This is a genomic window from Oceaniglobus sp. K40-3 (assembly GCF_055808395.1).
In genome coordinates this window covers 1-57671 of record NZ_JBVVRW010000004.1, presented here as the reverse complement: position 1 = coordinate 57671, position 57671 = coordinate 1, and the positions used below count along the sequence as shown (strand labels likewise).

Below are 57671 nucleotides of genomic sequence, written 5' to 3'. Positions count from 1 at the left end.
TATGTGGCCGAGGTGTATCGCGCGGGCATTGAATCGATTCATGAATCCCAAAGATCGGCGGCCAAATCCCTTGGCCTGTCCCATTGGGATATCATGCGCTTTGTGGTGCTGCCCCAGGCGATCCGGCGGGTTATTCCGGCAAATATGAACAACCTGATATCGCTTCAGAAAGACGTGGCGTTGCTGTCGTTCATCGGGCCGGTTGAATTGCTGCGCCAGGCGGGGGTGTTCAAATCGCTTTATGCCAATTTCACGCCCTACCTTGGCGCTTCGCTTATCTTTCTGGCCGTGACCATTCCGGCAACCCGGCTTGCCGATCGGATGATTGCGCGGCAAAACCGGCAGCGAAGCTGAGGGCGCGTCATGGCAAAGAAACTCGAACTGATCGGTGTTGAAAAAAGCTTTGGCGATCTGGCGGTCTGCAAGGGCATTTCCATGGCCGTTGAACCGGGGCAGATGGTGTGCCTGATCGGCGCGTCCGGGTCGGGAAAATCAACGCTGCTGCGCTGTATCAACCTGCTGGAACCGATCGACGCCGGGCTGATCCTGTTGGACGGTGCCGATATTTCCCACCCCGAAATGGACCCACAACCCATAAGGCGGCGCATCGGGCTGGTGTTTCAAAGCTTTAACCTGTTTCCGCATATGAACGTGCTGGAAAACGTCATGCTGGCCCCGCGCCGGATTTACAAAACCCCCAAGGCGCAACTGGTGGCCGAGGCAACCGCCCTGTTCGAACGGTTCGGGCTGGCCGACCGGATGACCCATTATCCCGACCAATTGTCGGGCGGGCAACAACAGCGGGTGGCGATCATCCGCGCGCTGGCGATGAAGCCCGAAATCATGCTGTTCGATGAGGTCACATCGGCCCTCGACCCCGAACTGGTGGGAGAGGTGCTGGACGTGGTGCGCCAGTTGAAACAGGAAAACATGACGATGATCCTTGCCACCCACGAAATGGGTTTTGCCCGCGAGGCGGCGGATCAGGTGTGTTTTCTCGATCAGGGGGTGATCGTCGAACACGGCCCTCCCGACCAGATTTTCAGCGCCCCGCAACAGGACCGCACCAGGGCGTTTCTCAGCCGCGTTCTTTGACGGATTTCACCACGGGGCCGTCACGTGTTGACGTTTGGCAATTGTTTCCCAATGGTTCAGGCCATCAAAGCCGCACAGAACCCAAGGGGCCAGAACATGAGCTTTCGCGCTATTGAATGGATCGACGAACGGAACGTGCTGCGGTTGATTGACCAAAAGGCGCTGCCCACGACAACCGCCTATGTGGAATGTCACGATGTGCACAAAATCACCGATGCCATCGTCGATATGACGGTGCGCGGCGCCCCGGCCATAGGTGTTGCCGCCGCCTTTGGCATTTTGCAACATGCGCGCCAGACGGCGGATTCCGACATGGCAGCCCGCATCGCCAGGTTGCACGAGGCGGATGCCCTTTTGCGCAAATCCCGGCCCACGGCAGTTAACCTGTTCTGGGCGCTGGACCGGATGCAGCGGGTCTGGGCGGACGAACCCGATGATCTGCTTGCCGCCCTGCTGCACGAGGCGCAGGCGATCGAACAGGAAGACATCGCCGTCAATCAGGCGATTTCAAAACACGCGATGGACGTGGTGCCGCAAAAGGCGACGTTCTTTCATCACTGCAACACCGGATCGCTTGCCACTGTCGATCTGGGCACCGCATTGGGCATCATCCGCACCGCCTATGAATCGGGGCGCGAGGTGATGGCATATCTTGACGAAACCCGCCCCCGGTTGCAGGGGGCGAAACTGTCATCCTTTGAATTGCTGCAATGCGGCGTGCCCCATGCCATCGTGGTGGATGGCGCCTCGGGGCATATCATGCGCACGCAACAGGTTGATCTGGCGGTTGTCGGCTGTGACCGGGTGACGGCCAACGGCGATGTGGCCAACAAGATCGGCACCTATAACCTTGCGCTGGCCGCGATGGACAATAACGTGCCGTTCTATGTGGCCGCGCCCACATCGACCATCGACCTTGCAACCCCGACGGGGGATGACATCGAAATCGAAGAACGCGACGGGGCGGAAATCGGCTCTATCAACGGCGTGGCAATCGCGCCCGATGGCGCGCCCACCTTCAACCCGGCGTTTGATATCACGCCAAACCGGCTGATCACCGGGATCATCACGGAACATGGAATAGCGCGCCCGCCCTATTCTGAATCGCTTCGGGCCATGTGCGCCAAAAACCGGCCGCTGTGATATTTCCGCCCCCGCGCCGGTGAATTATCCGGCGGCAGTGGGCGGCGTCAGATTTGGCGGAACGTTCATTGCCGCCAGATCGATCGTGCGCTCAAACGCCTGGCCTTCGCCGTCGAAGATATGACAATCATCGGCCGAAAATGACACATCCACGGGTCGGTCAGCCTCGATCATCCGGGTGCCGTTCAGCACGAAACAAAAGTTGTCTTCGCGCCCGTCCAAGGCGGCATAGCCCAGGGTCTGTTGCCCCAGATGTTCGACCACCACGGGCGTGACCTGCATCGTCGCGCCCTGGGTGCCAAGGCCGATGTGTTCGGGCCTGATCCCGAGCGAAAGCTCGGACCCCACCACATTGCCACGCCGCGCTGGGGAACCTTGACAGAAACGCTCAGGGTTTGGCCGTTGAAATCGACATCGACCGAGGTGTCGGTCGCGGCAAGGCATTTCACCGGCATCAGGTTCATCCGGGGATTGCCGATAAACCCGGCAACAAAGGTGTTCTGCGGCTTGTGATACAATTCCAGCGGCGCGCCGACCTGCGCGATATAGCCGCCGTTCAGCACCACGATGCGATCCGCCATTGTCATCGCCTCGATCTGATCATGGGTTACATAGATCATCGTCGCGCCCAGTTGTTTGTGCAGGCGCGTCAGTTCGATCCGCATGTCCGAACGCAGGGCCGCATCAAGGTTGGACAAGGGTTCATCGAACAGGAAAATTTCGGGGGCGCGCACGATGGCCCGCCCGATGGCAACCCTCTGGCGCTGACCACCCGAAAGATTGCCCGGCTTTTGCTGAAGCTGGGTTTCAAGATGCAGGATCGCGGCGGTGGATTCCACCTTTTGGCGAATATCCGCCTCTGAGGCGCCCTCAACACGCAGGGGAAAGGCGATGTTTTCATAAACCGACATATGCGGATACAGGGCATAGGATTGAAACACCATGGCAATGCCGCGTTTGACCGGCGCCAGATCGTTCACCCGCTTGCCGTCAATCACGATGTCGCCGCCGGTGGTATGCTCCAGCCCCGCGATCATCCGCAAAAGCGTGGATTTGCCACAGCCCGACGGGCCGACAAAGACGACAAATTCGCCTTCGTGAACATCAAGCGACACGCCCTTTACAACCTGGAATTCACCAAAGGATTTGGTCACGGTCTTCAGGGAAAGTTGGCCCAAGGCGGTTCTCCTCGTCGGTTTTCTGGTGGTGGGCCGCTTGTGGCCTTGGTCAGGGTGGTCCGGCCACCAACGGGCGGCCGGACCGGTTGGATTTACTTGTATTCTTCCAGCTCTTCAGAGGCTTCGCTCAGCGCTTCGGCTGGCTCGGTCTTGCCGGTGACGACGGCCTGGATCATGTCGATCATCACATTCTGGAACCCTTTGTAATCGGTGAACAGCGGCTCGGGACCACCGTAAGCGATACCGTCGATGAACGGTTTCCAGTACGGGGATTTCGCCACCATCGCGTCAACTTCGGCAGATGGGCGCAGGGGCGTCAGGCCAGCGGTGGGCGAGGATTCATATTCGCTCTGAACCTTGGGCGAGGTGATAAATTTGGCAAACTCGATCGCCTTGTCCTCAACGCCCGAGCCTTTGAAGATGGCCAGTGAATCGGTGATCAGCAACGTGCCGGGGCCTTCGGCCGATGGGCCAAGGGGCAGTGTCGTCACGCCCCAGTTGATGTCAGTATCCATCAGACGGAACGCCGCCCCAACCGACGCCTGAAGCATCCCGACCTTGCCATCCAGAAAGATCGCGCGCATCTCGTTCTGCTCGTATGCGGTGGCGCCCTCGACGGAATAAGGCGTGATGTCCTTATAGGCTTGCAGCGCGGCCAACACTTCGGGGCTGTCCATCACGATGTTGTCGTCGTCGTCGATAACCTTGCCGTTGTTGGTATACACCCAATGCATGAACTGGTGCATGGTATTGTCAAAGGTTTTCGCCGACAGGCCATAGCCCGCAACGTCGGTGTTTTCCGTGATCTGCTTGGCGGCTGCGATTTCCTCGGCCCAGGTTTTGGGCGGGGTTTCAGGGTCAAGGCCGGCTGCCTTGAAGATGTCCTTGTTCCAATAGAACGCCTTGGTGGAAAAGGCGATCGGCACGCCCCATTGGGTGCCCTGGAACGACACCGTGCCAACGATATGGGGGTAATATTCGGATTTTTCCTCATCGCTCATGGGCACTGGCACGATCAGATCGTTCAGCGCAAATTCCTTGAGCGTGCGTGACCCGACATAGGCCATGGCAACCGGGCTGCCTGCTGCGGCAAGGGTGGTGGCCTTGTCCTGGCATTGCGCCCAGCCGACAACCTCGACGTCGATTTTCCAGCCGTCATTGGCCTTTTCCCACTCCGAGATATATTTCTCGTGGACCGGATCGATCGAGTCGCCGCAATAGATCCAGCTGATGTTTTCGGCCATCGCGGGCAATGCCGTTGTTCCGGCAAGCATGAGGCCCAGAAGGCCCTTTTTAACTGTGGTCGTCACGTTGTTTTCTCCCTGTTGGATATTGGATTGTTATTGTTTGATCGCCCCGGCGGTCAGCCCACCGACGAGATAGCGTTGCAGGTAAAAGATGATGATCAGCGCCGGGGCGATGCCCACGAAACTGGCCGCCATCAACTCGTTCCAGATCACCTCTTGCTTGCCGAAATAGGCGAACAGGCCCACCGGCAGCGGCATATATTCGGTCTTGGAATTAAAGGTCAGCGCAAAGATGAACTGCTGGGCATAGGCGCCGATGAACGTCATGATCGCCACAACAATGATGCCCGGTCGCGCAATCGGCAGGATCACGCGGCGGAAGGTATAGAACTGCGATGCCCCATCCATATAGGCCGCTTCATTCAATTCGGTCGGGATGCGCATCATATAGGTGCGCAACAGCCAGATCGCCGAAGGAATAAGAAAGGCAGCGCCGGGAATGATCATGGCGAAATAGGTGTTCAACAGACCCAGCGTGCGCATCAGCCGGAACAGCGGGATCAACAGAACCGCACCCGAAAACATCGACACCGCCAGAAACGCCCCCAGAACCAAGGCCATGCCGCGAAACCGGAACCGCGCAAAGGCATAGGCGGCAGGCACCACAAGCACCAGCACGATCATGGTCGACACGATCGAGATCAGCAGCGAATTGAAGATATAGCGCGCAAACCCCGGCACGCTTTCCCACATCGTCCAATAGGCATCAAGCGAGCCATTCTCGGGCAGAAACGTGTAGGGCGATGAAAACAGCTGTGACAGGGGTTTCAGACTGACAAGGAACCCTTCAAGAAAGGGCGCCAGCATGAACGCCAGGAACGCCGCGATGCCCAGATAAATCCCCACCAGCTCGGCCCAGCTATAGCGGTCGATCATCGCACGGTCGTTGTCGCGTTTGAACAATGCCATGGGGGCGCTCCTATGCTTTTACCGTGCCGGCCAGTTTGCGGGTCATGCGGAAATAGGCGATGCAGAACAGCGACAGGAAGATACAGATCACCACCGCCCGTGCGGCGCCTTCGCCGTATTTCTTTGATCCGATTGCCGTCTTGTAGGTGTCGATGATCATCGTCGTGGTTTCGCCCGACGGCCCGCCCTGGGTCAGGATCCAGATGATGTCAAAACTGTTGAACGTGGCAATCAGCGACAGCATCGACATGGTGATCACCGCTGGTGACATCAGCGGCAGGGTGATCCGGCGGAACCGGGTCCAGCGGCTCGCACCGTCTGTCCAGGCCGCCTCGTACAGATCGCTTGGGATCGACTGGATCGCGGCCAGAAAATAGATCGTGACCATGGGAACGCCGATCCACACATCGGTGACGATGGTCGACCAATAGGCCGAATTCCCATAGGCCAGAAAGGCAACCGGCCCATCCACAAGCCCAAAGCGTTGCAGCAACCCCGAGATCATCCCGAATTGCCCGTTATACATCCACCCCCACATGAAAATGCCAATGGCCATGGGCACGATCCAGGGCGGCATGGTCAGGATACGGAATATGTGGCGGCCCGGCACGGCACAGTTCAGCAAAACCGCGCCACCAGTACCGATCACCATTTTCAGCAGCACGGAAAAGAACGTCCAGGTAAAGGTGCGGATGATGATCTCAAGGAAATCCGCGTCGAAAATCTTGGAGTAATTCCGCCAGCCGACATAATTGGTGATCTTGCGCAGCGACGCATCGGTGAAGGAAAGCCGGAAGGTTTCAACCAGTGGCCAGGCCACAATCACCAGAACGTAAAGGATCGCGGGGGCAAGAAGCGCCCAGGCAAAGATCCATGCTGCGCGGTTTCGCACCATATGTCAGGTTTCCTTTCGAACAAAGGCGTTGTCATACCGGTCCCAGATGGGGCGCAGGTCAACCACCTGCCGGCTGCGCCGCGCATCATCCATGGCCAGCGCCAGAATACCGGCCTCAAGCGCATCAAGGGGCGAAACCGGCAGGGGCGCGCCCTTCATCACATGGGCGACCAGTTCTTCGCACATTTGTTCATCGGCGCCGTAATGCTGTGACAGGCTGGTGGCCTTGTATTCCTTTTCGATCCGGGTCTGTTCTGACAACACATCGGTCACCTTGAATTGCCCACGGATGAAATCGCCTTCGGCCTGCCCTCGGGTGCCAAATACCGCAAAGCGCCGGAATTGATCGGGCGCATTCAGATTGGTGTGAAAATTCATGCCCACGCCATTGGCATATTCCACGATCGCCACCTGATAATCGATGATGTCACCATCACTGTCGAAAACCTTGTCCGTGCCGTTCCAGCCTGACGGTTTGCGATGAAAGATGTCAAGATCGTTGATTCCCTCATTGCGCGGGTCGTTTTCGGGGATGAACGTCTTGCGCCCGCCAAAACTGGCCACGCGTTCGGGGCGCGCGCCGATCAGACCGTTATACAGGTCGAGATCATGACAGCATTTTTCCAGCATGAAACTGCCCGACCATTTTTCATAGCGGCGCCAGTCACGCATGAAGAACGCACCGTGGTAGGGAAAGATATGTTCCGCCGCCTCAACCGACACGAGATTGCCCAGCATCCCCCCATCGCGTGCCGCGATCAGATCACGGTAAAGCGGCGCATACCGCAGAACCAGCCCGACCATCAGGTTTTCCGGCCCATAGCGCCCCATCATCGCGACCAGTTCATAGGTTTGTTCGATGGTTGAAACGATGGGTTTTTCCGAAAACACCTTTACCCCGGCCTCAAGCCCAAGGCGGATATGATCCAGGTGCAGATGGTTGGGCGACCCGATCATCAACAGATCGAAACCGCCCGCCTTTATCAGGGCCTCGGGGGTGTCAAAGGATGTTCCGGCAGACACGCCATGTTCCTCCAGAACCGCCATGCCCGCAGGGGCGGGATCATGGTAACCGACGATCTCGAACGCGGGATCGATCTCGTTGAACACATGACCCAGATACCCAAGCCGATACCCAAGCCCGATGATGGCGACCTTCATGTCGCACCTCCCCATGCGAAATTCATTTTCGTAATTTGGCTGGACACACCGCGCCAGTCAACGATTTTTCTCATTTTTAGCAGAATACCCTGCCAAACATGTAATTCGTTTTCATATTACGCATGCATTGCCGCGGCCAAGGCGGAATTTCGGCGCTTTACGCGGCCATCGTCGCCCGGTGATGCAACCCCAGAATCGCCGCCCCGACCAGCCCCGGTTCGACCTTGCATTGGGCCGGAACGACAAGAGGGCGGTCGAATCGGCGCAGACACAGGCGGCGCACCTCGATATCCAGCGCGCCGATCAGGGCGTGGGAATTGGCCAGCCCGCCGCCCGCCGCGATCACCCCGGCCCCCAGCATGTTTTCCATCACCGCCAAGGGGGGCGCCAAGAGGCCGCGCCAGATGGCCACGGTGCGCGCGGCCTGTGCCCCGCCCGCCTCCCATGCCGCGACGATGGCGCGGCTGTCGGCCATGTCGGCGCCGGGGTGCAGATGCAGGTGCAGCTTTTCCAGCCCCCGCGCCGAACAGATGGCATCCAGACACCCGTTCAACCCGCACCCGCAGGGAAAGGCGGGCAGCACGGTTTCCGGCTCTCCCAGAATTCGCTGGGCAATCGGGCCGTGGCCCAACTCGCCCGCAAACCCGCCGCGCCCATTGATCAGCGCCCCATGCACCACAACACCGCCCCCAACCCCGGTGCCAAGGATCAGGCCAAACACCACGTCATGCCCCCGCCCCGCGCCCACCGTCGCCTCGGCCAGGGCAAAACAATCTGCGTCATTGGCCAGCACCACAGGCAGGCCAAGGGCCGCTTCAAGATCAGATTGCAGATACCGCCCGGTCAGGCAGGGGATATTCGCCATGGTCGCCCGCCCGGTATCCGGGTCCAGCACACCGGCAAGGGAAAATGCCAGAACATCAGGCGGGGTTTTCGCCGCCGTGATCGCGCCGCGCAAGGCGCCCAGAAATGCAGTGAAATCATCGGTTGGCGTGGGGTGGCGGCCCGTGGGCTGCACATCTTCTGGCCCATACGCCTCGGCCACCTTGATGGCGGTGCCGCCAATATCAAAGCACAGGATCATCGCGAAAATCCACTTGGCGGCCAGAAATCCACGTTCCGGCGGCGGTGATGTCAGGGGTCAGGGCAAAGAAATCGGCATGGGCGCCGGGGGCCAGATGGCCACGATCCGCAATCCCAAGGGCAGCGGCGGGGCGCGCGGTTGCCATGATCAACGCCTGCTCCAGCGGCAGGCCCAGAACCCGGTGCATATGACGAACCCCATCAATCAACGCGATATCGGCCCCGGCCAGGGTGCCATCCGCCAGGGTCAGCCGCCCGCCCGCGCGATATATCTGCCGACCGTTCAGGGTGAACCCGGCCAGATCGGTGCCGATGGTGGACATGGCATCGGACACCAGAAAAATCCCCCCGGCCCGGCCTTGGCGCGCAGGGCGATGCGTATGGCCGCATCATCCACATGAAACCCATCGGCAATCAGCCCGGCCCAGAACCGCCCATCATCCAGCGCCGCCCCCACAAGGTTGGGCGCGCGGTGGCCAAGCTGGCTCATCGCGTTGAACAGATGTGTCACCATGCTTGCCCCGGCATCGCCATGGGCGCGGGCCGCTTCAAAGGTGCAATCCGTGTGGCCAAGGCTGACCACCGCCCCCGCCGCGCACAGCGCCGCAACCTGCGCCACCGTCACCGATTCCGGCGCCACAGTGCAAATCAGATGGTCCAGATCCCCCGCAGCGTCGGCAAGGCGCGACAGATCACCCCCGTCCATAGGCCGGATCAGCGCCGGATCGTGGGTGCCTTTGCGCGACAGGGCCAGATGCGGCCCTTCCATATGCAGCCCCAAAAACCCGTCCTGCCCCCGCGCGGCGCGGCCTGCGGCGATGGCACGCGCCCCCACATCGGGCGCATCGGTGATCAGCGTGACCATCACGGATGTGGTGCCAAACCGCGCGTGGCTGTTGCAGATCGTGGCGATTCCCCCAGGCGTCGGGTCGTTGTTGAACAACACGCCGCCGCCACCGTTGACCTGTAAATCAATCAGCCCCGGCACCAATGCGCCGGTCACCCGCGTGCCCTCGGGCGCCTGTGCGACAGGGACAATCCCGGCAACACGCCCCTGTTCCACCAACAGCGCCGCGTTGTCGTGCCAGCGGGTGCCGTCGAATATCCGCTCGGCGTAAAACGCACTTGACCCTGTCATTGCCTGCCCTTTGTCCGGTTCTCTCAATCCTGCCCCTCGCCATGGGGGTTTGCAACCCGGGGCCATATATCCCGGCGCACATGGCGATAGGGATTGGTCGTTGCGTCATTCGGATAGGGTTTGCCCGCCGAGCAATACAGAATGTCGGCGGCAATGGGCCGGAAGGACGCATAGAAATGATTGGTCGATTTGATGACCAGAATCTTTCGCGCCGTCGGGTCGATTCCCATCGCCGAAAACAGGGTGGGGTCATAGTTCTGCGCGCGGATGGAATTCAGGATCACCTCGATCCCGGTGTCCCGGCCCGCCCCGTCCAATAGCGCGATGCGCGCGGCAGGGCCAAAGGGAACGATGCTTTCGCCGAACACCATTTGCGCATCGGGTGACAGGGTTATCACCCTGATCAGTGCATCCACCGGTTCACCAGTCAGAGGCGCGGATTTGCCACCAAACCGCAGGTGCATTTCGGCCCCTTCGCCCGCCGCCGTGCAAAGCCTGACGGCGACCGGATCCCAGATGGTGCCAATGGCCACGCCCGTCGCGCCCCGCGCCAGCAGCTCTTTCAAGATCACCGTCGCATCGCCCGCCGTGCCGCCACCGGGGTTGTCCCACATATCGGCAATCACCACCGGCCCGGTTGGCGATTGCATCGCGCGGGCAGCCGCCTCTGTTTCATCAAGGGACGGCATCAGGTGTTTGCCCCGATTGGCGAACAATTCCTGCCCCAATCGCCGGGCCAGGGCGGCGCCATGGGCAGGGTCGCCATCGGTCACTGCAATCATCTTGGTGCCCATTTCCGGCACATCCCCCGCCATGAACCCGTGAATCGCCGACAGCGACAGCACCTTTTCATCGGCTTGCTCAATCGCCATCATCCGATCCACAAAACCGCGCATGGGCTGGCGCGAGGTTGGGAAAATATCAATCATCCGGCAATCGTAAACCGACATCACCGGGCGCACCCGCCCCTCCAGCGTGTCGACGACAATCGCCCAGAGATCTTCGGCCCGCTCGACAAAATCGGTGTGGGGAAATTCCTTGAACGCCACCAGAAAATCGACCGCCCCGCAGCGTTTTTCGGTCAAATGGCTGTGCGGGTCGGTTTCGGCGCAGATCAGAACATTTGGCCCAACAATATCACGGATACGGGCCAACAGATCGCCCTCGGGGTCAAGGCACCCCTGGGCCACCATCGCCCCGTGCAGGCCCAGAACAACCGCATCCACCGGCAGCGCCGCGCGCAACTGATCAAGAATTTCATCGCGCAGCCCCCGGTGCGCCGCCCCCGAGACCAACCCGGCCGGATCGGCCCACGCGGCGGTGCCTTCGATCAGATCCCAACCCTTTTCGGCGCACACCCGGCGCCCCACGGGAATGGGCGCGGTACACAGGGTGGCCGTGTCGGGGTGCATGCCGGGGGCGGCATAAAAGGATTCCTCGAACGCCCCCCGATCAACGACGATGGGCGAAAACGTGTTCGTTTCGGTTGCCATGGCTGCCACGAAAATGCGCTTGGGGGGGCGGGTGCCATGGTCATTCCTGAATATGGGGCAGATAGCCGACAAACCCGGCGATTTTCCACCGCCCACCATCGCGGCGGCACCAATACAGCGTTTGCCAGTTCATCCGTTCATCCGGCCCATCGGTTCGCGCAAGATGGCCATCGAATTTCTTGCGCACAAGGGCGGTGTCGCCGGTGATTTCGATTTCTTCCAGCCGGGTCGCGTGAAAAATTCCATCGCGCGGATTGCCCGCATAGGCGCCCGCATCGCGCAGCACACCAAACGCCTGTGCCTGTGCCAACCAATCATCGCGGTAGGCGTCAAGCGTCGGATAGGCCAGATCATATTTGTCGGGATCGGGCTGGAAATGCCCGCTGAGGCCGGTAAAGTTTGCGGTGATGAAATCATCCGCGACCGCCGACCAATCCGCCGCTATAAAGGCGTCGATGTCACGGGGCACCAGCATGTCCCAGATTGCGGTCCGGTCGGCATCTTTGGTGGGAAACGGGTTGCGAAAGGGGTCGCGCGCGGCCATGGTTTCTCTCGTCATATGAAATTCATTTCTATGATGGCACATATTTTCTGGAAAAATCCAGACGAATATGTCTGAATGCACCTGAAACACGAAAATGAATTTCTTTGGCGCCTAATTTTTCGTCAGAAACCCCGCCGATCAACAGCGCCGCAGTGCGGCAAGGAGCATCATGACACAATCCTCTGATTCTTCGCTTGCGGCCGGTGTGACCTCGGCCAGCAATCTGATCGACGCCCTGAGCGATGTGGACGGAAATCTGTCGGCGCAGGAACAGAAACTGGCGCAATCCATCCTGTCGGATGTGGAGTTCGCGACCAATGCCACGATTTCCGATATTGCCGCCCGGGCCGGCGTTTCACCACCCACGGTCACGCGGTTTTGCCGGCGGCTGGGGTGCGGTTCGTTTTCCGATTTCAAGGTGCAACTGGCCAAAAGCGCCTATGTCGGCCTACGGTATCTGAAACCCGAGGCCATCACCAACACCCCCGCCGAAGTGGCCGAAGACATCGTGACCAAGGCCCAGAACGCCCTGTTCGAGATGCACCGCACCCTTGATCTTGATGCCGTGACACAGGCGGCAAACCTGCTGGCCGGGGCCGGGATGATCTATGGGTTCGGGTCGGGGGGCAATTCCTCGATGATCGTGAATGAGTTGCAGAACCGGCTGTTCCGGCTCGGCGCGCGCATGTCCGCCTCGAATGATCACGCGATGAACCTCATGCTTTCGGCCTCGGCTGAACCCGGCTCAATCGTGTTCGGGTCGTCCCTGACCGGGCGCAATCACGAATTGATCCGCTGTTTCACCTTGCTGCGCCAGCGCCGGATTCCGACAATCGCGCTGACGCAGGCCGGCTCACCGCTCGCTGACGTGGCGGACATTGTCATTTCGGTAAACCTGCCCGAGGGGCAGAACATCTTTCGCGCATCATCGACGCGGTTCGCCTCGCTTGCGGTGGTCGATATCATCGCCAATCTGGTGGCCTATGCCGACAAGCCCCGCTCGGTCCGCATCCTGCGGGGCATCAAGGAACAACTGATCAAACACCGCGACGGTAACGACGACACCCAGCTTTTGGGCGATTAACCCTATGGCCCGGTGTGCAGGCGGCCACACCGGACCCATCCCAAGCCGCAAAAGAGGATCAGCATGGCGCCCAAACTTGCCATCGTAACAGGAAGCGCCGGTGACATCGGGCGGGCCATCGCGGCGCGGCTGAAACAGGATCACGATTTCGTCATTCTGGCCGACCGCGATTTCGACGCAGCCCAAAGGGCGGCGACAGCGTTGGGCGCCGGTTTCACCCCGCTCAGGGTGGATGTTACCGACGCGCAAAGCTGTGCCGAGATGGCCGCCACCACCGCCGGGCTGGGCGATCTGGCCACCCTTGTGAACAACGCCGGCGCGTCGCGTTCGGTCAGTTTGCAGGCCACATCGGTGCAGGATTGGCAGGCGGATCGCGCGCTGAATCTTGACGGGGCGTTTTTGGTGTTTCAGGCGGTTGCCGATCACCTGATCGCGGCACGGGGGGCGGTGGTGAATATCGCCTCGGTCAATGGCATCGGCGTGTTTGGCCATCCGGCCTATTCCGCCGCCAAGGCCGGGATGATCCACCTGACCCGGCTGATTGCGGTGGAATACGGGCAATACGGCGTGCGCGCCAACACCGTGGCACCGGGCACCGTGCGCACCCAAGCCTGGGAGGATCGCGCCACCGCCAACCCCCGGGTGTTTGACGAAGCCGCCGAACATTACGCCCTTGGCCGGATCGTGAACCCGGTCGATGTGGCCGAGGCTGTGGGATTTCTGGCATCGCCCCTTGCCCGCGCGATCACCGGCATTTGCCTGCCGGTCGATTGCGGGCTGACCGCCGGAATACCCGCCCTTGCCCGCACCTTCAGCCAGTCTGACGATTACTGACACCCCACAGGATGAACCGATGACCTATTTTCTGGAAAACGCTTGGCTGCCCACCGACGCCCCCGAGGGCAAATGGCAGCTCACCCTCAGCAATCTGGCCGATACCCCGCTGGAAAACTTTACCCTGTCCCTGACCAGCATCACCCGGATCATGCCCGACCATGAATTGACCGGTGCCACGTTCCTGCGCCGGGATGCGAATTTTCACGAATTCGCCCCGCTTGACGGTAAACCGCTGGCCCCTGGTGCGTCCTGGTCCTTTGCGGTCGAGGGGATCAACCGCTCGCCCTTTCATCGCAACGATGCGGCGAAAACCGCATGGGTGACGCTGGCCGATGGCACCCATCACCCGGTGCAGGTGGGCGATCTGATGCACGGCGGCGAAACGCCCGTGCTGCCGCCCCAGCGGATGCCCGAAGGGCGGCTGACCCTGCCCTTTGCCCTGTTGCCATGGCCAAACGCGATTTCAGGCGAGGCGGGAACCCTGCCCACGATCCTGCACGCCGCCAAAGGCACCGCCTTGGGCGATCTGCGCCTGATGCTGTCGGTCGATGCGCTGCATTCGCGGCTGTTTCCCACCGCGCGCCGGGTGTTTCAACTGTCGCAAACGCCGGGCAGCCGCGCCTTGGGTTTTGCCAAAGACGCCAGCCTTGCCAAAGAGGGGTATCGACTTGAGTTTGGTGACACGATCACCCTCAGCGCCAGCACCGAACAGGGGCGCCGTTACGGGCTTATCGCGCTGGCGCAGATGTTTCACGGGGCCGCCAGTGACCCGGAATTCCGCTTTCCCGCCATGGGAACCATCACCGATGCCCCCCGTTACGATTGGCGGGGCAGTCATCTGGATGTGTCGCGCCATTTCTGGAGCTTTGACGAGGTGCTGCGCGTCATCGACATTCTGGCCTGGCACAAGATGAACATCTTTCACTGGCACCTGACCGATGACGAAGGCTGGCGCGCCGAAATCCTTGCCTATCCCGAACTGACGCAGGCGGGCGCGCGGCGCGGTGCCGATCTGCCCGCCATGTTGCCGCAACTGGGCGATGGCCACGGCGAACGGTACGGTTTTTATACGCAGGATCAGATGCGCGCGGTGGTCGCCCGCGCCACTGTTCTGGGAATCGACGTGATGCCCGAAATCGAAACCCCCGGCCATGCCACCGCCATTCTGGCCGCCCTGCCCTTTCTGGTGGACCCGGACGAGCCGGAAAACAGCTATTACCCCGTTCAGGGGTATTTCAACAATGCCCTGAACCCGGCGGTGCCGGAAACCTATACCGTGCTGGAAACGGTGTTTGACGAACTTGGCACCATTTTCCCCTCGCAATACATCCACATTGGCGGCGATGAGGTGGCCGGAAATGCATGGCTGACCTCGCCCATGGCACAAAAGGTGATGGAACAGGAAGGGTTGAGCGGTACGTTTGAATTGCAAAGCTGGTTCATGCGCCGGATCAAGGACATGCTGAGCGCGCGTGGCAAGATCATGGTCGGCTGGAATGAAATCGCCCATGGGGGCGGCGTGCCCCCCGAAGGCACCCTGCTGATGGCATGGGAAAACCCCGAAGTGGGGATCGAACTGGCGCAGCGCGGCTATGATGTGGTGATGACCCCCGGTCAGGCCTATTATCTGGATATGGTGCAGGGGGCTGATTGGCTGGAAAATGGCGCAGGCTGGGCCGGACCGGTGCCGCCCGAACAAACCTATACCTATGAGGCCGAGGGCGATTTCCCCGCTCAAACCCGCCACCGGATGCGCGGCGTACAATCCTGTATCTGGTGTGAACATTTCACCACCCGGCAGTGGTTCAACGACATGGTGTTTCCGCGCCTTGGCGCCGTGGCCGAGGCCGGTTGGACCCAAAAGGAAAACAAGGACTGGCTGCGCTTTGCACGACAGGTGCGCCTGCACCCCGAACTTTGATTTTGAAAGGACACCCCATGCGCATTGCCGTTGGCGGGATTCACACCGAATGTTCCACCTATTCGCCCGTTCTGATGCGGACCGAGGATTTCACGGTCATGCGCGGGGATGATCTGACTGAAAACCCCTATTTCGCCTTTCTGCACGACCACCCGGCACAGGTGGTGCCCCTGCTGCATGCCCGCGCCGTGCCCGGTGGCCCTGTTGAACGCGCCACCTATGACGCCTTCAAGGCCGAATTCCTGACCCGGCTTGAGGCGGCCAAACCCTTTGATGCCGTCTATCTGGCCATGCACGGGGCAATGACCGTGGATGGCATGTTTGACGCCGAGGGCGATTGGATCGCCGCCGTGCGCGCCGCCGTTGGCCCCGACATGCTGATCGCGGTCAGTTATGATCTGCATGGCAATGTGTCGGAAAAAATTACCGATCAGATCGACATTTTCGCAGGTTATCGCACGGCCCCCCATATCGACGTGCCCGAAACCATGCAGGCGGCTTATGCCATGCTGTTGCGCGCGGTTGAAACCGGGGCAAGGCCCGGGGTCGTGCGGGTGCCGGTGCCGCTGTTGCTGCCCGGTGAACGGTCTTCGACCGAGGATGAACCGGCAAAATCCCTTTATGCCGCCCTGCCCGGGTATGAGGGGTCGGGCGTCTGGCGCAGCGATCTGATGATCGGCTATGTCTGGGCCGATGAACCCCGCGCCACCGCCTGTGCCATCGTCACCGGCACCGACCGCGCCGCGTCGGAAACGGCGGGCGTTGCCATTGCCGGTGCGTTCTGGGAGGCCCGCGATGAATTTCAGTTCGGCCCCACCACCGGCCCGCTGGACGAGATGCTGAAAATCGCCCGCACCGTCCCCACCCGGCCCGTCATTCTGGCCGATAGCGGCGATAACCCCACAGCGGGCGCCGTGGGCGACCGGGCCGATGTTCTGGCGGCACTAATTGCCCATGATTGGCAGGATGCGCTGATCGCCGGGATCACCGACCGCCCGGCGGTTGAGGCCTGCTTTGCGGCGGGCGTCGGTGCCACGCTGAATCTGAGCATCGGCGCGTCCCTTGATCCGGCGGGGGTTTCGGTGCGCGTCAGCGCCGAGGTTGTCACGCTGCGCGCCGGGGAAACCCCCGCCCATCATCAGGCCGTTGTGCGGATCGGCGGCATCACACTGGTTCTGGCCGCCCGCCGCCGCCCCTATCACAACATCGCCGATTTCACCGCCCTGGGGCTGAACCCGACAAAAGTGGGGCTGCTGGTGGTCAAGTCCGGCTATCTTTCGCCCGAACTGGCCCCCATCGCCGCGCCCAACCTCATGGCGCTAAGCAACGGCGTGGTGAATCAGGATATCGCCAAACTGGCCAATAAACACCGCCCAGCCGGCACCGTTCCGTTTGAGGAAAACAGCACCTTCACCCCCGCGCCAATGCCATCGGCGCGGTTCAAGGGCTGATCATGCACGCCTGGCTTTCCATCCTGCGCGATCATCGGATCGTGCGCGCCTCGGCGATGGCGATTTTCTTTTACGGTTTTGCCGGGGCGGCCACGTCACCCTATCAATCGGTCATCGGCATCCGCGAATTGGGCCTGTCGAACCATGCCTATGCCGCGCTTGCCCTTGCCGCCTCGGTCGCGCAGGTGTTGATCGCCATCCTGAGCGGGTATCTGTCCGACCGTTTCCAAAGCTATCGCAGGCCGCTGATCTTTGTGTCGGGGTTTGGTTTGATCGGGTATGGCATGATCTGGCTTTACCCGACGCCACTGACCTTTGCCTTTGCCACCATCGCGCCACTGGCGCTGTTTCATGCAACGAATTCGATGTTGTTTGGCAATGTTCGCGCCCACACAGCCGGGTTCACCCCGCACGAGGCGAATATCGCCAATTCTCTGATGCGGATGATGATTTCGCTGGCCTGGGTTCTGGTGCCGGGGATTGTCGGGCTGATCCTTGCGCGGCAGGACAGCATGATCACCGCCTATCTGATCGCCGCGATATTTTCGACCGGCTGCCTTTTGACCGTGCTGTTCGGGATGGACGCCGACCGCCCCGCGCGCCCAAGGCCCGCCCCCGATTCCATTCCCATCGGCGGTGCGGGAACATCCCCCGTGGCCCCGACCAGTGGGCGGCCCGACCGCCCGGCGCAGGTGCGGTTGCGCCGCCCTGCCGTGTTTGACCTGCTCAACGTCCTTGGGCGCGGCACCCTGCTGCGCATTCTGGGGGTTGCGTTGATCACGCAGGTTTTAACCGTGAATGCCACGGTTCTGCCGCTGATCGTGACGGGCCGCGCCAATGGGGTGGCCGAAGATATCGGGTTTCTGGTGGGGATGGTCGCGATCCTTGAAGTCGGGTTCATGTTGTTCTGGGCCATGGTGGTGAACCGGATACACCTGACAACGGCCCTTGCGATTTCAGCCGCGCTTTACTTTGTCTATCTTGCCATCATAGCCGGGGCATCGGCGCCATGGCATGTGTACGCCGCCAGCGTGATTGCGGGGATTGCCGCCGCCGGAATCATCTCGCTTCCGATCAGTTATCTGCTTGATCTGATCCGGGATCGCCCCGGCCTGTCGGCCTCGCTGATCGCGGTGAACATGTTTCTTGGCGCAGCCTTCGGGGCCGGATTGTTTGCCCTTGGCACCAGCATCGGTGGCTATGGCACGGCATCGGTGCTGGGGGGCATCGGCGGTGTTATCGGTGCCGCGCTGTTGGTTTTTCTGGAAAGGGGCGCACATGACACGCATCACGCTTGAGGTTTGCGTGGACGACGCGGCAGGCATCACCGCCGCCGCCCAAGGCGGGGCAGACCGGATCGAACTCTGCGCGGCGCTGGCCGTTGGGGGGCTGACCCCCTCGGCCGGCCTGATGCAGATCGCGGCGCAAGGGCCATTGCCCGCCGTCGCCATGATCCGCCCCCGCGCCGGTGATTTCGTCTGGTCCCCGACCGAGGTGCGCGCGCAGATCACTGAAATCCACGCCGCGCGCAACGCCGGGTTGGCCGGGGTGGTGATTGGCGCGTCCCTGCCCGATGGCCGCCTTGATCGCGACACCCTGCGCGCCCTGGTGCAAGAGGCCGAAGGGTTGGACATTGCCCTGCACCGCGCCGTTGACCTGACCCCAGACCCCGAAGCGGCAATGGAGCTGTGCGCCGCATTGGGGATCGGGCGCGTTCTGTCGTCAGGGGGGCGCAAACGGCGGAGAAGGGCATGGCGCGGCTGGTGCAAATGGCCGCCGCCCGCCCTGATATTACCGTGATGCCCGGCGGTGGCGTCACCGTCGAAAACGCGGCCCGGTTTGCCGCCGCTTTGCCATTGACGCAAATCCACGCCTCTTGCGCGGCCCCCCTGCCCCCTTGTGCCAACCCGAATGTCACCGCATTCGGGTTTCAACCCCCGGGGCAAAGGGCACCGATGCGCGCAGGGTTGCCGCCCTGCGCGCCGCGCTGGATCAGATCGCGCTGTCGCGCGGTTCGGGGTGCACCGCCTCGTAGTAATCGCGCAGGGCAAGGGCGCTGGCGGCGTCTTCATCCAGCACGATCGTTGCCTTGCGGTGCATTTGCAGCACCGACGCCGGACAGGCCGCAGAAACCGGGCCTTCGATCATCCGCGCCGCAACCTCGGCCTTGGCCGCACCAAAGGCCAAAAGCACCACTTCGTCAGCGCGCATGATGGTGCCGATGCCCATGGTGATTGCCAGACGCGGCACATCATCGAACCGCGCGAAATATCGCGCGTTTGCTTCGCGGGTGGAATGGGTCAGGGTTTTGATCCGGGTCAGCGAGGCAAGGCTTGAGGTGGGTTCGTTGAACCCGATATGCCCGTTGGCGCCCAGCCCCAACAGTTGCAGCCCGATATCACCGGCCTGAACGATGGCCGCCTCGTATCGCACCGCCTCTTGTTCCGCATCTAGGGTGTCGCCCTGGGGCAGAAACGCCCGTTCAGGGGCGATATCCACATGGTTGAACAGCTTTTCGCGCATGTAACGCCAATAGGAACAGGGATGATCCGGCGACAGGCCGACATATTCGTCAAGGTTAAAGGATTGCGCCTTGGCAAAGCTCATCTCGCCCGCTTTGTGGCGCGCGATCAGACGGTCATAGACCGCCTCCATGGTGCCGCCAGTGGCCAGCCCAAGCACCGTGTCAGGGCAGGTGGCCAGACGTGCGGCAAGCAGCGAGGCCACGCAATCGGCGGCTTTTGCCTTGTTGTGATAAATCAGAACCTTCATGGCGTTGCTTTACCCCGCATCGTCACAACGGTTTCCAGGCAAGGGCGTCAATTTCGACCTTCGCATCGACCATCAGGCGCGATTCCACCGTGGAACGCGCAGGTGGGTTGGCGGCAAAGTGTTTTTCAAACACCGCATTGAACGAGGAAAAATCGCGCGGATCATCCAGCCAGCAATTCAGTTTCACCACATCCTCAAGCCCGCAACCAGCCATGGCCAGCACCTCTTTGATATTGGCGATCACCTGTTCGGTCTGGGCCACGATGCCGCCGCTGATGACCTCGCCATCGCGCGTGGGCACCTGCCCCGAGACATGCACATAATCGCCAGCGCGCACGGCCTTGGCGAAGGGGCGCTTTTGCCCGCCTGCCTGCGCATCGGCAGAATCATAGCGGATAAGACGTTGCTCTGACATGGAATTCTCCGGCTTTTTTAAGTTGACCTAAATAGCAATGATTGCCCCGGAGTTTCAAGCGATCAACAGCAATTTACCCTTGTCCGAAAAGGATCTGTCCGGATTTCGGATCACTGGGATTCAGGAAAGAAACAGGCCGCCGTGTGCGGCGCGGTTCCCAGTTCCGGCCTGTTGGCGCGGCATTTGTCCTGCGCCTTCCAGCATCGGGGCGCAAAGGGGCACCCATCGGGAATGGACAGCGGCGATGGCAGTTCGCCTTCCAGTTTGATCCGCTTTTTTGCTGATCGCGGATCGGCCTGCGGCGTCGCGGACAACAGCGCCTTGGAATAGGGGTGAAACGGCGCGCTGAACACATCGGTGCGGCTGCCCTTTTCAACGGCGCGGCCCAGATACATCACGATCACCTCATCCGCGACATGGCGCACCACGCTCAGATCGTGACTGATGAACAGATAGGCCAGTTGCATCCGTTCCTGCAAATCCAGCAGCAGGTTCAGCACCGCGCTTTGAATCGACAGATCAAGGGCCGACACCGGCTCATCCAGAACCAAGACCCGAGGGTCAAGCATGAGCGCGCGGGCAATCGCGATGCGTTGCCGCTGACCGCCCGAAAACATATGCGGATAGCGGTCAAAATGTTCGGGGCGCAACCCCACCAGCCGCAGCATTTCGCGCGCCTTGTCCGAGCGTTCGGCGCTGCTCATGCCGGGGCGGTTGATCTTGAGAGGTTCTTCCAGAATGGCGCCGATGCGCTGGCGCGGGTTCAGCGAACTATAGGGATCCTGAAACACGATCTGCACCGATTTGCGCAACGACGCCCAATCTTCCGGCACGACGGGTTTGCCATCAAGGGTCAGGGAACCCGCGGTCGGTTCTTCGATCATCGTGACCAGACGCGCCAATGTGGATTTTCCACAGCCGCTTTCTCCGACCACGGCAAGGGTTTTGCCGGGGAAAAGATCGAACGACACGCCTGCCACCGCCTTGAGCGTTTTTGCGGCGCGGAAAATCCCGCCGCCCACGTCATAATGCCGCTCAAGCAGGTCTGCCGTCATTACCGGGTCAGTCATGATGCTGCCCTTTCATCTGTGTTCAGCGGATAAAAACACCGCGCAAAGCCCAGTGCGGCCCCCTGTTGCACCGGCGCTTCGGCCTTGCACCGGGCATCGGCAAATTTGCAGCGCGGCGAAAACAGGCACCCTGCCGGGCGGTCAAACTGCCCCGGGACAACACCGGGAATGGTGGGCAGGCGCCGTTCCGTGGCCCGTTCGGGCAGGGCATCCAGCAGCGCCGAGGTATAGGGGTGATGGGGGCTGTCGAAAATATCAATGACGGGCTGTTCCTCGATCTTCTGGCCCGCGTATTGCACGCTGACCCGCTCGGCGGTTTCGGCCACAACGCCCATGTCGTGGGTGATCAGCACCAGACCCATGCCCGTTTCATGGCGCAGCGACGCCAGCAGATCAAGGATCTGCGCCTGAATCGTCACATCCAGCGCCGTTGTCGGTTCATCCGCGATCAACAGTTTCGGTTTACAGGCAATCGCCATGGCGATCATTACCCGTTGGTTCATCCCCCCGACATCTGGTGAGGAAAGGCCGAAAGCCGCTTTTCCGGGTCCGGGATGCCCACCTGTTCGAACAATTCAACCGCCCGCGCGTGCCGGGCGCGCCGGTTCAGGCCAAGGTGAATGCGCAGGGATTCCTTGATCTGCCAGCCCACGGTGAAACAGGGGTTCAGCGACGACATCGGTTCCTGAAAGATCATGGCAAGGTCATTGCCAACGATCGTGCGCCGTTCGCGACTGCCCATATTCAATAGATCGTGGCCGTCAAAGGTGATCTCATCCGCGGTGATGGTGGCGGTCCAGGGCAACAGCCCCATCATCGCCAGCATCGACACCGATTTGCCAGAGCCGCTTTCCCCGACGATGGCCAGAATTTCGCCGGTGTTCACGTCTTGATCCACCCCGTCGACCGCCCGGAACGGCCCCGAAGCCGTGGCAAAATCAACGCTGAGGTTGCGAATGCGTAACAATGACATTGGCTCAGCTCCGTTTCAGCTTGGGGTCCAGCGCATCGCGCAGCCCGTCGCCCATCAGGTTGATCGCCAACACCGTGACAAGGATCGCAAGACCGGGGAATGTCACCACCCACCACGCCCGCAGGATGAATTCGCGCGCCTCGGCCAGCATGGTGCCCCATTCCGGCGTTGGCGGTTGTGCCCCCATGCCCAAAAACCCAAGGGCCGCCGCATCAAGGATTGCCGTTGAAAACGACAGCGCCGCCTGAACAATGATCGGCGCAAGGCAGTTGGGCAGCACCGTGATGAACATAAGCCGCAGATACCCGGCCCCGGCCACGCGGGCCGAGGTGACATAATCCTTTGGCCGTTCCGACAAAACACTGGCCCGGGTCAGGCGCACATAGTGGGGCTGTAAAACAATGGCGATGGCAATCATCGCATTGGTGAGCGACGGCCCCAGAATGGCCACCAGCACCAGCGCCAGCAACAGCGACGGAAACGCCAGAATAACATCCATGATCCGCATGATCACACTGTCCAGCCACTTTGGCGCAAACCCGGCAATAAGCCCGATCAGAATACCACCCGTGGCCGCGATGCTGACCACCACGATGCCGACGAAAAAGGAAAACCGCGCACCGACAATCAGCCGTGACAACATATCCCGGCCCAAAGGATCGGTGCCAAGGATATATTTCCAACTGCCGCCCTCCTCCCAGACCGGTGGCAGCAGGGTGTCACTGCGAAACTGCGCCGTGGCGTCATGGGGCGCCACCCATGGACCAAAAAGCGCCAGAAAGGCAAAGACCGCGAAAATCCACAGGCCGATGACCGCCCCACGGTTTTCGCGGAAATAGAACCAGAATTCGGACAGACGGCCCGGTCGTTCGGGGGTGATTTCACCCTCGGTTTGAACTGCATCGGACATCAGCGTTTCCTGATCTTGGGGTTGATGACGCCATAGAGCATGTCGACGGTCAGATTAACGACCATCACCATCACGGCAATCAGCAACAGCCCCCCTGCACCACCGGATAATCACGGCGGAAAATACTGTCGACCATCCATTTTCCAATGCCTGGCCAACTGAAAATCGTTTCGGTCAGAATGGCACCGGCCAGCAAGGTGCCAACCGAAAGGCCGATCACGGTAATCACCGGGATAAGCGCATTGCGCAGGGCATGAACCCCGTTGATCCGGCGCGGCGCAAGGCCCTTGGCGCGGGCGGTGCGGATATAATCCTCGCCCAGAACCTCAAGCATGGCTGAACGGGTCTGGCGCGCAATCACCGCAAGCGGGATCGTTCCAAGGACAATCGTAGGCAGGATCAGATGGCGCACCGCCGACAAAAACGCGCCCTTCTGCCCCGAGGCGATACTGTCATACAGCATGAAACCGGTCGCGTTGGGGAAATAGTAAATCAGATCAATGCGCCCCGAAACCGGGGTCCATTGCAGGTTGCCGGAAAAGACGATGATCAGCAGCAACGCCCACCAGAAGATCGGCATCGAATACCCCACAAGGGCGGTGGACATCAGCGCGCGGTCAAAGAATTTGCCACGGTTCACCGCCGCAATCACCCCCGCCGGCAGGCCCAGCAGCAAGGCAAAGATCATCGCACAGATCGACAGTTCCAGCGTGGCGGGGAACAGCGCAAAGAATTCATCCCAAACCGGGCGTTTCGTCACAAAGGAATTGCCCAGATCGCCGTGCATCACCCCGGTCAGGTAATCCCAGAACTGCACCCAGATCGGACGGTTGAACCCGAATTGTTCGGCAAGTTGCTGATAGCGTTCATCCGAAATGCCCCGTTCACCCGCCATCACCTGAATCGGATCACCGGGAAGCGCGCGGATGAAACTGAACGAAATCAGCGTGACCCCGATAAATGTGGGAATGAACGTCAGCAACCGGCTGAGAACATATTTCAGCATGAGATCACCGTCAGATCCTTGGGGAAACTGGTCAGGCAACGATAACCGTCTTGCGTCACCAGAACATCGTCTTCGATGCGAACGCCAAAATTGCCGATTTCATACAACCCGGGTTCGTTCGTATAGACGGTTCCGGCGGGCAGAACCATGTGATTGCCGCGCATGATATAGGGCGCCTCATGCACCTCGCGGCCAAGACCGTGACCGGTTTTCGTGCGTATGCGGTTGGCATAGGGCGATGCCTCAAGCACCGAAATGACCGCATCGTCGATGTCATGGGCGGTTACGCCGGCGCGGGTCACGGCCAGCCCGGCCAGATTGGCCCGCAGCACCGTTTCATACACATCGCGCCCCTCATCCGTCACATGATCCAGAAACACGGTGCGGGTGATGTCGGCGGCAAACCCATGCTTGCGCGCGCCAAAGTCGATCAACAGCGCATCGCCCGCCTTGACCTTGTAATCGGCACGGGCATGGGCATGGGGGCGCGCCGATCCGTCGCCCGCCGCAACGATGGGGCTGAATGACTGATCGTCCGCCCCTTCGGCGAACAACATCTGAACAAGGGTCTGTTCAATCTGCTTTTCGGTCTGGCCAAGACGGACCGAGTCCAGCGTGCGCCGCAAGGCCCGCTCGGATATGTCGATGGCATCCTGCATTGCCGCAATATCGGCGTCGGTTTTGATCATCCGCAGGGCCGATATTTCACGCTCGGCATCGGTGATGGCCAGGTCCGGCTGGGCGTTTTTCAATGCGTGGTGAACGAACACGCGCATCACCTGCCCCTCAACCGCAAGGGACGAGATATTCAGATGCCGGGTCAGACCGGCAAAGGCCTCATCGTAACCGGATTGATCGCGCCAATCAAAAACCGCGCCTTCGAATCCGACCAGTTCCCAGCTTCCCAGTTCAAGGTTGGGCACCAGTGCGGCCGCCAGACCAGAGGCGGGAATAACCACCAGAAACGGCCGTTCGTGGCTCATGAAACTGTGGCCCAGGGCGCGGGTAAAATTCGGCCCCGGAACAAGTGCCACCGCATCGACCCCCAGATCGGCGGCGACAGCGCCATAACTTGCGAGGCGGGTCTTCAGGTTGTCTGGCACTTGGGAAATATCCTGTACTTGAGGGAAAAGGGCGGCGCAGTATCCGCCGCCCTTTGGTGTTGGTCCGCCTTATTGCGCCAGACCGACCTGATTGAAGATATGGCCACCCAGCGGATCGACGATATAGCCCTCAACCTCGGGGCGCATGGTCATGAAGACGACCGAATGGGCGATGGTTGCCCAGGGCGCCTGATCCTTGAAGACAACCTGTGCCTGTTCGTACAGTTTGGCACGCTCTGCCTGGGTCGGAAGAACCTTGGCTTTCTGGATCAGGGAATCGAATTCCTCATTGCACCATTGGGCACGGTTCGATTTGCCAACGCCGTCACAGCCCAGCAGCACGGCAAGAAAGTTGTCGGGATCGCCGTTGTCACCCGTCCAACCCAGCAGAACCGCACCGTCGCGGTCTTCGGCCTTTGACCGCTCCAGGTATTCACCCCATTCATAGGAAACGATTTCCACGTTCACGCCAACCTTGGCGAAGTCTTCCTGCATGAGTTCGGCCATGCGGCGCGCGTTGGGGTTATAGGGGCGCTGAACCGGCATCGCCCAGATTTTCATGGACAGGTCGGTGACGCCTTCGGCTTCCAGGGCTGCCTTGGCGGCCTCGGGGTCATATTTATCGTCTTCGATGGCATTGTTATAGGACCACATGGTTGGCGGAATCGGGTTCTTGGCAATCTGGCCAGACCCCTGGAACACCACATCAATGATTGCCTGCTTGTCGATCGCCATGTTCAGCGCCTTGCGCACCTTGGGATTGTCAAACGGCGCAACCATGGTGTTATAGGCAAGATAGCCGACGTTCAGGCCCTCTTGCTCCATGACGACCACATCATCGGAATCCTTCATCGCCTGCACATCGGCGGGGTTCGGATAGGCCATCACGTGGCATTCACCCGCCTGCACCTTTTGATACCGCACCGAGGCATCGGGCGTGATCGCAAAGATCAGGCTTTCGACCTTGGCCTTGTCACCCCAGTAATCATCATTGCGAAGATACCGGATAACCGCATCTTTCTGATAGGCCTGGAATGTGAACGGACCGGTGCCGATGGGGGCCTGATTCAGCATTTCAGGGGTGCCGGCGTCCATCATCGCGTCGGCATATTCCTTTGACACGATCGAGGCGAAATCCATGGCCATGTTGGCAATGAACGGCGCTTCGGGCCGGGTCAGGTTGAACACGACGGTATAGTCGTCAACCTTTTCGATGCTGTCCACCAGTTCGGGCATCGACATGCTGCCGTAATATTCCCAGGTGCCGCCAGACACCAGATGATAGGGGTTATCATCGTTGCCCTGACGATCAAAAGTGAAAATCACATCGTCAGCGTTGAAATCCCGTGTTGGGGTAAACATGCTGTTGCTGTGAAACTTGACGCCATGGCGCAGGTGGAAGGTTACCTTCTTGCCGTCCTCCGACACCTCCCAGCTTTCTGCGAGGCCGGGAATGGTTTCGGTGGTGCCGACCTTGAATTCAACCAGACCATCATAGAGCGGATGGCTGGACGCATCAAACGTTGTCCCCGCCGTGTAAAGCGCCGGATCGAACCCTTCTGGCGACCCTTCGGAACAATAGACAAGAGACTGCGCAGACGCCGCCCCCCCATTGCCGCCAAAAGCAGGCCAGTTGCGATTGCGTGTTTAAAGATCATTCTCATTATCTCCCTTGGTTCTGGTTGTTATCCACCGGCATGCCGGTTGGGTTTACTGCTGTAGCCGCGCACGCCGATCCGGCGTGTTGGGGCAACAATGGGGGTTTTCGCCACGATAGTGAAGCGACATCACCGAATGCTGCCGCTGCCCTCGCATACGCGCCCCGAGACTGTCGCTCTGCGGATTTGATTTCAAAATCGGATGCCCCCCGGGCAACACACGAGATTATCTCAGGCGTCATGGTCTGAGTAAAAAATCCGGACGTCAAGAATTTTACGGCAATATAATGGTCAGCTCCGGGACATGTTTGCGTTTCCGTCGCGTCAATACCGTGCAACCATCTGATATCCGCTGGCGAAATACAGGCGCGTGTTGGTGACCGGCACGCCTGACATCCATGTGGTCCGGTCCGCAGTGAACACCGGGCTGCCCGGGGCCATCAACAGAAAATTGCTTAGCTTTTCATCCGACAGGGTGGCGGAAAGTTGAATTTGCGCGCTGGTAAACGGCACCGTGCGCACCAGCCATTCATTGGGGTTGTCGGTTGAAAAATCCGCCTCTTCCGCGGCGGGAACCGCCGACAGGTTGATCCAGCGGTCTTCGAACTGAAACGGCGCGCCGTCGGCGTAATGCATACATTCCAGATGGATCACCCGCGACCCTGGCAAAAGCGCAATCCGCGCCCGCAACCAATCGGGCGCGATTATGATCTCGCGCGATACCAGGGCATAGCGATACACCGCGCCGGTGCCTTCGATTTCGGTGCGCACAAGGGGAATTTCGAATTTCACCTGGCGCACCGGCGACATCTTGACCCGCGTTCCCGCCTTGCGCCGCCGATCTATGATACCCTCTTCCGACAGTTCCCGCAGGGCACGGTTTACCGTTGCCCGGGCGCAGCCGAATTCGGCCGCAAGATCCACCTCACCGGGCAGCAACCCCCCGGCGGCCAGGTGTTGTCACGAATCCGCGCGAGAACCTCGGATTTGACCTGTCGAAAGGTTACTTTTTGCGGCATGCCAAATACTCTATGCTTATTATATTTATGCTTATACATATAATTGCGAATACCCACCGTGTCGATCAGGGAATAAGGAACCTCTCATGCGCATGATCCGGCTGGCCGATCTGGTGGAAATGCCGTGGAAGAACGGCGGCGGCGTGACCCGTGACATCGCTCAAAGGCGCGAGGACGGCGATCTGTTGTGGCGCCTCAGCATGGCCGATGTGGCCAGCGACGGGCCGTTTTCCGATTTCACCGGGCTGATGCGCGTTCTGACGGTGATCGACGGGGGCGGTATGGAACTGACAACGCCGAACGGCATTCTTCAGGCCGATCCGGGGGTGCCTATCATGTTCGACGGCGGAACGCCTGTGGTTTCGAAACTGAAAAGCGGGGGTTGCGTGATCTCAACCTGATGTTCAATCCCCTGCGCATGACGGGCAGTGTCACGGCAATCACCGGCCCGGCGAACCGGGTTCTGCGTGCCGATGCTGTGCATACCCATGCGGTGCATTGCCTGTCCGGCACCGCCGGTCTGGGGGATGCGGGTGAATTGCAGCGTGGCGATACCGCGTTGTTTGAGGCGGGTCAGGCGCATCTGACCCTGCCCACAGGCGCCTCGGCCTTGCTGATCGCCCTGACCAACCATCCCTAGACCGAGGCCATAAGCGCCGCAATCGCGCGGCGATACTCGCCCACGATACGGTCGCGGTCGATATGGCGACCATCGCGCACCGCATGGCGCCCCGCGCTCCACAGATCGGTGACGACATCATCTTTGGCGGCAAAGACCAGCCCATCCAACAATTGTTCACGGGGCAGCGCGCACAACGCCGGGGCGCTGCTGTCGATCGCAACCAGATCGGCAAGCGCGCCAACGCGGATTTCCCCCGCATCCCGGCCAAGCGCCCGCGCGCCCCCCTGCGCCGCGCCGCGATACAGCGTTTTGCCAACTGACCCTTCGCCAACCACCATAACATTGCGCGCCAGATCGCGCAGGCGTTGGGAATATTCCAGCGTGCGCAATTCTTCGGTCAGCGAAATCAACACGTTGGAATCCGACCCGACCCCAAACCGCCCCCCGGCCTTCAGAAAGGCAGGCCCATTGAACGGCCCATCGCCCAGGTTCGCCTCGGTGATCGGGCAAAGCCCGGCAACAGCGCCGGATGCGGCCATGCGCCGGGTTTCATCCTCGTTCATGTGGGTGGCGTGAATCAGGCACCAATCCCCGTTGACCGGGGCATTGTCCAACAGCCAGTCCACCGGACGCGCCCCCAGCCGGGCCTGAATATCCTGCACCTCTTTCGGCTGTTCGGCGATGTGGATATGCACCGGGCCACCGGGCGCCGCCGCCAGAACATCGGCAAGATCGCGGGGCGAAGTTGCCCGCAGGGAATGGGGCGCGATACCGACCCGGGTATCGCCTGCCATCCCCGCCAAACCTGTGCGGGTGGCTGCAACAAGGCGCAAGAACCGGTCAACATCATTGCCAAACCGCGCCTGCCCCTCGGACAGCGCGGCCTGCCCCGCGCCGCCATAGGTATAAAGCACGGGAAGATGTGTCAGACCGATCCCGGTTGCCGACGCCGCCGCGAAAATCCGGTTCGACAGTTCGGCCAGATCACCGTAAGGCGCGCCGCCGGGTTGGTGATGCACATAGTGAAACTCGGCCACCGCACCAAAGCCCGCTTCCTGCATTTCCATGAACACCAGCGCGGCGATGGCCTCCATCTGTTCGGGGGTCAGGCGGTTGACGAAGCGGTACATCAGATCGCGCCACGTCCAGAAACTATCACGCCCTGCGGCACGGTATTCGGTCATTCCGGCCATGGCGCGCTGAAAGGTATGACTGTGCAAATTGCTCAGGGCGGGCAACAAGGTGTCAACCAGAACATCGCCCGGCTGCGCCACCGCTGCGCTTTGAATGTCGCGCAGCACCCCGTCGGAAATTTCCAGACGCACATTTTCTGCCCAACCATCCACGAGCAAGGCGTTCTTTGCGAATATCACGGCGTTTTCCTATTTTAATGGCTATTATGTGTAGACATAAGATCTATACGCTCATACAAGCAAAGTCGAACAGATTCTCAACGAGGGTGCCATGACCGACCACCTCCTCACTGACCTGCGCGTCGCGACAATGGCCAAAGACGGCCCCGCCTATGGGTTGATCGACGACGGCGTCATCGCCATGGTGGCTGGCAAAATCGCATGGGCCGGGCCAAAGGCGGATCTGCCACAGGCATTTTCGGGCCTTTCTCAGCACCCGCTGGATGGTCGTTTGGTGACGCCCGGGTTGATTGATTGTCACACCCATGTGGTGTTTGGCGGCAACCGGGCGCGGGAATTCGAAATGCGCCTGAACGGTGCCAGCTATGAGGAGGTGGCGCGCGCCGGGGGCGGAATCGTCTCGACTGTCACGGCAACCAGAACCGCGTCAGAGGCGGAATTGCTGGCCGATGCCCTGCCACGGGTTGATGCGATGATCGCCGAAGGCGTCACGCTGATTGAAATCAAATCCGGCTATGGCCTGAACCGCGACACCGAACTGGCCATGCTGCGCGTGGCCCGGGCCATTGGGCAAAACCGCGCGGTGCGTGTCGTGACGTCCTTTCTTGGTGCCCACGCAACACCGGCAGAATACAGCGGCAACGCCGACGCCTATATTGACGACATCTGCATCCCGACCCTGCGCGCCGCCCATGGCCAGGGGTTGGTGGATGCCGTCGACGGGTTTTGCGAAGGCATCGCCTTTTCACCGTCACAGATCGCGCGGGTGTTCGATGTCGCGCGGGAACTGGGCCTGCCGGTCAAACTCCATGCCGAGCAGCTTTCCAATCTGGGCGGCGCGAAACTGGCCGCCCGCTATGGCGCGCTGTCGGCGGATCATATCGAATATCTTGACGATGACGGGGTGGCGGCCATGGCGGCGGCGGGCACTGTTGGTGTGGTGTTGCCGGGTGCCTTTTACACCCTGCGCGAAACCCGGATGCCGCCGATCGACGCCCTGCGCCAGCACGGCGTGCCCATGGCGCTGGCCACCGATTGCAACCCCGGCTCGTCGCCACTGACGTCACTTTTGCTGACGATGAACATGGGCTGCACCCTGTTCCGCATGACCCCGGAAGAGGCCCTTGCCGGTGTGACGCGCAACGCGGCCCGCGCCCTTGGGCTGCGCGATTGTGGCACCATCGCCGCCGGACACCGCGCCGATCTGGCCGTCTGGTCGGTCGATCACCCGGCCGAGCTTGCCTATCGCATCGGATATAACCCGCTTTACGCCCGCATTTTTGGAGGCCAGCTTTGACCACCCTCACCCTCATCCCCGGTTCTGCAACCCTGGCCGATCTGGCCCGTATTTATTGGGACGAGGCGGGCGTGCGCCTTGATCCGTCCTGCCGCCCCGCGATGCAGAACGCGGCAGACCGGATCGCGGCAGCAGCAGCAGGCAACGCCGCGATCTATGGGGTGAACACCGGGTTTGGCAAACTCGCCAGCGTCAAGATTGAAACGAAAGACACCGCCACCCTTCAGCGCAACCTGATCCTCAGCCATTGCTGCGGTGTCGGCGCGCCGATTTCGCGCCGTCATGCGCGGTTCGTGATGGCTCTGAAACTCCTCAGCCTCGGGCGCGGGGCGTCGGGGGTGCGGCTGGAACTGATCGATCTGATCGAAGATATGCTGGAACGTGGCGTGACACCGGTGATCCCGGCGCAGGGGTCTGTCGGGGCGTCGGGCGATCTGGCGCCGCTGGCCCATATGGCCGCCGTGCTGATGGGCGCAGGCGAGGCCGAATTTGAAGGCAAAACCATGCCCGGCGCCGAAGCATTGGCCAAGGCCGGACTGACCCCGATCCCCTTGGGCGCGAAAGAGGGGCTGGCGCTGATCAACGGCACGCAATTCAGCACTGCGTTTGCCCTGGGCGGTCTTTTCGGGGCATGGCGCGCGGCGCAATCGGCGCTGGTGACATCGGCCATGTCCACCGATGCGATCATGGGGTCAACGGCACCGTTACAGCCGGAAATCCACGCATTGCGCGGCCACCGGGGCCAGATCGAGGCCGCCGCCGCCATGCGCGATCTGCTGGCCGGGTCGGTGATCCGCGAAAGCCACCGCGACGATGATGCCCGGGTGCAAGACCCCTATTGCATCCGCTGTCAGCCGCAGGTGACAGGTGCCGCGATGGACCTGCTGCGCATGGCCGCCACGACGCTGGAAACCGAGGCGAATGCCGCCACCGACAACCCTCTGGTTCTGGTCGGGGCCGATCTGATCGTGTCGGGGGGCAATTTTCATGCTGAACCCGTGGGGTTTGCCGCCGATATGATCGCGCTGGCCGTTGCCGAAATCGGGGCCATCGCCCAACGGCGTGTTGCCCTGATCGTCGATCCGGTGCTGAGCTTTAACCTCCCGCCGTTCCTGACCCCCGATCCGGGGCTGAGTTCGGGGTTCATGATCGCCGAAGTGACAACCGCCGCCCTGATGAGCGAGAACAAACACCTTGCCAATCCCTGCGTGACCGACAGCACCCCCACCAGCGCCAATCAGGAAGATCACGTCAGCATGGCCGCGCATGGTGCGCGGCGCCTTGGTCAGATGGTGGGAAATCTGGAACGCATTCTTGGGGTCGAACTTCTCTGTGCGGCGCAGGGGCTTGAGTATCGCGCGCCCCTGACCACCAGCGCGCCCTTGTCCCGGGTGCTTGCGCGGGTGCGCGCCGATGTGGCGACCCTGGGCGAAGACCGCTATCTTGCGCCCGATCTGGAATGCGCGGCCACGCTTGTCGCGGATGGTGCTATTGCCGATGCGGCGGGCATTGCATTGCCGGGGTTGGCCCCATGATGCCGGTTGAGATCACCCGGGGCGACAGCCCGGTGGTTCTGGGCCTGCCCCATACCGGCACCTTTGTTCCGCCCGAAATTGCCGCACATCTGAACGCGCGCGGGCGTGGGCTGGATGACACCGACTGGCATATCCACAGGCTCTATGATGGCATTTTGCCCGGGGCAACGACAGTGCGCGCCACTTTTCACCGCTATGTGATCGACGCCAACCGCGCCCCGGAGGGCGGCAGCCTCTATCCTGGGCAAAACACCACGGGTCTGGTGCCACTGACCGATTTTGACGGCAAAGATATATGGTCGCACCCCCGCATGAAACCGACATCGCCACCCGCCTGCGAGATTTTCACGCGCCCTATCACGCCGCATTGCAGGCCGAGTTGGAGCGTGTTCGCGCCCGTCACGGCGTGGCGATCCTGTATGATTGCCACTCGATCCGCTCGCACATTCCGTTTCTGTTTGACGGAACGCTGCCGGATTTCAACATCGGCACCAATTTAGGCGCCACCTGTGACCCACGGGTCGAGGCGGCAGTCGTGCGACGTTGTTCCGAGGCGGCGGATTATTCCAGCACCCTGAACGGACGGTTCAAAGGCGGCTGGACAACCCGCCATTACGGCCGCCCGGCCGAGGGATTTCACGCGATTCAGATGGAATTGGCACAATCCACCTATCTGAAAACCGAAACGCCGCCGTGGGACTATGACCCGGACCGGGCAACGCGCCTGCGTCGGCACCTCACCGCAATTCTGACCGACCTGGCCGATCTGGCCCCGAGCCTAGGAGGCATTTCATGACCGATCCGCGCAAGAACACCCGCGATATTTACCCCCCACCGGCCCCGAGATCACCGCGAAAAGCTGGCTGACCGAGGCGCCGATGCGGATGCTGATGAACAACCTGCACCCGGACGTGGCCGAAAACCCGCACGAATTGGTTGTTTATGGTGGCATTGGCCGGGCGGCGCGCACCTGGAAGGATTTTGACCTGATCGTCGACAGCCTGAAAAGCCTTGAGGCCGACGAAACGTTGGTGGTGCAGTCGGGCAAACCGGTTGCCATCGTCAAGACCCACACCGACGCGCCCCGGGTTTTGATCGCCAATTCCAATCTGGTGCCCCACTGGGCCACATGGGACCATTTCAACGAGTTGGATAAAAAGGGGCTGGCCATGTATGGCCAGATGACCGCCGGATCCTGGATCTATATCGGCTCGCAGGGAATCGTGCAGGGGACGTATGAAACCTTTGCCGAAGCCGGGCGTCAGCATTACGATGGCAGCCTTGCGGGCAAATGGATTCTGACCGGCGGCCTTGGGGGCATGGGCGGCGCGCAACCTCTGGCGGCGGTGATGGCGGGGGCGTCCTGCCTTGCCGTCGAATGCAACCCCGACAGCATCGATTTCCGCCTGCGCACCCGTTACGTTGATGAAAAAACCGACAGCCTTGATGACGCGCTGGCGATGATCGATCGCTGGACCAAGGCGGGCGAGGCGAAATCCGTCGCCCTTTTGGGCAATGCCGCCGATGTGTACCCCGAATTGTTCCGCCGTGGCATCCGGCCCGATATCGTGACTGATCAGACCTCGGCCCATGACCCGATCAACGGCTATCTGCCCCAGGGGTGGAGCATGGGGGAATGGCGCGCCAAGCGCGAAAGTGACCCGAAAGCGGTGGAAAAGGCCGCCCGCGCGTCGATGCGGGTACAGGTGGCGGCGATGGTCGATTTCCACAAGGCCGGGGTGCCCACAGTCGATTATGGCAACAACATCCGTCAAATGGCGCTGGAAGAGGGGCTGGAAGACGCTTTTGCCTTCCCCGGTTTCGTTCCCGCCTATATCCGCCCGCTGTTCTGCCAAGGTATCGGGCCGTTTCGCTGGGTCGCCCTTTCGGGAGACCCGGAAGATATCTATAAGACCGACCAGAAGATGAAAGAGCTGTTCCCCGAGAACACCCATCTGCACAACTGGCTGGACATGGCGCGGGATCGGATCGCCTTTCAGGGCTTGCCGGCGCGGATCTGCTGGATCGGGCTGGGCGACCGGCACCGCGCGGGCCTGGCGTTTAACGAAATGGTTGCCTCGGGCGAACTGAAGGCGCCCATCGTCATTGGCCGCGATCACCTTGACAGCGGCTTCTGTCGCCTCGCCCAACCGTGAAACGGAGGCGATGAAAGACGGCTCTGACGCCGTGTCGGATTGGCCGCTGCTGAATGCGCTGGTCAACACGGCCTCGGGGGCGACATGGGTGTCGCTGCACCACGGGGGCGGTGTCGGGATGGGATTTTCACAGCATGCCGGCGTGGTGATCTGCGCCGATGGCACCCCCGAAGCGGCCAGGCGGCTTGAGCGGGTTCTGTGGAACGATCCAGCCTCGGGCGTCTGGCGCCATGCGGATGCGGGCTATGACATCGCGCTTGACAGCGCCCGCGAACACGGGCTGCGCTTGCCCGGCATTCTTGGTAATTGACCACAAACAACATCGTTCACCAGAGGGAGAAGAAACCATGAACACACCGATACTGAAAGGCGCCGCTGCGGCGATCGCCTTTGGCCTTGCCTTGGCGGCACCCGCCAACGCCGATCTGTTGGCCGATATTCAGGCCAAAGGCACCATTGTTGCCGCAACCGAGATGCACTTTGCGCCGTTCGACATATTGGTTGATGGCGAATATCAGGGCATCGGGCGCGATTTGTTCGATGAGGTCGCCAAGGAACTGGGCGTAAAGGCCGAATATCTTGACCTGCCCTGGTCAAGCATCCTGCCCGGTCTGGAAGCGAACAAATTCGACATCGTCAACGCGCCGGTCACCATCACCGCCGAGCGGGTAAAACGGTACAGTTTCACCCTGCCCGTCGGCAATGCAACTGTCGCGTTGGTCAAAAAGGCCGGTGACGACAGCGTATCCGCCCCCGCCGATATTGCGGGCAAGGCGGTTGGGTCGCAAAAAGGCTCGGCGCAGTTGGAACAGCTCAAGGCGTTTTCGGCCACCTTGCCGGAACCCGCCGATATCCGCGAATATGTGAACATCGACGAAGCCCTGGCCGATCTGGCAGCGGGCCGGATTCAGGGCGTGGCAAACTCCATGCCCCTGATGGGTTATGCGGCGGTTGAGCGCCCCGAACTGTTCAAACTGGTGATGCCGCCCTTTGGCGATCCGAAATTCTTTGGCTGGGTTGCCCGCCCCGGTGACGAAAGCGCCAGCCTGATCGAAGCGATCAACGCCGCTCTGGTGAAGATGCACAAAGATGGCCGCCTTGACGCCATCAACGAAAAATGGCTGGGCGCGGCGCCTGAATTGCCAATGACCATGCCCGAGGTTCAGTAACCTCTGTCGTTCACCGGTCCGGCGTTTTGCCGGGCCGGACCCATCTGTCTTGCTTTGCGAGGGGCACGCGCCGTGAACTTTTCTTTCGACGTCATCATTCACAATTTGCCCTATCTGATCGGTGCTGCAAAATGGACGGTGCTGATTTCGCTGGCCGGAATGGCAATCAGTATCCTGCTGGGCATTGTCATCTGTGCCGCCCGCATTTCCGGCACCGCAGGACTGCGCCGTGTGGCTGCTGTTTACATCAGTTTCTTTCGCGGCGTGCCTTTGCTGGTGCAACTGTTGTTGTTTTTCTATGTATTGCCCCATATCGGGCTGGATTTACCGGCGGTCGTGGCGGCAATTCTGGCGGTGGGCATGTGTTCGGCGGCCTATACCGCCGAAATCCTGCGCGGTGCGCTGCAAACCATTCCCGCCGGGCAAACCGAGGCGGCCAACGCCCTTGGCATTCCGCCCCTGTCCCTGTGGCGGCGCATTCTGATACCACAGGCGCTTCGCCTTGGCATGCCATCGCTGATCAATGAACTGATCCTGCTGGTCAAGGTATCGTCCCTTGCCTCGGTGGTCGGGATTGGCGAACTGACCCGGGTTGCCCAGAACATCACCGGCCAAACCTATCGCCCGCTGGAAATCTATATTGCCGCCGCCGCGATTTATTTCGTGATCAACTTTGCCATTGCGCAGTTGGGCCGGATGGCCGAACGGCGGCTGGAACTGGGTTAGGGGCGCGCACATGGAATTTGATCTTTTCCTTCGCTATGGCCCCGCGCTGCTGCATGGTTTTGGCGTGACGATCCTGTGCTGGATCGTCGGGTCGTTCGGCGGCGTTGTTCTTGGCTTTGCCATTGCCTGTCTTTACCGCTGGTCCTCTCGGCCCGTGCGCTGGGTGTTGCAAACCTATATCGAGATCATTCGCGGCACGCCGTTCATGATTCAACTTTTCATCCTGTATTATGGCGGGCCGAATGTGGGGCTGGTTTTGTCACCGATTCAGGCTGGCATTCTCAGCTTTGTGATCTATGGCAGCCCCTATTTCTCAGAGATTTTCCGCTCTGGCTTTAACGCGATCCCCACCGGACAGCTTGAGGCGGCGCGTTGTGTGGGCCTGGGCGAGGGAACGATCCTGCGCCGCATCGTGTTGCCGCAAATGTTGGTGCTGATCACGGCCCCCCTGACCAATTTCGTCATCATCCTGACCAAGGAAACCGCGATCCTGTCGGTGGTGACAGTGCCCGAGCTGCTGTACGAAACCCAAACCATGGCCGCCGAAACCTTTACCTATATCGAACCTTTTCTGGTTCTTTCGGTGTTTTACTGGATTCTTGTCGTGGCCACCTCATGGTTGGGCAAGAAAGTAGAGGCGCGTGCCATGCGCCACCTGAAACGCGCCTGACGCTCAATTCCTGAAAGGACGATGTGGCCAATGCCCAAACCTGCCGCCGCCGCCAACGACGATCCCATCATCACCCTGCGCAATATGTCCAAGAAATTCGGCGACTTTCAGGCGCTCAAGGATATCACGATCGACGTCCGCCGGTCCGAGGTGCTGTGCCTGATCGGGCCTTCGGGGTCGGGCAAAAGCACCCTGTTGCGCTGTCTGAATTTCCTCGAACACTACAACGACGGCGAGGTGCGCATGGACGGTGTGCTGATCGGATGGCAGGACGGCGCCGCACAACCGCGCAAACCCCTTGCCTCAACCGCCCTGCGCCAACAGCGGCGCCGGATCGGCATGGTGTTTCAACAATTCAACCTGTGGCCCCATTTCACCGCATTGGAAAACGTGGCCGAGGCCTTGCTGCGGGTGCGCAACCTGCCCCGTGACGAGGCCCGCCGCCGCGCCGAAGCGGCCCTTGAAAAGGTAAACCTGAAAGACAAGGCCGGGAATTACCCCTCGGGCCTGTCGGGCGGTCAGCAACAACGCGTCGCCATCGCCCGGGCCATCGCCATGGAACCTGACGTGATGCTGTTTGACGAACCGACATCGGCCCTTGACCCCGAATTGGTGGGCGAGGTTCTGAACGTGATGAAGGAACTGGCCGCCGAGGGCATGACCATGGTTGTTGTCACCCATGAAATGGGCTTTGCCGCCCATGTGGCCGACAGGGTGGCGTTTCTGGACAAGGGCCGTCTGGTGGATTGCGTCCCCCCCGCCGAAATATTCAGCCGCGAACCGGACGATCCGCGCATCGCGTCATTCCTTCAAACCTATCGCGAACGCAATGTGGTGTGATCGGCTGTTATCGTTTGAACACCCGGACGATTGGCGCGACAAGGGGCGCATGCTCCATACCGCCACAATCGGACCCATCTTCCCATGACCAGCAACAACCGCATCGTTCTTTCCAGTGACCACGCCGCCATTCCACTGCGGCAGGCCATCGCCGCCCATATCGCCACCCTCGGCTGGGAACCGGTGGATATCGGCCCGACAACACCAGAAAGCACCCATTACCCCAAGCACGGCCAGGCGGCAGCACAGCGCATCACCTCTGGCGATTGCCGGTTGGGCATCATCCTGTGTGGCACCGGCCAGGGCATCATGATGGCGGCGAACAAGGTAAGCGGCATCCGCTGCGGTGTCTGCGCCGATCCGTTTTCGGCCCGCATGATCCGCCAGCACAATAATGCCAACATGCTGTCACTCGGGGCGCGTGTGGTGGGCGATGCCCTGGCGCTGGAAATCGTCGAAGCGTTTCTGAGCGCCGATTTTGAGGGCGGCCGTCACGCCACGCGGGTGGATATGATCGAGGCGCCGTAACCCTTACCCCAGATGCGCGGTCGCCTCGATTTCAAGCAGCGCCTCATCCTCGATCAGGCCCGCCACCACCACCATGGACATGGCGGGAAAATGCTTGCCGAACACATCGCGATAGGCGGCGCCAACTTCGCGCTGGCGGGCAAGATATTCGCGTTTGTCGATCACGAACCACGTCAGGCGGGTCACATCGCTGGCCCTGCCGCCTGCCGCCTCGACGATGGTAACGATATTGGCCAGGGCCTGACGCATCTGACCAATGAAATCATCCGTGACAAAGCGTTGTTCGCCGTTCCAGCCGATCTGACCACCAATATGCAGGGTGCCATCCTTGGCCAGCATTCCATTGGCATAGCCCCGGGCGGGCACCCAGCCTTCGGGTTGAATGATCTTATGGGTCAATGTCTTTTTCCTTCATGTTCAATAGCTTTTGTCTGATCCCGGCAGGCCACGGGGCGGGCCGACCATCGGCATCTGTATGCACCAGCGTCGCCTTGGCGATGAAACGCTGTTCGGCGCCCGCGCGCGCAATCATCCGATACCCCAGCGACGTGCGCCCGACCCTTTCAACGATCATTTCCAGCGTCAGGTCATCACCATGGCGGCTGGGGCTGCCAAAGGTGGCCTGAATATCAACGGTCGGCACGCCCCCATCGCCCATGAGCGTTTCAAACGGCCAATCCAGCGCCTTGTCGAAAAAATCTTCGACGCAATCGTTGATCATTTCAAAATAGCGCGGGAAAAAAACAATACCCGCCGGATCACAATGGCGGAACAGAACCTTTTGGTGCATCTCAAACGCCATCGGCCTATGCTCCGGGCCGCAGGCGGAACCGCTGAATCTTGCCGGTCGATGTCTTGGGCAGGGTTTGCGCAAACCGGATGCTGCGGGGATATTTATAGGGCGCGATCGCTGCTTTTACGTGATCTTGCAACAGTTTTACCGTTGCATCGGTGGCCGCCGCCGGATCGTTCAACACCACATGGGCCTCGACGATCTGGCCCCGTGTGTCATCGGGCGCGCCGATCACCGCACATTCGGCCACGGCGGGATGGGCCAGCAATGCCGCCTCAACCTCGGGGCCGGCGATGTTATAGCCGGATGACAGGATGATATCGTCATTGCGCGCGGCAAAGTGGAAATAGCCGTCTTCGTCCTGCACGAAACTGTCGCCGGTGATGTTCCAGCCGTCCAGAACATAACCCTTCTGCCGCTCGCCGCGCAGATACCGGCACCCGGTCGGCCCGCGCACGGCAAGCCGCCCCATGGTGCCGCGCGGGGCTTCGGTGCCGTCCCGGGCAACCACCTTGGCCTCGTATCCGGTGACGGGTTTTCCGGTGCAGGCCGGGCGGTGATCGTCAAACCGGTTGGTGATAAAGATGTGCAACATTTCCGTCGCGCCGATCCCGTCAAGCATCGGTTTGCCGGTCTGGGCCTTCCAGGCGTCATAGACTGGCGCCGCCAGGGTTTCGCCCGCCGAAACCGCAGCGCGCAGGCTGCTCAAATCGGCGCCGTCCTCCATCGCCTGCAACATCGCACGATAGGCGGTGGGCGCGGTGAAACAGACCGTGGCGCGGTATTTCTGGATGATCTCGATCATGTTGGGCGGCGATGCGGTTTCCAGCAGGGTTGCCGCCGCCCCAAACCGCAGGGGAAACACCGCCAGCCCGCCCAACCCAAAGGTGAACGCCAAAGGCGGCGAACCGACAAAGACATCCTCGGGGGTCACGGCCAGAACCTCGCGCGCATAGCCATCGGCGATGATCAACAGATCCCGGTGAAAATGCATCGTCGCCTTGGGATCGCCGGTTGAGCCTGAGGTAAAGCCCAAAAGCGCCACGTCATCCTGCGCGGTATCCACCGCCTGAAACGCCACAGGTTTTTCCAGCGCCAGCCGGTCAAGTTCGGCGTCGTGGTTGGATGTGCCGTCGAAACACACAACCCGTTGCAAAAACCGGCTGTCCTGCGCGCAACTGTCCATTTCGTCGAAAAGCCGGGTATCGCACAGGGCCAGGGTGATTTCGGCCTTGTCGATATATTTGGCCAACTCGCCCGCGCGCAGCATCGGCATGGTGTTCACCACCACCGCGCCCGCCTTTGTCGCGGCCAGCCAACAGGCCACCATGGCGGGGTTGTTGGCTGACCGGATCAAAACCCGGTTGCCAGGTTTCACCCCCAGATCATCAACCAGGGCATGGGCCAGACGGTTGGTCCAGTCGGTCAGCTCCTTATAAGTACGCCGCCGCCCGTTGCCGATCAGGGCCGTGTGATCACCAAACCCCCGGGCCACCATGGCATCGGTCAGTTCAACCGCCGCATTCAACCGGTCGGGATAATCGAACCCGTCCAGCAGGATATCGGGCCATTGATCCGCCGGAGGCAGGTTGTCACGCGCGAATGTGTCGGTATGTGCGGACGGTCGGAGGGTCATGTTACATCTTCCTCATATGCGCTGCGGGTTGACCGGGCGATGATGATCTTTTGCACATCCGTTGCGCCCTCATAGATGCGCAGGGCACGGATATCGCGATAGAGCCGTTCAACCGTCGCCCCCGATTTCACGCCATCCCCGCCGAAAAGCTGCACCGCCTTGTCGATGACGATCTGCGCCTGTTCCGTGGCAAACAGTTTTGCCATCGCCGCCTCGCGGGTGATGCGGGGCGCGCCGGAATCCTTGGCCCAGGCGGCGCGATAGATCAGAAGCGCCGCCGCATCGATATCCAGCGCCATATCCGCGATATGCCCCTGCACCATTTGCAGATCAAACAACGGCGCACCCTGTACACGGCGGGCAAGGGTGCGGCCCAAAGCCTCATCCAGGGCGCGGCGGGCAAACCCAAGGGCCGCTGCCGCCACGGTGGAACGAAACACATCCAGCACCGACATGGCGATCTTGAACCCCTGCCCCGGCCCGCCCAACATGGCACTGACCGGCACCCGGCAATCGGTGAACCCAAGGGTCGCCAACGGATGCGGCGCGATGGTTTCAAGGCGTTCCGCAATCGTTAACCCCGGTGTGTCGGCAGGCACCACAAAGGCCGTCAGGCCCCGCGCGCCGGGCGCCTCGCCGGTGCGGGCGAATACCGTGTAAACGTCGGCAATGCCGCCGTTGGAAATCCACGTCTTTTCGCCGTTCAGCACATAATCGTCACCATCGCGGGTGGCCGTCATGGTGGAATTGGCCACGTCCGAACCAGAGCCGGGTTCTGTCAATGCAAAGGCGGAAATCGCGCGCCCTGTCCGGGTCAGGGGCAACCATTCGCCCTTTTGCGCGTCGGTGCCAAACAGGGAAATCGCCCCGGTGCCCAGCCCCTGCATGGCAAAGGCGAAATCCGCCAATCCATCGTGGCACGCCAGGGTTTCGCGCGCCAGACAAAGGGTGCGCACATCCAGCGTGCCGGTTTCGCTGGCGGTCGGTTCCAGAATGCCCGCCGCGCCCAGGGTGGCGACCAGATCGCGGCAGGCATTGTCGGTGTCGCCGTGATCAACATGCAGACCGGCGGCCACGTCATTCACCCGCGCCGCCCATGCCCGGTGGGCCGGGTCGAAAAACGGCCAGTCGAGAAAGGTCTTATCAGCCATCAATCCCCCTCAAACACCGGTTTTTCCTTGGCAACGAACGCATGAAAAGCGCGGTGGAAATCCTGCCCCTGCATACAGATCGCCTGTGCCTGCGCCTCGGCCTCGATGGCCTGTTCAAGGCCCATGGACCATTCCTGTGCCAGCATGGTTTTGGTCATGGAATTGGCAAATGTCGGCCCTGCCGCGATCCGGCGTGCCATATCCATGGCCGCGCCCTCCAAGGCGTCGGCCCCCGCCAGACGGTTGAAAAACCCCCAAGCGTGGCCTTCCTCGCCCGACATGGAGCGGCCCAGATATAACAACTCCGCCGCGCGGCCCTGTCCGATGATCCGGGGCAGGATGGCACAGGCGCCCATGTCACAGCCCGCCAGCCCGACCTTGTTGAACAAAAACGCCACCTTTGCGCCCGGTGTCGCCACCCGCAAATCCGATGCCATGGCCAGAATGGCCCCTGCCCCGGCGCAAATCCCGTCAACCGCCGCAATCACCGGCACACCGCAACCGATGATCGCCTTCACCAGATCGCCGGTCATCCGGGTAAAGGCCAACAGCTCTTTCATCGACATTTTGGTCAGCGGCCCGATGATATCATGGACATCGCCCCCCGATGAAAAATTGCCCCCATTGGGCAGGATCACCACCGCATGCACGCCGTCGCGGTAGGGCAGCGCGCGAAACCAGTCGCGCATCTCGGCATAGCTTTCAAAGGTGAACGGGTTTTTCCGTTCGGGGCGGTCCAGCGCGATCCGGGCGATGCCATCGGCGATTTCGCAGCGGAAATGTTCTGTTTCACTTTTTGCCATTGGCATTCTCCTTACCGCTTTTGCGATCCAACAGCGCAATCAGATCATGGGCCTCGCCCAGCTCCAACCCGCCCAACAGCTCATCAATCCAACGCTCATGCTCGGCTGCGAGCATGGCGAACCTGTCATGGCCCTTGGGGGTCAGCCGCGCAATCTGTGCCCGCCGGTCCCCCGGCAATGCAACGCGACAGGCCAGCCCGTCTTCGGTCAGGCGGTCGACAATACCGGTGACATTGCCGTTGGACACCTTCAGATAGCCGGAAAGGTCGCTCATCCGCAGACCCTTGGGATGGCGCGACAGGGCCGCCAGAACATCAAAACGGGGCAGGGTTGTGCCGTGTTGGTCACGCAAACGGCGCCGCAATTCCCCCTCGACGTGACCGGTCAGTTTCAGCATCCGCAGCCACAACCGCAGCCGGGTTTTCGAGGCGGGTTCTTCGCGGGTCAGTGCCGTTTGCGAAATCATATCTCGCCCCCCGACACGCTGAGCGCGTGACCGTTAATAGACGAGGCCCCGGCAGAGGCAAGGAACAGCGCGGTTTCAGCCACCTCATCCGGGGCGATCAACCGGCGCATGGGGTTGCCGCCCACCACCATCGACAGGGCCTTGTCGCGCGTCACATCAAGGCGCGCCATCACCCCGGCAATGGCATCTTCGGCCATTTCGGTATCAACAAAACCCGGGCAGATCGCGTTGCAGGTGATGCCGCGTTTTGCCACATCCTGCGCCACGGACCGCACCAGCCCCAACACCCCGTGTTTCGCCGCCGCATAGGCCGGGATCGTCGCGCCCCCCTGCAACGCGGCGGTCGAGGCGATGGCAATCAGCCGCCCGCCTTCGCCCATGGTATGCAACGCGGCGCGGAAACACAGGAAGGTGCCGGTCATGTTGACGGCAAGGGTGCTGTTCCACTGTTCCAGCGTCAGATCCTTGATCTTGGCGGGCTGCCCTGCCCCGGCGTTGGCGATCACCACATCAAAGGGGGTTTCGAACAACGCGGCAACATCCGTTTCCAAGGTGATATCGGCACTGTGGCACGTCATATCGTACCCTTTGGCGGTGACGTGCAATGGTTCACTGCGGCGACCGGCGATGGTCACATGATCGCCCTGCGCGGCAAACGCCCGGGCAATGGCGCGCCCGATGCCGGTGCCGCCGCCGGTGACAAGAATGTTTCTCATACCTTTATCGCCTCTGCTTCGCGGTCGGCCAGCCGCCACAACTGATCGCGCCCCGGCAAATAGGGCAGCGGCCAATCGGGTGCCGCGCGATCTCCGATTTTGGCCGCCTCGTGCAATGTCCAGTTCGGATCGGCCAAATGGGGCCGCCCCACCGCGATCAGATCGGCGCGCCCGGCCATCAGGATGGAATTGGCGTGATCCGCCTCGTAAATGTTGCCCACGGCCATGGTGGCAATTCCGGCCTCATTGCGGATACGGTCACTGAACGGCGTCTGAAACATACGGCCATAGACAGGTTTGGCATCGCTGCTGGTCTGGCCAGCCGACACGTCGATCAGATCGGCCCCGGCATCCCGGAACGCCCGCGCAATTTCCACCGCATCCCCCGGCCCGATGCCCTGTTCGCCCACCCAGTCATTGGCGGAAATCCGCACCGACATGGGTTTGTGCGCGGGCCAGACGGCACGCATGGCGGCGAAGACCTCCAACGGAAACCGCATCCGGTTTTCAAGCGTCCCGCCATATTCATCGCCGCGCTGGTTGGACAGCGGCGAGATGAAGGATGACAACAAATACCCATGGGCGGCGTGCAGTTCGATCATGTCGAACCCGGCCCGTTCGGCCATTTCAGCGGCGCTCACAAACTGATCGCGCACCATGTCCATTTCGGCGCGGTTGATTTCGCGCGGCGCCGCGTTGCCCTTTGACCACGGGGTCGCCGAGGCGCTGAGCGTGTCCCAGTTGCCGCTGGGCAGGGGCGCATCCATGTCCTCCCACCCCAGCTGGGTTGAACCCTTGCGCCCGGAATGGCCGATCTGACAACAGATTTTCGCGTCTGTTTCACCATGAACATAGGCGGTCAGCCTCTGCCATGCTGCCTCATGTTCCGGCGTATAAAGCCCGGGGCAGCCGGGGGTGATCCGGCCTTCGGGACTCACACAGGTCATTTCGGTGTAAACAAGGCCCGCGCCACCGGCGGCCCGCGCGCCGTAATGCACCAGATGCCAATCGGTGGGGCAGCCATCGACGGCCTTGTATTGCGCCATGGGCGACACCACGATCCGGTTTTTCAGGGTCATATCGCGCAGGTGAAACCCGGTGAACATGGGCGCACGCAGGCGAGCATCAGCCGGCATTCCGGCTTGGCTCATGAACCAGCGTTCGGCCCCTTCCAGCCATGATTTGTCACGTTCGCGCAGGTTTTCGTGACTGATCCGCTGACTTCGGGTCAGCATGGAATAATTCAACTGAACGGGATCAAGACCGAAATACCGCTCGACCTGTTCGAACCACTCCAATGAATTGCGCGCCGCCGATTGCAGGCGCAAAACTTCCAGCCGCCGCGCGTCTTCGTATTTGGCAAAGGCGGCCGCAAGGGTCGGTTCATCCTGCACGTAATTGGCCAGCGCAATCGCACTTTCCAGTGCCAGTTTCGTGCCTGATCCGATGGAAAAATGCGCCGTTGCCGCCGCATCCCCCAGCAGAACCACGTTTTCATGGCTCCACTTTTCGCACAGCACCCGGGGAAACCGCAGCCATGCCGAACCGCGAATGTGGTTGGCGTTGCTCATCAATGCATGGCCGCCAAGGTGATCCTTGAAAATCTCTTCGCAGATCGCAATCGTTTCCTGTTGCGACATGTCACCGAACCCGAAGGCATCAAAGGTATCTTGCGCACATTCCACGATGAACGTCGCGGTATCGTCGTCAAACTGATAGGCATGCGCCCAGACCCAACCGTGGGGCGTTTCCTCGAATATAAAGGTGAACGCATCCTTGAAGGTCTGATGGGTGCCCAGCCAGACGAACTGGCACAGCCGTTCGTCAATATCGGGGCGAAACGTATCGGCATAAAGCTGACGGGTTTTTGAATTCAGACCGTCGCCCGCGACCACCAGATCGTATTCGGCGGCATATTCATCGGCGCCGCGCGATTCAGTCTCAAACCGCAGATCGACGCCCAACTCGCGCGCCCGATCCTGCAACAACAGCAAAATCCGCTGGCGCCCGATGCCGCAAAACCCATGGCCCGATGACACCAGGCGTTCGCCCTTGAAATGCAGCGCGATGTCATCCCAATAGGCGAAATGCGCGCGGATCTTTTCGGCGCTTACCCGGTCATTCGCGGCGAGATTGTCAAGGGTTTCATCCGACAGAACCACGCCCCAGCCAAAGGTATCGTCGGCGCGGTTACGCTCTATCACCACCACCTCGTGGGCCGGATCGCGCAGCTTTATCGAAATCGCAAAGTACAGGCCCGCCGGACCTCCTCCAATGCAGGCAATACGCATCCGGGGCTTTCCTTTCTGATTCTGTCCCAACTCTAGGCCATGTGTTTATAATTTCAAACTTGAAATTTCATACATAAAGCAACCTAAACACACCCCCGCCGCAAAGTTTATTGCAATGGGCCAACGTCACCTTATACCTGACCCACCCAAAAGGATTGAGGCCCGTGCATGTTTTCCCGTGACCCTATCGAATATCAGGCAATCGCCCTGCCCGACCGCGCCGATCTTGAGGATGGCGAAATGCAGGCGCAAGCCAACGCGTTTCACGACAAGATGACGCGCCGCCATTCCGTGCGCGATTTCTGTGACAGGCCGGTGCCGCGCAGTGTGATCGAAACCTGCATTCGCACCGCCGGCACGGCCCCCTCGGGCGCCAACCATCAGCCCTGGCATTTCGTTGCAATCTCGGACCCGGAGTTCAAACACCGCATCCGTCTGGCCGCCGAGGAAGAAGAGCGGCAGTTCTATGAAGGCGGCGGCGGCGAGGAGTGGTTAAAAGCGCTGGAACCCATCGGAACGGACGAGCAGAAACCCCACCTTGATATCGCGCCCTGGCTGATTATCGTCTTTGCCCAAAGGTGGGGCGAATTCGACGATGGCACCCGGTTCAAGAATTACTATGTGCCCGAAAGCGTCGGCATCGCCACGGGGTTTCTGCTGACCGCGCTGCATCACGCCGGGCTGACCGCCCTGACCCATACGCCAAACCCGATGAAGTTCCTCAACGAATTGCTGGGCCGGCCCGCATCGGAAAAACCAACGATGATCATCGCCGTGGGCCACCCGGCAGAACATGCCACGGTGCCGAAAGTTGCCAAGATCAAAAAGCCGCTGGACGATATTCTGACCGTCGCGGATTAAGGCGCGGCGTCACCGATCCTGCCAGGGGGGCGCCTTTTGGCCGCGATAATGCTGTGACAATTCGGCGGGTGCATCGGTTTCATCGACAACACCCAGCAAAACGCCCTTGGTGCTGGGTTTGTCACGCATGGCGCGCAATGCGCTGTTGCTGATCGTGGTGCGTTGCGACGGGCGCCTTGCCCAATCGTTCAGCGCGGTGCGCAGACGTTGCACAACCACCCGACACTCTGGATCGCCCCCCAGATCATGCAATTCGTTCGGGTCGCTTTGCCGGTCAAACAGCATTGGGGGGAAATCACCCTCGAAATGGATCAGCTTCCACCGTTTGTCGGCAATCATGAAAATCCGCGCCTGAGCGGTATCCAGCGACAGGGCGTTGGCAAGGGGGCGCATGGAATAATCAATCTCGCAGATCGTATAATCGCGCAGCGCGGCTTTTTGCCGGTCATGCAGCACCGGGATCAGGGATTTCCCGTCCAGCAGATGATCGACGGCGCCCGGATCGCCCCCGGCAACCTCAAGAAAGGTTGGCACCAGATCAATGGATTCAACCATCTCATCACAGGTTGTTCCGCGCGTCGCATCGGCCCGTGGTGACGGATCATAAATAATCAGCGGCACCTTGACCGATGCGTCATGAAAGAACGTCTTTTCCCCCATCCAGTGATCGCCCAGATAATCCCCGTGATCCGAGGTGAGAACGATCATCGTGTCTTTCATCCGGCCTGTTTGTTCCAACCAGTCGAACAAGACCCCCATCTGATCGTCGCATTGTTTGACCAGTCCCATATAGGCGCCCAGCACCTTTTCGCGGACATCATCCCGTGAAAAGGCGGCACTGACCGGCGCTTTCATCATGCCTGCGAACACCGGATGCGCCTGATCGCGCTCGGCGTCACTGCGCACCGGGGGCAGGAAATCGGCCGGGCCATACATCGCGTGATAGGGGGCAGGCGCGATATAGGGCCAATGGGGTTTGATATAGGACAGATGACAGCACCATGGCGCATCCCCCTGCGCGGCGATAAATTCGATCCCTCGGCGGGTCAGATAGGGGGTTTCACTGTCTTCTTCGGCAATATTAGCGGCGCGGTCGCTGTTGTTCAGAAACCACCCCGACAGCACATTTCCCTGACCATCATTGCCCGAATTGGCGAAATCGTGCCACGGATTTGCGCCGGGATACCCCTTGGCGCGCAGATATGCGTTATAGGCCAGCGCGCCGCCTTCGTCGTAAAAACCATCGGGGCCTTGCGGGCGCATCCCGTCATCACGCTCGAACACATCAAACCCGCATTCGGCCACCCTGCCCCCGATCACGCTGTCCGGGTCCAGCCCAAGGCGCGCCATGCCATCGGTATCCGCCGTCATATGGGTTTTGCCCACCAGCGAACATTGCATCCCCGCCCCGCGCAGATAATCGCCCATGGTCCGCTCGCCCACCCGCAGGGGGATGTTGTTTGAACTCGCGCCGTGGCTGTCCACATAGCGGCCCGTATAGGTGGACATGCGCGACGGGCCGCACAGGGGGGATTGAATGGTCGCGCGATCAAACCGCACCCCCGCGCCGCCAGCCGGTCGATGTTGGGGGTCGCAAGATGGGGGTGGCCGTAACAGCTCAGGTAATCCCAGCGCAGTTGATCGAACATGATAAAAAGAATGTTTCGCGGCGCGGTCATTCCTGGCTCCGTCATCGGGTTGGCTGTCTTATCGCGCCATCAGTGGCACGTCGGGTTCATCCCGGCAATTCACCATCGCCCATTGGCGCCTGAAACGACGCCTCGAACCCCGCATCACGCCCCGGCGCAGGCGAACGCAGATCAAAGGCGCCGCCAGTATGCCGCGCGATCGTTTCGGCAATATACAGCCCAAGCCCAAAGCCGTTGCCCGAAACCGCCCCCCGCTGAAACCGCAGTTTCAGGCGGCCCAGTTCCCCTGGTCCAATGACCGGGCCAGCGTTCACCACACAGACCCGCCCTCCGGGCGACAGCGCCACGTCGATGGGGGTTTGCGGCGGGGCGTGTTGAAAAGCATTGTCGATCAGATTGCCAACCACCATGGCAAAGGCATCGGGATCAATCCGCGACAGCACCGGCGCATCCGGCAGATCGACGCGCAACCTGGGCGCGCGGTGGGCATCACGGCGGCTGTCCTCCAGCACCAGATCAAGAAGTTGGCAAATATCCTGCGGCGTTTCGGACAGGCCGATCCCCGCCTCGGCGCGGGCCAGTTGCAACAGCCGCACAACAAGGCGGGTCATCCGCTGCAAGGCCGCCTCGATGGCATTCAGGCGGGGCGATCCGCCCTCGCCTGCCTCGGCGCGCATCCGTTGAACCTGCGCCAGGGCGACGGCAACGGGCGTGCGCAATTCATGGGCGGCGTTGGTGGCAAAGGCGCGCTCGCCATCCAGCGCCCGGGACAGGCGGATCATGAACCCATTCAGCGACGCGGTGATCGCCCGCAGTTCCCTTGGCAATCCTGCGGCATCAATCGGATCAAGGCGGCCATCGTCGCGCCCGGCGATTTCGTCACGCAGCCGGTCCAGCGGCGCCAGCGCCCGCCGCCCGATCCAGCCCACCAAAAGCCACGCCAGAGGCAAAATGGCCAGCATCGGCACAAGCAACGAGAAAAAGCTCTGCCAGAACGCCTCGGCGCGTTCTTCGCGCGGGTCGCCAACCTGCATGGCAAAGCCGTCGCTGTTCAGAGGGGTCGTGTAAAACACATGGCTGGCCGTGGTGTCATATCCCCGCACGGCGCTGTCGGGAAATATCGCGCCCGGCGGGTCCGAAGATTGCATCAGAATCGCACCAGAGCGGTCAAGCAACCGAAACACCAATGCGCCGTCAATCGTCTCTATGCCATCACCGGGCAGGGTGTTTTCAATGGCGATGGGCACATTGACGCCTGCCGCCCTGCGCTGACGGAAATCGCTGGCAATCGTGGGAAGGAATACCCGCGCCGTGGCCTGAATTGTTGCGTCGGCCAGCTCCTCTTGTTCCGACTTCAGAACCAATGCCGAGGCAACAAGCCCCAAAAGCCAGACCGCGCCAAACCCCAGCACGACATACCGGGCCAAAAGCGCCGCAAGGCTGTGCCGCCCGATCATCCCTTGCCCATCCGGTATCCAAAGCCGCGCACGGTTTCCACGACCCCGCGCCCCAGCTTGGCCCGCAGGCGGCTGACATGTGCCTCGATCGCGTTGCTTTCCACCTCGTCGCCGAACCCGTACACGGCATCCTCAAGCTCGGCCTTGCTTACGGTGACATCGGGCCGCCGGCTGAGCCGGTCGAGGATCGACCATTCCTTGCGGGTCAGGCTGACAGGCGCGTCCGCCAGAAACACCGCCCGGGCGCCCGGAATGATCCGCACCTGACCAAAGCAATGCTCGGGCGCGCGGTTGTTGTCCGCCCGCCGCAAGATCGCCGCCACCCGCGCCAGCATCTCGTCCAGGTCATAGGGTTTGACAAGATAATCATCGGCCCCCGCCTCAAGCCCGGCGATGCGTTCGGTAATCCGGTCGCGGGCGGTAACAATCAACACCGGGGTGGTTGCCCCCCGGTCGCGCAGATCCCGCAGCAGGGTCAGGCCCTCACCGTCGGGCAGCCGCAAATCCAGCAGGATCAGATCATACCCCACCGCCCGCACCGCCGCCTGCCCATCCAGCAGCGTTTCGGCCAGATCAACGGCGTGGCCGGCGCTGCGCAGATGATCCGCCACCGCATTCGCCAGATCGGGTTCGTCCTCGACAACCAACAACCGCATTTCGTTTCCGCCTTTCGGGCTTTGCGTTCAGAAGGTGCCCGTCAGCCCCTTTTTGCACGCCGCATCCGCCACGTCATGTCAATTCAAGGCAATTTCCAATTTCGACGCGGCATTTCACAAGGTAAAGTGAGAATTCGATATCCGCACACCATATCTGGTGCCGCCAAGATCCGCGCCTCGGCCGGTGCTTCACGGTTTCCTACCGAGGCGCGGCGCTTTTTCTGGGCAAAGCGCGGCGCAACCGCCGCAGGGCGCGCAACCCGGTGATGTCCGATAAGGCAGGCACGGCGCACCTTTGCAATCCGGCATCTTTTGACAGATGACATCATGCCCAACGCCAATCGTAACCCGTGGGTTACCGCACCGCGCGGGTCGATAACCCATGGGTTACCTTTCAGTCATCCGCCCGCAACGCCGCCTCAAACGCCCGGATTGCCCTGTCCAGCCGGTCGCGCGGCACGCTGGTAAAATCCACCCGGCTCAGGATGCGGCACTCGCCCTTGCGCGCCGTGACCTTTACGTCGCCGACGTGAAACTCAAATTTCTCGCGCGCAGACGGGGCAGGGCGCGGGGCGGCGGGGGTGGCCGCCCCCTTGGCGACGAACGCACTCAGAATTTTCGCCTGGTCCTCGCGTTTCGTCGCCGCGCTCAGATCACGGCGCAGCGCATCTCCGCTCCCCTGCCCTGCCTTCAGGGCCCGTGCCACATCAACCCCCAGATTGCGCGCCACATCCTTGGGCCATTTCAAAGATGGGCCCAAGGCATCAAGCAGATACACAAAGCTGCGGATATAAGACCGCTTCATCTTGTGGAGCGAGCCATAGAGCCGCCCGACCAGGGCATCCGCCCCCTCCCCGTCCACCGACGGATCGGCAGCGGCGGTGATCGCAACCTGCGCCATTTCCGCAAAGGACAGATCTTCGCGCACCACGTTCTCTTCGACCATATCGACATAGCGCGCCAGTTGGTCGTCTTCGCTCTGGTCGACCCGCGCGATGACCTTGGCAAAGTCCGCGTCGCCGGTTTCCTCGAAAAGTTGGGTCAGCGCGGTCAGACGCCGCCAGCCCTTTTTCAACTGTCGCCGCCCGTCGGCAGCCACATAAACCTCGATCGGTTCGCGTTGGCCCCGGGTGCGGATCGAGGCTTTCAGCTCCTCCATCTCATCCGAGGCCGCGACCGCCTCAAGTTCCAGCCGGTCGCGGGGCAGGGCATCGGTGAACACATCCGCCAACGGCAGCGCAACCAGAACCCGCCCTTCGGCGGAGGCCTCGCGAAAGGCCTTTGCCTCATCCGCGTTCTGGCGCCGCTGAGCAACCTTCGCATCGGTCGCGCCCTGAAGGCTTTCGGCGGCATCGCGCACCGCAGCCCCCATCGGACCGACCGAACGTTCGCGCCGAGGCGATGCCTTTTCCGCCTCGATCGGCGCAAATCCAAACCGGTTCTTGCCCGCCATCTTATACCTCCTCCCGCTGCTCGTTGTGGGCTGTCCATGATGCCAGGACAGTATCGCGAAACTCAACATAGGCCCGGTCAAAGCTTTGTCGCGCCCGCTTCCATGTCTCGCGGGTCATTTGCCGGTAATCCTGTTCATAGACCGACATCTGAAACCGCCCCGATTGTTCAACCGCGCGGGTCATCTCGATGGGGTTGTTGCACAGATCCCCGTCAAACACGTTGCGAAAGGCATCCATCATGGCCGAATGCAGCGGGTTGTTCAGCTCAAACCTCGTCATCAACAACCTGATATCAAGAAACTGCTTGGGCAATTTGATCCCGGCATCCTCGGCCAGATCGGAAAACCCGTCCGAAATATCGTGCATCGCATCCCCCAACTGGCCCAGATAGCTGGTGGTGGAATCATACTCCCAATATCCCGGGCCCGAGGGAATATAGAGAATGTCGGCCGCAAAGGCCGCGTTCAGGGATTGATAGCCAATGGCCGGCGGGCAATCGAATACGATCAGATCATATTGGTCATCGGGCAGTTCATCCAGATACCGCGCCATACAGCCGAAAAAGCTCCACGCCTTGTGCAGCGAACGATATTGCGCGCTGGCAAATTCCACAAAGGCGGCATTGGCACAGGACGGGATAATGTCAATGGTGGGCCAGCAGGTGGACTGAATAAAATCCTGCACCCGCTGCGCGCCGATGGATTGCACGTCTTCGGGCAATTCATCCCCGGCAGGGTAGGGGCAATCGTCGGGGTCATCGTAACTGTCGGCGATCCGGTCCGCCTCGCGACACAGATCCCGGCACATGATGCCCCAGACCGTGTTCCATTCCTTTACCTCGGTCAGCCCCATCGAATGGGTCAGCGTCGCCTGGGGGTCAAAGTCGACACACAGCACACGATACCCGTCCAGCGCCGCGGCGTTGGCCAGATGTTGCGCCACCACGGTTTTGCCGACGCCGCCCTTGAAGTTCGACACCGCCACCCGCATCGCCCGCCCTTTGGGCCGCTTGGGCAACAGAGATTTACCCCGGAACCGCACCCGGCGGCGCAATTCGTTGATCTCGCCCAGGGTAAACCAGCGTTGCCGCCCGTCTTCCTCTGTTACGCCTTGGGGAAGCGACGGATCATCCGCCAGCTTCTTGCGCAGGGTGTCGGCGGGCACATGGAACATGAACTGGCTGATTTCCCAGATCGAGAAGGGGCGCAGGGCCTTGACCTCCCCGGGTGAAAACGTCGCCTTGCGCACGGCACTTTGCTGTACAAGGCTGCGTTCGTTCATCTGTTGCAGGTCTGAATGATCTCGCATGGCTCTACTCTTGTATTTTACCTCTGCACCCTGGATAACGCGAAAAATCACAAACCGCCATTCTGAATTTTTCTGTCCTGTTTCTTGGCTTTGATCCGCAGATAACGCGACAAATAGCGGGATGTGCCCCCAAGCGCCGGAAAATAGGGTGACAGAAATGGCGACACCCCACCAGAATACGTGACAAAATACGCGTATTTAGGGACAGTCTGGGTGTCCCCCTTCACCTGTGAACCATTTTCTCTTTATAAATTGGAAATCATCGGGACGATCCCGTCGAATTCATTTCGTTGACAAATAACGCGATTTCAGGCCTTAATCCATGACAGCGGGAATCGGACGAAAAGATTCGATCACGCCGGGGCAGAAGAAAGGCACAGGAAATGGGGCTGCAACACCGATTGATGGGCGCTGGGACCGGATCACATAAATACGACCTTCTGACGGCCATGGGCCTTGTCGGGTTACATGGATCGGCCAGCCAACACACATCCATGGCACGTTTGATTGTCATGGTCACCGCCCGGTATAACTGGGCAAGGGATGAAATCAGCATCGGTCAGCGGGATATGGCGCGGATGTGGGCGGTGAATGAACGGACCGCAAAGCGCGAAATCAAACGTCTGACCGATGCAGAGATATTGCTGTGCGTGCGCCCCGGTGTGCGGGGCAGGGTGGCAGCGTATCGGCTCAATTTCGCCGCGATCTGTGAACAATCCCGCCCGGCGTGGCTGTCGGTTGGGCCCGATTTTGCCGAACGGATGGAACGTCTGGTGCCCGCGCCATCGCCCCTGCGGGTAGATATTGCCCCCCGCCGCATCTGCGCCAACGCCAGTGGAAACAACGCCGCGATGGGGGCGGGTGCTGCGCAAGCTGGACGCCCTTGATCGCGCTTCATTCGAGGCGTGGTTCTCAAAACTTGAACTGATTTGCGATGCAACGCCCGAGGTCCACGTCAAGGCGACCAGCCCCTTCGTTGGCCGCTATATCGAAACCCATCTGAGCAAACGCCTGTTGCCGGTGTTCAATGCCGTCTATGGCCCGACGGCCAACCTGCGGATCAGCACCGGGGCGCCGTCGTAGAAAGGCACCTTATATCGTGGGTCGTCTGGCATCACCTACTGCATCTTGACAATGTTCGCATTATGTTCTATATCTGTCATCAGATCAGGAACCATAAGGTGAATGCCATGATGTCAGATCCGATCATCCCTTCAGGCGGTAACGATTATTATCGCCTGCCCACCAGTGAAAAACAGATGCGCTATGCGCAACAGATCGCGCAACGCCTTGGCCGCGCCATTCCGCAAGAGGCGCAACAGGATCGCCGGGCGCTGTCGCGCTGGATTGATGACAATCGCAATGCGGCCCAGCAACAGGCGGGCCGGTTTGGTCACTATCCCACCTCAAAACAGGTGGCGTTTGCCGAACGGATTGCCCGGGTGAAACGCCGCCATGTCCCGGATGAGTGTTTTCGCGACAAGGGCCTGATGTCGCGTTGGATCGACAGTAATATCTGACCGGCGCTCACTGGACTTGCGCTTTGCGGCCATTCGATGCCTCATGACTGAAAGACGAGTCAGGGGGGACATGGCAGTATTGAAATCCGGCGTCAGCGCGCGATCCGAAGGATTTGCCGCAAATGTCACGGCGCATCTTGCGGCCCTGTCGCCGGTCAGCGATGCCATTGATCTGGTCATGCAGGGCGGCGGGCCACGCGCCCGTGACCGACATCTGAGCCGGGGAAAACTGTTGCCCCGTGACCGGATCGCCGGGTTGCTTGACCCAGGCGCGCCGTTTCTGGAAATCGGCGCCTTTGCGGCCCATGACATGTATGATGGAGCGGCCCCCGGTGCGGGGGTAATTGCCGGTGTCGGGCGGGTTTCGGGCCAACAGGTGATGATTGTCTGCAATGATGCCACGGTGAAGGGCGGCACCTATTACCCCCTCAGCGTGAAAAAACACCTGCGCGCCCAGGAGATCGCCGAGGCCAACAATCTGCCCTGTGTCTATCTGGTGGACAGTGGCGGCGCCAACCTGCCCAATCAGGATGAAGTGTTCCCTGATCGTGACCATTTCGGCAGAATCTTCTTTAATCAGGCCCGGATGAGCGCGAAGGGCATCCCCCAGATTGCGGTTGTCATGGGCAGTTGCACCGCCGGCGGCGCCTATGTGCCCGCCATGTCGGATGTGACGATCATTGTGCGCGATCAGGGCACGATCTTTCTGGCCGGCCCCCTCTGGTCAAGGCCGCCACGGGCGAGGTGGTCAGCGCCGAGGATTTGGGCGGCGGCGATGTTCACACCCGCCTGTCCGGCGTGGCCGATTATCTGGCCCGTGACGATGCCCATGCACTGGCCCTTGCCCGGCGGGCCGTCGGTAACCTCAACCGTGCCAAACCCGCCAGCGTTGCCCTGGCCCCGGTGGAACCGCCCCTGTATGACCCCGATGAAATTCTCGGGGTTGTCCCGGCGGATCTGCGCACCCCCTATGACATTCGCGAGGTGATCGCGCGCATTGTTGATGGCAGCCGGTTTGACGAAATCAAAGCCCGCTATGGCACTACTTTGGTGTGCGGGTTTTCCCATGTGTTCGGCATGCCCGTGGGGATCATTGCCAACAACGGTGTCTTGCTCAGCGAAGCGGCCCTGAAGGGTGCGCATTTCGTTGAGCTGTGTTCCCAACGGGGAATCCCTTTGGTGTTTTTGCAAAACATCACCGGGTTCATGGTGGGGCGAAAATATGAAACGGGCGGTATCGCCAAGGACGGCGCCAAACTGGTGACGGCGGTTGCCACCACATCGGTGCCGAAAATCACCATGCTGGTGGGGGGATCGTTCGGCGCGGGCAATTATGGCATGTGCGGGCGCGCTTATGATCCGCGGTTTCTGTGGACATGGCCCAATTCGCGTATTTCGGTCATGGGCGGCGAACAGGCCGCCGGTGTTCTGGCCACCGTCAAACGCGACGGGATCGAGAGGGCAGGGGGCACCTGGACGCCCGACGAAGAGGCCGCATTCAAACAGCCGGCGATCGACATGTTCGCGCGCCAGTCTCATCCGCTTTATGCCTCGGCGCGGTTGTGGGATGATGGCATCATCGACCCGCGCAAATCGCGCGATGTGCTGGCCCTGTCCCTGTCGGCGGCCCTGAACGCCCCCATCCCAGAGACACGCTTTGGCGTGTTCCGCATGTGAGGTTGCGCCATGTTTGACACGATCCTGATTGCCAATCGCGGCGAAATTGCTTGTCGCGTCATCGCAACCGCCCGCCGTTTGGGGGTGCGCAGCGTTGCGGTATATTCCGATGCCGATGCGACAGCGCGCCATGTGCAGATGGCAGACCGCGC

The 57671-nt window shown here is 61.0% G+C and carries 49 protein-coding genes and 9 pseudogenes (1 of these 58 running past the window's edge); 26 read left to right on the top strand and 32 right to left on the bottom strand.

Going from position 1 to position 57671, the window contains the following annotated elements:
• The 3 genes from AC0L7P_RS19660 to mtnA form a co-directional block, all read left to right on the top strand.
• Positions 1–354 carry the end of an amino acid ABC transporter permease gene (locus tag AC0L7P_RS19660; RefSeq protein WP_473436223.1) on the top strand. Its footprint begins 465 nt before the window's first position, so only the last 354 of its 819 coding nucleotides appear in the window; its start codon lies off the left edge, out of view; its stop codon occupies positions 352–354.
• A 9-nt stretch (positions 355–363) separates the two neighbouring features.
• Positions 364–1095 (top strand): amino acid ABC transporter ATP-binding protein, encoded by a 732-nt coding sequence (locus AC0L7P_RS19655; protein WP_473435834.1) that lies wholly within the window; start codon positions 364–366, stop codon positions 1093–1095.
• Positions 1096–1191: 96 nt separating this feature from the next.
• Positions 1192–2238 (top strand): S-methyl-5-thioribose-1-phosphate isomerase, encoded by a 1047-nt coding sequence (mtnA, locus tag AC0L7P_RS19650; protein WP_473435833.1) that lies wholly within the window; start codon positions 1192–1194, stop codon positions 2236–2238.
• A gap of 24 nt (positions 2239–2262) precedes the next feature.
• Here the strand turns inward: mtnA and AC0L7P_RS19645 are convergent.
• The 9 genes and pseudogenes from AC0L7P_RS19645 to AC0L7P_RS19605 form a co-directional block, all read right to left on the bottom strand.
• Positions 2263–3416, bottom strand: a pseudogene (locus AC0L7P_RS19645) (ABC transporter ATP-binding protein).
• A 92-nt stretch (positions 3417–3508) separates the two neighbouring features.
• A complete protein-coding gene (locus tag AC0L7P_RS19640) occupies positions 3509–4690 on the bottom strand; it encodes an ABC transporter substrate-binding protein (protein WP_473436222.1) in 1182 nt (393 codons plus the stop codon).
• Positions 4691–4756: 66 nt separating this feature from the next.
• Positions 4757–5632 (bottom strand): carbohydrate ABC transporter permease, encoded by an 876-nt coding sequence (locus tag AC0L7P_RS19635; protein ID WP_473435832.1) that lies wholly within the window; start codon positions 5630–5632, stop codon positions 4757–4759.
• A gap of 10 nt (positions 5633–5642) precedes the next feature.
• Positions 5643–6527: a carbohydrate ABC transporter permease gene (locus AC0L7P_RS19630; protein WP_473435831.1), complete on the bottom strand. Its 885-nt coding sequence runs from the start codon at positions 6525–6527 to the stop codon at positions 5643–5645.
• Positions 6528–6530: 3 nt separating this feature from the next.
• Positions 6531–7688, bottom strand: a complete 1158-nt coding sequence (locus AC0L7P_RS19625) for a Gfo/Idh/MocA family protein (RefSeq protein ID WP_473435830.1) — start codon at positions 7686–7688, stop codon at positions 6531–6533.
• A gap of 157 nt (positions 7689–7845) precedes the next feature.
• Positions 7846–8772, bottom strand: coding sequence for an ROK family protein (locus tag AC0L7P_RS19620; RefSeq protein ID WP_473435829.1), 927 nt, complete (start codon positions 8770–8772; stop codon positions 7846–7848).
• Positions 8756–9909 (bottom strand): annotated as a pseudogene (nagA, locus tag AC0L7P_RS19615) (N-acetylglucosamine-6-phosphate deacetylase). The gene AC0L7P_RS19620 and the pseudogene nagA overlap by 17 nt, the downstream one beginning before the upstream one ends.
• Before the next feature lie 23 nt (positions 9910–9932).
• On the bottom strand, positions 9933–11456 hold the full coding sequence (locus AC0L7P_RS19610) for a M81 family metallopeptidase (RefSeq protein WP_473436221.1): 1524 nt from the start codon (positions 11454–11456) through the stop codon (positions 9933–9935).
• On the bottom strand, positions 11443–11961 hold the full coding sequence (locus AC0L7P_RS19605) for a hypothetical protein (protein ID WP_473435828.1): 519 nt from the start codon (positions 11959–11961) through the stop codon (positions 11443–11445). The genes AC0L7P_RS19610 and AC0L7P_RS19605 overlap by 14 nt, the downstream gene beginning before the upstream one ends.
• A gap of 154 nt (positions 11962–12115) precedes the next feature.
• Between AC0L7P_RS19605 and AC0L7P_RS19600 the strand changes: the two genes are divergently transcribed.
• From AC0L7P_RS19600 to AC0L7P_RS19575, 6 genes and pseudogenes are all read left to right on the top strand, one after another.
• A complete protein-coding gene (locus AC0L7P_RS19600; RefSeq protein WP_473435827.1) occupies positions 12116–13030 on the top strand; it encodes a MurR/RpiR family transcriptional regulator in 915 nt (304 codons plus the stop codon).
• A gap of 63 nt (positions 13031–13093) precedes the next feature.
• The gene (locus AC0L7P_RS19595) at positions 13094–13864 is read left to right on the top strand and encodes an SDR family oxidoreductase (protein ID WP_473435826.1); all 771 of its coding nucleotides are present in this window, start codon (positions 13094–13096) and stop codon (positions 13862–13864) included.
• Between the two features lie 19 nt (positions 13865–13883).
• A complete protein-coding gene (locus AC0L7P_RS19590) occupies positions 13884–15788 on the top strand; it encodes a beta-N-acetylhexosaminidase (protein WP_473435825.1) in 1905 nt (634 codons plus the stop codon).
• Between the two features lie 17 nt (positions 15789–15805).
• Positions 15806–17239 carry a M81 family metallopeptidase gene (locus AC0L7P_RS19585; protein WP_473435824.1) on the top strand — a complete coding sequence of 478 codons (1434 nt, stop codon included), beginning with the start codon at positions 15806–15808 and terminating at the stop codon, positions 17237–17239.
• A gap of 2 nt (positions 17240–17241) precedes the next feature.
• Positions 17242–18537: an MFS transporter gene (locus AC0L7P_RS19580; RefSeq protein WP_473435823.1), complete on the top strand. Its 1296-nt coding sequence runs from the start codon at positions 17242–17244 to the stop codon at positions 18535–18537.
• Positions 18518–19274: pseudogene (locus AC0L7P_RS19575) on the top strand (copper homeostasis protein CutC). The gene AC0L7P_RS19580 and the pseudogene AC0L7P_RS19575 overlap by 20 nt, the downstream one beginning before the upstream one ends.
• Here the strand turns inward: AC0L7P_RS19575 and nagB are convergent.
• From nagB to AC0L7P_RS19530, 9 genes and pseudogenes are all read right to left on the bottom strand, one after another.
• Positions 19232–20011 carry a glucosamine-6-phosphate deaminase gene (gene nagB, locus AC0L7P_RS19570; protein WP_473435822.1) on the bottom strand — a complete coding sequence of 260 codons (780 nt, stop codon included), beginning with the start codon at positions 20009–20011 and terminating at the stop codon, positions 19232–19234. The pseudogene AC0L7P_RS19575 and the gene nagB sit on opposite strands and share 43 nt — an antisense overlap.
• A gap of 22 nt (positions 20012–20033) precedes the next feature.
• Positions 20034–20426: a RidA family protein gene (locus AC0L7P_RS19565; protein ID WP_473435821.1), complete on the bottom strand. Its 393-nt coding sequence runs from the start codon at positions 20424–20426 to the stop codon at positions 20034–20036.
• A gap of 110 nt (positions 20427–20536) precedes the next feature.
• Entirely contained in the window at positions 20537–21496 is a 960-nt protein-coding gene (locus AC0L7P_RS19560; RefSeq protein ID WP_473435820.1) for an ABC transporter ATP-binding protein, read from the bottom strand.
• Positions 21493–22469 (bottom strand): annotated as a pseudogene (locus tag AC0L7P_RS19555) (ABC transporter ATP-binding protein). Before AC0L7P_RS19555 ends, AC0L7P_RS19560 begins: the two are co-directional and overlap by 4 nt.
• Positions 22470–22473: 4 nt before the next feature.
• On the bottom strand, positions 22474–23379 hold the full coding sequence (locus AC0L7P_RS19550; protein WP_473435819.1) for an ABC transporter permease subunit: 906 nt from the start codon (positions 23377–23379) through the stop codon (positions 22474–22476).
• A pseudogene (locus AC0L7P_RS19545) lies at positions 23379–24385 on the bottom strand (ABC transporter permease subunit). The gene AC0L7P_RS19550 and the pseudogene AC0L7P_RS19545 overlap by 1 nt, the downstream one beginning before the upstream one ends.
• Entirely contained in the window at positions 24379–25488 is a 1110-nt protein-coding gene (locus tag AC0L7P_RS19540) for a M24 family metallopeptidase (protein ID WP_473435818.1), read from the bottom strand. Before AC0L7P_RS19540 ends, AC0L7P_RS19545 begins: the two are co-directional and overlap by 7 nt.
• A 69-nt stretch (positions 25489–25557) precedes the next feature.
• The gene (locus AC0L7P_RS19535; protein ID WP_473435817.1) at positions 25558–26916 is read right to left on the bottom strand and encodes an ABC transporter substrate-binding protein; all 1359 of its coding nucleotides are present in this window, start codon (positions 26914–26916) and stop codon (positions 25558–25560) included.
• Positions 26917–27470: 554 nt separating this feature from the next.
• The gene (locus tag AC0L7P_RS19530) at positions 27471–28070 is read right to left on the bottom strand and encodes a GntR family transcriptional regulator (RefSeq protein WP_473435816.1); all 600 of its coding nucleotides are present in this window, start codon (positions 28068–28070) and stop codon (positions 27471–27473) included.
• 181 nt (positions 28071–28251) lie between these two features.
• On the opposite strand from AC0L7P_RS19530, the gene AC0L7P_RS19525 reads away from it, so the two are divergent.
• Together AC0L7P_RS19525 and AC0L7P_RS19520 are read left to right on the top strand one after the other, a co-directional pair.
• Positions 28252–28566, top strand: a complete 315-nt coding sequence (locus AC0L7P_RS19525) for a HutD/Ves family protein (RefSeq protein WP_473435815.1) — start codon at positions 28252–28254, stop codon at positions 28564–28566.
• A complete protein-coding gene (locus tag AC0L7P_RS19520; protein ID WP_473435814.1) occupies positions 28548–28805 on the top strand; it encodes a HutD family protein in 258 nt (85 codons plus the stop codon). Before AC0L7P_RS19525 ends, AC0L7P_RS19520 begins: the two co-directional genes overlap by 19 nt.
• On the opposite strand, the gene AC0L7P_RS19515 is transcribed toward AC0L7P_RS19520, so the two are convergent.
• Positions 28802–30160 carry a formimidoylglutamate deiminase gene (locus AC0L7P_RS19515; protein ID WP_473435813.1) on the bottom strand — a complete coding sequence of 453 codons (1359 nt, stop codon included), beginning with the start codon at positions 30158–30160 and terminating at the stop codon, positions 28802–28804. The two genes, AC0L7P_RS19520 and AC0L7P_RS19515, sit on opposite strands and share 4 nt — an antisense overlap.
• A gap of 91 nt (positions 30161–30251) precedes the next feature.
• Here AC0L7P_RS19515 and hutI point away from each other — a divergent pair, with 91 nt between their 5' ends.
• The 9 genes and pseudogenes from hutI to rpiB all read left to right on the top strand — a co-directional run bounded on the left by hutI (position 30252) and on the right by rpiB (position 39081).
• Positions 30252–31457 (top strand): imidazolonepropionase, encoded by a 1206-nt coding sequence (hutI, locus tag AC0L7P_RS19510; protein WP_473435812.1) that lies wholly within the window; start codon positions 30252–30254, stop codon positions 31455–31457.
• On the top strand, positions 31454–32992 hold the full coding sequence (hutH, locus tag AC0L7P_RS19505) for a histidine ammonia-lyase (RefSeq protein ID WP_473435811.1): 1539 nt from the start codon (positions 31454–31456) through the stop codon (positions 32990–32992). The genes hutI and hutH overlap by 4 nt, the downstream gene beginning before the upstream one ends.
• Positions 32989–33788: pseudogene (gene hutG, locus AC0L7P_RS19500) on the top strand (N-formylglutamate deformylase). The gene hutH and the pseudogene hutG overlap by 4 nt, the downstream one beginning before the upstream one ends.
• Positions 33785–35458, top strand: a pseudogene (gene hutU / locus AC0L7P_RS19495) (urocanate hydratase). The pseudogenes hutG and hutU overlap by 4 nt, the downstream one beginning before the upstream one ends.
• A gap of 37 nt (positions 35459–35495) precedes the next feature.
• Positions 35496–36317: a transporter substrate-binding domain-containing protein gene (locus AC0L7P_RS19490; protein WP_473435810.1), complete on the top strand. Its 822-nt coding sequence runs from the start codon at positions 35496–35498 to the stop codon at positions 36315–36317.
• A 72-nt stretch (positions 36318–36389) separates the two neighbouring features.
• On the top strand, positions 36390–37043 hold the full coding sequence (locus AC0L7P_RS19485) for an amino acid ABC transporter permease (protein ID WP_473435809.1): 654 nt from the start codon (positions 36390–36392) through the stop codon (positions 37041–37043).
• A 10-nt stretch (positions 37044–37053) separates the two neighbouring features.
• A complete protein-coding gene (locus tag AC0L7P_RS19480; protein ID WP_473435808.1) occupies positions 37054–37713 on the top strand; it encodes an amino acid ABC transporter permease in 660 nt (219 codons plus the stop codon).
• Positions 37714–37743: 30 nt separating this feature from the next.
• Entirely contained in the window at positions 37744–38553 is an 810-nt protein-coding gene (locus tag AC0L7P_RS19475) for an amino acid ABC transporter ATP-binding protein (protein WP_473435807.1), read from the top strand.
• A gap of 84 nt (positions 38554–38637) precedes the next feature.
• Positions 38638–39081, top strand: coding sequence for a ribose 5-phosphate isomerase B (gene rpiB, locus AC0L7P_RS19470; protein WP_473435806.1), 444 nt, complete (start codon positions 38638–38640; stop codon positions 39079–39081).
• A 3-nt stretch (positions 39082–39084) separates the two neighbouring features.
• Here the strand turns inward: rpiB and AC0L7P_RS19465 are convergent, their stop codons facing one another.
• Genes AC0L7P_RS19465 through AC0L7P_RS19430 form a run of 8 tightly spaced genes read right to left on the bottom strand, consistent with a single transcriptional unit; the run spans position 39085 to position 46937 of the window.
• Positions 39085–39480: a RidA family protein gene (locus AC0L7P_RS19465; RefSeq protein ID WP_473435805.1), complete on the bottom strand. Its 396-nt coding sequence runs from the start codon at positions 39478–39480 to the stop codon at positions 39085–39087.
• Positions 39470–39871, bottom strand: coding sequence for an acyl-CoA thioesterase (locus AC0L7P_RS19460; RefSeq protein ID WP_473435804.1), 402 nt, complete (start codon positions 39869–39871; stop codon positions 39470–39472). Before AC0L7P_RS19460 ends, AC0L7P_RS19465 begins: the two co-directional genes overlap by 11 nt.
• 16 nt (positions 39872–39887) lie before the next feature.
• A complete protein-coding gene (locus AC0L7P_RS19455; protein ID WP_473435803.1) occupies positions 39888–41510 on the bottom strand; it encodes an AMP-binding protein in 1623 nt (540 codons plus the stop codon).
• Complete coding sequence (locus AC0L7P_RS19450) at positions 41507–42661, bottom strand: acyl-CoA dehydrogenase family protein (protein ID WP_473435802.1); 1155 nt, start codon at positions 42659–42661, stop codon at positions 41507–41509. The genes AC0L7P_RS19455 and AC0L7P_RS19450 overlap by 4 nt, the downstream gene beginning before the upstream one ends.
• Positions 42661–43464 (bottom strand): enoyl-CoA hydratase family protein, encoded by an 804-nt coding sequence (locus AC0L7P_RS19445; RefSeq protein WP_473435801.1) that lies wholly within the window; start codon positions 43462–43464, stop codon positions 42661–42663. Before AC0L7P_RS19445 ends, AC0L7P_RS19450 begins: the two co-directional genes overlap by 1 nt.
• Positions 43451–43930 (bottom strand): MarR family winged helix-turn-helix transcriptional regulator, encoded by a 480-nt coding sequence (locus tag AC0L7P_RS19440; protein WP_473435800.1) that lies wholly within the window; start codon positions 43928–43930, stop codon positions 43451–43453. Before AC0L7P_RS19440 ends, AC0L7P_RS19445 begins: the two co-directional genes overlap by 14 nt.
• A complete protein-coding gene (locus AC0L7P_RS19435; protein ID WP_473435799.1) occupies positions 43927–44646 on the bottom strand; it encodes an SDR family NAD(P)-dependent oxidoreductase in 720 nt (239 codons plus the stop codon). The genes AC0L7P_RS19440 and AC0L7P_RS19435 overlap by 4 nt, the downstream gene beginning before the upstream one ends.
• Positions 44643–46937: a bifunctional salicylyl-CoA 5-hydroxylase/oxidoreductase gene (locus AC0L7P_RS19430; RefSeq protein WP_473435798.1), complete on the bottom strand. Its 2295-nt coding sequence runs from the start codon at positions 46935–46937 to the stop codon at positions 44643–44645. Before AC0L7P_RS19430 ends, AC0L7P_RS19435 begins: the two co-directional genes overlap by 4 nt.
• A gap of 168 nt (positions 46938–47105) precedes the next feature.
• Between AC0L7P_RS19430 and AC0L7P_RS19425 the strand changes: the two genes are divergently transcribed.
• Positions 47106–47798 (top strand): nitroreductase family protein, encoded by a 693-nt coding sequence (locus tag AC0L7P_RS19425; protein ID WP_473435797.1) that lies wholly within the window; start codon positions 47106–47108, stop codon positions 47796–47798.
• A 9-nt stretch (positions 47799–47807) separates the two neighbouring features.
• On the opposite strand, the pseudogene AC0L7P_RS19420 reads toward AC0L7P_RS19425, so the two are convergent.
• The 5 genes and pseudogenes from AC0L7P_RS19420 to AC0L7P_RS19400 all read right to left on the bottom strand — a co-directional run bounded on the left by AC0L7P_RS19420 (position 47808) and on the right by AC0L7P_RS19400 (position 54322).
• Positions 47808–49477, bottom strand: a pseudogene (locus AC0L7P_RS19420) (sulfatase-like hydrolase/transferase).
• Positions 49478–49533: 56 nt separating this feature from the next.
• Complete coding sequence (locus AC0L7P_RS19415) at positions 49534–50904, bottom strand: sensor histidine kinase (protein WP_473435796.1); 1371 nt, start codon at positions 50902–50904, stop codon at positions 49534–49536.
• Positions 50901–51560, bottom strand: coding sequence for a response regulator transcription factor (locus AC0L7P_RS19410; RefSeq protein WP_473435795.1), 660 nt, complete (start codon positions 51558–51560; stop codon positions 50901–50903). The genes AC0L7P_RS19415 and AC0L7P_RS19410 overlap by 4 nt, the downstream gene beginning before the upstream one ends.
• 394 nt (positions 51561–51954) lie before the next feature.
• Positions 51955–53013, bottom strand: a complete 1059-nt coding sequence (locus tag AC0L7P_RS19405; RefSeq protein ID WP_473435794.1) for a chromosome partitioning protein ParB — start codon at positions 53011–53013, stop codon at positions 51955–51957.
• A 1-nt stretch (position 53014) separates the two neighbouring features.
• Positions 53015–54322, bottom strand: a complete 1308-nt coding sequence (locus tag AC0L7P_RS19400; protein WP_473435793.1) for an AAA family ATPase — start codon at positions 54320–54322, stop codon at positions 53015–53017.
• Positions 54323–54705: 383 nt separating this feature from the next.
• Between AC0L7P_RS19400 and AC0L7P_RS19395 the strand changes: the two genes are divergently transcribed.
• The 5 genes and pseudogenes from AC0L7P_RS19395 to AC0L7P_RS19375 all read left to right on the top strand — a co-directional run.
• Positions 54706–55209 carry a hypothetical protein gene (locus AC0L7P_RS19395; RefSeq protein WP_473435792.1) on the top strand — a complete coding sequence of 168 codons (504 nt, stop codon included), beginning with the start codon at positions 54706–54708 and terminating at the stop codon, positions 55207–55209.
• The gene (locus tag AC0L7P_RS19390; protein WP_473435791.1) at positions 55184–55405 is read left to right on the top strand and encodes a hypothetical protein; all 222 of its coding nucleotides are present in this window, start codon (positions 55184–55186) and stop codon (positions 55403–55405) included. The genes AC0L7P_RS19395 and AC0L7P_RS19390 overlap by 26 nt, the downstream gene beginning before the upstream one ends.
• Positions 55406–55512: 107 nt before the next feature.
• Complete coding sequence (locus AC0L7P_RS19385; protein WP_473435790.1) at positions 55513–55842, top strand: hypothetical protein; 330 nt, start codon at positions 55513–55515, stop codon at positions 55840–55842.
• A gap of 70 nt (positions 55843–55912) precedes the next feature.
• Positions 55913–57519, top strand: a pseudogene (locus AC0L7P_RS19380) (carboxyl transferase domain-containing protein).
• A gap of 9 nt (positions 57520–57528) precedes the next feature.
• The coding region (locus AC0L7P_RS19375; RefSeq protein ID WP_473436220.1) for a biotin carboxylase N-terminal domain-containing protein at positions 57529–57671 on the top strand (143 nt) is incomplete at its 3' end.

Excerpts from the sequence above, each read along its gene's own strand:
- AC0L7P_RS19480 (WP_473435808.1), top strand. The coding sequence starts at position 37,054 with ATGGAATTTGATCTTTTCCTTCGCTATGGCCCCGCGCTGCTGCATGGT.
- AC0L7P_RS19430 (WP_473435798.1), bottom strand. The coding sequence starts at position 46,937 with ATGCGTATTGCCTGCATTGGAGGAGGTCCGGCGGGCCTGTACTTTGCG.
- AC0L7P_RS19490 (WP_473435810.1), top strand. The coding sequence starts at position 35,496 with ATGAACACACCGATACTGAAAGGCGCCGCTGCGGCGATCGCCTTTGGC.
- AC0L7P_RS19635 (WP_473435832.1), bottom strand. The coding sequence starts at position 5,632 with ATGGCATTGTTCAAACGCGACAACGACCGTGCGATGATCGACCGCTAT.
- AC0L7P_RS19410 (WP_473435795.1), bottom strand. The coding sequence starts at position 51,560 with ATGCGGTTGTTGGTTGTCGAGGACGAACCCGATCTGGCGAATGCGGTG.
- AC0L7P_RS19565 (WP_473435821.1), bottom strand. The coding sequence starts at position 20,426 with ATGTCAGAGCAACGTCTTATCCGCTATGATTCTGCCGATGCGCAGGCA.
- AC0L7P_RS19630 (WP_473435831.1), bottom strand. The coding sequence starts at position 6,527 with ATGGTGCGAAACCGCGCAGCATGGATCTTTGCCTGGGCGCTTCTTGCC.
- AC0L7P_RS19400 (WP_473435793.1), bottom strand. The coding sequence starts at position 54,322 with ATGCGAGATCATTCAGACCTGCAACAGATGAACGAACGCAGCCTTGTA.
- AC0L7P_RS19475 (WP_473435807.1), top strand. The coding sequence starts at position 37,744 with ATGCCCAAACCTGCCGCCGCCGCCAACGACGATCCCATCATCACCCTG.
- AC0L7P_RS19620 (WP_473435829.1), bottom strand. The coding sequence starts at position 8,772 with ATGATCCTGTGCTTTGATATTGGCGGCACCGCCATCAAGGTGGCCGAG.
- AC0L7P_RS19435 (WP_473435799.1), bottom strand. The coding sequence starts at position 44,646 with ATGAGAAACATTCTTGTCACCGGCGGCGGCACCGGCATCGGGCGCGCC.
- AC0L7P_RS19590 (WP_473435825.1), top strand. The coding sequence starts at position 13,884 with ATGACCTATTTTCTGGAAAACGCTTGGCTGCCCACCGACGCCCCCGAG.
- AC0L7P_RS19385 (WP_473435790.1), top strand. The coding sequence starts at position 55,513 with ATGATGTCAGATCCGATCATCCCTTCAGGCGGTAACGATTATTATCGC.
- AC0L7P_RS19440 (WP_473435800.1), bottom strand. The coding sequence starts at position 43,930 with ATGATTTCGCAAACGGCACTGACCCGCGAAGAACCCGCCTCGAAAACC.
- AC0L7P_RS19450 (WP_473435802.1), bottom strand. The coding sequence starts at position 42,661 with ATGGCTGATAAGACCTTTCTCGACTGGCCGTTTTTCGACCCGGCCCAC.
- AC0L7P_RS19600 (WP_473435827.1), top strand. The coding sequence starts at position 12,116 with ATGACACAATCCTCTGATTCTTCGCTTGCGGCCGGTGTGACCTCGGCC.
- AC0L7P_RS19455 (WP_473435803.1), bottom strand. The coding sequence starts at position 41,510 with ATGACCCTCCGACCGTCCGCACATACCGACACATTCGCGCGTGACAAC.
- AC0L7P_RS19640 (WP_473436222.1), bottom strand. The coding sequence starts at position 4,690 with ATGCTTGCCGGAACAACGGCATTGCCCGCGATGGCCGAAAACATCAGC.
- AC0L7P_RS19550 (WP_473435819.1), bottom strand. The coding sequence starts at position 23,379 with ATGTCCGATGCAGTTCAAACCGAGGGTGAAATCACCCCCGAACGACCG.
- nagB (WP_473435822.1), bottom strand. The coding sequence starts at position 20,011 with ATGAAGGTTCTGATTTATCACAACAAGGCAAAAGCCGCCGATTGCGTG.
- rpiB (WP_473435806.1), top strand. The coding sequence starts at position 38,638 with ATGACCAGCAACAACCGCATCGTTCTTTCCAGTGACCACGCCGCCATT.
- AC0L7P_RS19405 (WP_473435794.1), bottom strand. The coding sequence starts at position 53,013 with ATGGCGGGCAAGAACCGGTTTGGATTTGCGCCGATCGAGGCGGAAAAG.
- AC0L7P_RS19560 (WP_473435820.1), bottom strand. The coding sequence starts at position 21,496 with ATGACTGACCCGGTAATGACGGCAGACCTGCTTGAGCGGCATTATGAC.
- AC0L7P_RS19625 (WP_473435830.1), bottom strand. The coding sequence starts at position 7,688 with ATGAAGGTCGCCATCATCGGGCTTGGGTATCGGCTTGGGTATCTGGGT.
- AC0L7P_RS19415 (WP_473435796.1), bottom strand. The coding sequence starts at position 50,904 with ATGATCGGGCGGCACAGCCTTGCGGCGCTTTTGGCCCGGTATGTCGTG.
- AC0L7P_RS19580 (WP_473435823.1), top strand. The coding sequence starts at position 17,242 with ATGCACGCCTGGCTTTCCATCCTGCGCGATCATCGGATCGTGCGCGCC.
- AC0L7P_RS19425 (WP_473435797.1), top strand. The coding sequence starts at position 47,106 with ATGTTTTCCCGTGACCCTATCGAATATCAGGCAATCGCCCTGCCCGAC.
- hutI (WP_473435812.1), top strand. The coding sequence starts at position 30,252 with ATGACCGACCACCTCCTCACTGACCTGCGCGTCGCGACAATGGCCAAA.
- AC0L7P_RS19655 (WP_473435834.1), top strand. The coding sequence starts at position 364 with ATGGCAAAGAAACTCGAACTGATCGGTGTTGAAAAAAGCTTTGGCGAT.
- AC0L7P_RS19605 (WP_473435828.1), bottom strand. The coding sequence starts at position 11,961 with ATGACGAGAGAAACCATGGCCGCGCGCGACCCCTTTCGCAACCCGTTT.
- AC0L7P_RS19460 (WP_473435804.1), bottom strand. The coding sequence starts at position 39,871 with ATGCACCAAAAGGTTCTGTTCCGCCATTGTGATCCGGCGGGTATTGTT.
- mtnA (WP_473435833.1), top strand. The coding sequence starts at position 1,192 with ATGAGCTTTCGCGCTATTGAATGGATCGACGAACGGAACGTGCTGCGG.
- AC0L7P_RS19395 (WP_473435792.1), top strand. The coding sequence starts at position 54,706 with ATGGGGCTGCAACACCGATTGATGGGCGCTGGGACCGGATCACATAAA.
- AC0L7P_RS19595 (WP_473435826.1), top strand. The coding sequence starts at position 13,094 with ATGGCGCCCAAACTTGCCATCGTAACAGGAAGCGCCGGTGACATCGGG.
- AC0L7P_RS19525 (WP_473435815.1), top strand. The coding sequence starts at position 28,252 with ATGCGCATGATCCGGCTGGCCGATCTGGTGGAAATGCCGTGGAAGAAC.
- AC0L7P_RS19445 (WP_473435801.1), bottom strand. The coding sequence starts at position 43,464 with ATGGCAAAAAGTGAAACAGAACATTTCCGCTGCGAAATCGCCGATGGC.
- AC0L7P_RS19585 (WP_473435824.1), top strand. The coding sequence starts at position 15,806 with ATGCGCATTGCCGTTGGCGGGATTCACACCGAATGTTCCACCTATTCG.